Source organism: Sorangium sp. So ce176 (assembly GCF_051519835.1).
In the GTDB taxonomy this organism is placed as follows: domain Bacteria; phylum Myxococcota_A; class Polyangia; order Polyangiales; family Polyangiaceae; genus Sorangium; species Sorangium cellulosum_G.
Map to the genome: position 1 here is coordinate 403,700 of NZ_CP150371.1, position 57,671 is coordinate 461,370.

39 protein-coding genes and 1 riboswitch (2 of these 40 running past the window's edge) are annotated in these 57,671 nt (G+C 73.8%); of the genes, 13 read left to right on the plus strand and 26 right to left on the minus strand.

Going from position 1 to position 57,671, the window contains the following annotated elements:
- From WMF42_RS01550 to WMF42_RS01575, 6 genes are all read right to left on the minus strand, one after another.
- Window positions 1-242, minus strand: the 5' end (the start) of a protein-coding gene (locus WMF42_RS01550) for an energy-coupling factor ABC transporter ATP-binding protein (RefSeq protein WP_437689873.1). It extends 607 nt beyond the left edge of the window; only the first 242 of its 849 coding nucleotides appear in the window; its start codon is at window positions 240-242; its stop codon lies beyond the left edge, outside the window.
- Window positions 239-955, minus strand: a complete 717-nt coding sequence (locus WMF42_RS01555) for a CbiQ family ECF transporter T component (protein WP_437689874.1) — start codon at window positions 953-955, stop codon at window positions 239-241. Before WMF42_RS01555 ends, WMF42_RS01550 begins: the two co-directional genes overlap by 4 nt.
- A 34-nt stretch (window positions 956-989) precedes the next feature.
- On the minus strand, window positions 990-1,325 hold the full coding sequence (locus WMF42_RS01560; protein ID WP_434045134.1) for a hypothetical protein: 336 nt from the start codon (window positions 1,323-1,325) through the stop codon (window positions 990-992).
- Entirely contained in the window at window positions 1,322-1,999 is a 678-nt protein-coding gene (locus tag WMF42_RS01565) for an energy-coupling factor ABC transporter permease (RefSeq protein WP_199693704.1), read from the minus strand. The genes WMF42_RS01560 and WMF42_RS01565 overlap by 4 nt, the downstream gene beginning before the upstream one ends.
- Before the next feature lie 132 nt (window positions 2,000-2,131).
- A riboswitch (cobalamin riboswitch) is annotated at window positions 2,132-2,337 on the minus strand.
- Between the two features lie 965 nt (window positions 2,338-3,302).
- Window positions 3,303-4,130 carry an enoyl-CoA hydratase/isomerase family protein gene (locus tag WMF42_RS01570; RefSeq protein ID WP_437689875.1) on the minus strand — a complete coding sequence of 276 codons (828 nt, stop codon included), beginning with the start codon at window positions 4,128-4,130 and terminating at the stop codon, window positions 3,303-3,305.
- Window positions 4,131-4,717: 587 nt separating this feature from the next.
- Window positions 4,718-5,608, minus strand: a complete 891-nt coding sequence (locus WMF42_RS01575; RefSeq protein ID WP_437689876.1) for a 3-hydroxyacyl-CoA dehydrogenase family protein — start codon at window positions 5,606-5,608, stop codon at window positions 4,718-4,720.
- Window positions 5,609-5,852: 244 nt separating this feature from the next.
- On the opposite strand from WMF42_RS01575, the gene WMF42_RS01580 reads away from it, so the two are divergent.
- From WMF42_RS01580 to WMF42_RS01590, 3 genes are all read left to right on the plus strand, one after another.
- Entirely contained in the window at window positions 5,853-17,075 is an 11,223-nt protein-coding gene (locus tag WMF42_RS01580; RefSeq protein ID WP_437689877.1) for a tetratricopeptide repeat protein, read from the plus strand.
- A 14-nt stretch (window positions 17,076-17,089) separates the two neighbouring features.
- Window positions 17,090-18,067 carry an aminotransferase class IV gene (locus WMF42_RS01585; protein ID WP_437689878.1) on the plus strand — a complete coding sequence of 326 codons (978 nt, stop codon included), beginning with the start codon at window positions 17,090-17,092 and terminating at the stop codon, window positions 18,065-18,067.
- A 148-nt stretch (window positions 18,068-18,215) separates the two neighbouring features.
- On the plus strand, window positions 18,216-19,049 hold the full coding sequence (locus tag WMF42_RS01590) for a hypothetical protein (RefSeq protein ID WP_061608624.1): 834 nt from the start codon (window positions 18,216-18,218) through the stop codon (window positions 19,047-19,049).
- A gap of 154 nt (window positions 19,050-19,203) precedes the next feature.
- Here WMF42_RS01590 and WMF42_RS01595 read toward each other — a convergent pair whose 3' ends face one another.
- The 4 genes from WMF42_RS01595 to WMF42_RS01610 all read right to left on the minus strand — a co-directional run bounded on the left by WMF42_RS01595 (window position 19,204) and on the right by WMF42_RS01610 (window position 23,028).
- Window positions 19,204-21,459: a hypothetical protein gene (locus WMF42_RS01595; protein WP_437689879.1), complete on the minus strand. Its 2,256-nt coding sequence runs from the start codon at window positions 21,457-21,459 to the stop codon at window positions 19,204-19,206.
- Between the two features lie 54 nt (window positions 21,460-21,513).
- Window positions 21,514-21,900, minus strand: coding sequence for a RidA family protein (locus WMF42_RS01600; RefSeq protein WP_061606777.1), 387 nt, complete (start codon window positions 21,898-21,900; stop codon window positions 21,514-21,516).
- Window positions 21,901-21,997: 97 nt separating this feature from the next.
- Window positions 21,998-22,708: a recombination mediator RecR gene (gene recR, locus WMF42_RS01605; RefSeq protein ID WP_437689880.1), complete on the minus strand. Its 711-nt coding sequence runs from the start codon at window positions 22,706-22,708 to the stop codon at window positions 21,998-22,000.
- Window positions 22,705-23,028: a YbaB/EbfC family nucleoid-associated protein gene (locus WMF42_RS01610; RefSeq protein ID WP_061606776.1), complete on the minus strand. Its 324-nt coding sequence runs from the start codon at window positions 23,026-23,028 to the stop codon at window positions 22,705-22,707. The genes recR and WMF42_RS01610 overlap by 4 nt, the downstream gene beginning before the upstream one ends.
- Before the next feature lie 334 nt (window positions 23,029-23,362).
- Here WMF42_RS01610 and dnaX point away from each other — a divergent pair, with 334 nt between their 5' ends.
- Window positions 23,363-25,687, plus strand: a complete 2,325-nt coding sequence (gene dnaX / locus WMF42_RS01615) for a DNA polymerase III subunit gamma/tau (protein WP_437689881.1) — start codon at window positions 23,363-23,365, stop codon at window positions 25,685-25,687.
- Between the two features lie 424 nt (window positions 25,688-26,111).
- Here dnaX and WMF42_RS01620 read toward each other — a convergent pair whose 3' ends face one another.
- The 7 genes from WMF42_RS01620 to WMF42_RS01650 form a co-directional block, all read right to left on the minus strand.
- Window positions 26,112-26,708 carry an AAA family ATPase gene (locus tag WMF42_RS01620; protein WP_437689882.1) on the minus strand — a complete coding sequence of 199 codons (597 nt, stop codon included), beginning with the start codon at window positions 26,706-26,708 and terminating at the stop codon, window positions 26,112-26,114.
- 7 nt (window positions 26,709-26,715) lie between these two features.
- Complete coding sequence (locus WMF42_RS01625) at window positions 26,716-27,708, minus strand: class I SAM-dependent methyltransferase (protein ID WP_437689883.1); 993 nt, start codon at window positions 27,706-27,708, stop codon at window positions 26,716-26,718.
- Window positions 27,705-28,799 (minus strand): radical SAM protein, encoded by a 1,095-nt coding sequence (locus WMF42_RS01630; RefSeq protein ID WP_437689884.1) that lies wholly within the window; start codon window positions 28,797-28,799, stop codon window positions 27,705-27,707. Before WMF42_RS01630 ends, WMF42_RS01625 begins: the two co-directional genes overlap by 4 nt.
- Window positions 28,796-29,542, minus strand: a complete 747-nt coding sequence (locus WMF42_RS01635; protein WP_437689885.1) for a radical SAM protein — start codon at window positions 29,540-29,542, stop codon at window positions 28,796-28,798. Before WMF42_RS01635 ends, WMF42_RS01630 begins: the two co-directional genes overlap by 4 nt.
- Before the next feature lie 208 nt (window positions 29,543-29,750).
- Window positions 29,751-31,316, minus strand: a complete 1,566-nt coding sequence (locus tag WMF42_RS01640; protein ID WP_437689886.1) for an ATP-binding protein — start codon at window positions 31,314-31,316, stop codon at window positions 29,751-29,753.
- Window positions 31,317-31,622: 306 nt separating this feature from the next.
- Window positions 31,623-32,696 (minus strand): hypothetical protein, encoded by a 1,074-nt coding sequence (locus tag WMF42_RS01645; RefSeq protein ID WP_437689887.1) that lies wholly within the window; start codon window positions 32,694-32,696, stop codon window positions 31,623-31,625.
- A gap of 11 nt (window positions 32,697-32,707) precedes the next feature.
- On the minus strand, window positions 32,708-34,666 hold the full coding sequence (locus WMF42_RS01650; protein WP_437689888.1) for a serine/threonine protein kinase: 1,959 nt from the start codon (window positions 34,664-34,666) through the stop codon (window positions 32,708-32,710).
- 391 nt (window positions 34,667-35,057) lie between these two features.
- On the opposite strand from WMF42_RS01650, the gene WMF42_RS01655 reads away from it, so the two are divergent.
- Both WMF42_RS01655 and WMF42_RS01660 read left to right on the plus strand, forming a co-directional pair.
- Entirely contained in the window at window positions 35,058-38,489 is a 3,432-nt protein-coding gene (locus WMF42_RS01655) for a DUF2126 domain-containing protein (RefSeq protein WP_437689889.1), read from the plus strand.
- Between the two features lie 439 nt (window positions 38,490-38,928).
- Complete coding sequence (locus WMF42_RS01660) at window positions 38,929-39,147, plus strand: hypothetical protein (protein ID WP_061605445.1); 219 nt, start codon at window positions 38,929-38,931, stop codon at window positions 39,145-39,147.
- Between the two features lie 231 nt (window positions 39,148-39,378).
- On the opposite strand, the gene WMF42_RS01665 is transcribed toward WMF42_RS01660, so the two are convergent.
- Window positions 39,379-39,957 (minus strand): protoglobin family protein, encoded by a 579-nt coding sequence (locus WMF42_RS01665; RefSeq protein WP_437689890.1) that lies wholly within the window; start codon window positions 39,955-39,957, stop codon window positions 39,379-39,381.
- Window positions 39,958-40,255: 298 nt separating this feature from the next.
- On the opposite strand from WMF42_RS01665, the gene WMF42_RS01670 reads away from it, so the two are divergent.
- Entirely contained in the window at window positions 40,256-41,146 is an 891-nt protein-coding gene (locus WMF42_RS01670) for an SDR family oxidoreductase (protein ID WP_437689891.1), read from the plus strand.
- Window positions 41,147-41,153: 7 nt separating this feature from the next.
- Here WMF42_RS01670 and WMF42_RS01675 read toward each other — a convergent pair whose 3' ends face one another.
- Window positions 41,154-41,588, minus strand: a complete 435-nt coding sequence (locus WMF42_RS01675; RefSeq protein WP_233560965.1) for a hypothetical protein — start codon at window positions 41,586-41,588, stop codon at window positions 41,154-41,156.
- A 67-nt stretch (window positions 41,589-41,655) separates the two neighbouring features.
- On the minus strand, window positions 41,656-42,378 hold the full coding sequence (locus WMF42_RS01680; protein WP_437689892.1) for a hypothetical protein: 723 nt from the start codon (window positions 42,376-42,378) through the stop codon (window positions 41,656-41,658).
- A 92-nt stretch (window positions 42,379-42,470) separates the two neighbouring features.
- Between WMF42_RS01680 and WMF42_RS01685 the strand changes: the two genes are divergently transcribed.
- The 3 genes from WMF42_RS01685 to WMF42_RS01695 all read left to right on the plus strand — a co-directional run bounded on the left by WMF42_RS01685 (window position 42,471) and on the right by WMF42_RS01695 (window position 45,173).
- The gene (locus WMF42_RS01685) at window positions 42,471-43,112 is read left to right on the plus strand and encodes an O-methyltransferase (RefSeq protein ID WP_061610190.1); all 642 of its coding nucleotides are present in this window, start codon (window positions 42,471-42,473) and stop codon (window positions 43,110-43,112) included.
- 133 nt (window positions 43,113-43,245) lie between these two features.
- The gene (locus WMF42_RS01690; RefSeq protein ID WP_437689893.1) at window positions 43,246-44,154 is read left to right on the plus strand and encodes a type III pantothenate kinase; all 909 of its coding nucleotides are present in this window, start codon (window positions 43,246-43,248) and stop codon (window positions 44,152-44,154) included.
- Window positions 44,151-45,173 (plus strand): FecCD family ABC transporter permease, encoded by a 1,023-nt coding sequence (locus WMF42_RS01695; protein WP_061610192.1) that lies wholly within the window; start codon window positions 44,151-44,153, stop codon window positions 45,171-45,173. Before WMF42_RS01690 ends, WMF42_RS01695 begins: the two co-directional genes overlap by 4 nt.
- A 71-nt stretch (window positions 45,174-45,244) precedes the next feature.
- Here the strand turns inward: WMF42_RS01695 and WMF42_RS01700 are convergent, their stop codons facing one another.
- The 4 genes from WMF42_RS01700 to WMF42_RS01715 form a co-directional block, all read right to left on the minus strand.
- Window positions 45,245-45,643 carry a (deoxy)nucleoside triphosphate pyrophosphohydrolase gene (locus WMF42_RS01700; protein WP_061610193.1) on the minus strand — a complete coding sequence of 133 codons (399 nt, stop codon included), beginning with the start codon at window positions 45,641-45,643 and terminating at the stop codon, window positions 45,245-45,247.
- Window positions 45,644-45,731: 88 nt separating this feature from the next.
- Window positions 45,732-46,853 (minus strand): FHA domain-containing protein, encoded by a 1,122-nt coding sequence (locus WMF42_RS01705; RefSeq protein ID WP_437689894.1) that lies wholly within the window; start codon window positions 46,851-46,853, stop codon window positions 45,732-45,734.
- A 217-nt stretch (window positions 46,854-47,070) separates the two neighbouring features.
- The gene (gene ruvA / locus WMF42_RS01710) at window positions 47,071-47,682 is read right to left on the minus strand and encodes a Holliday junction branch migration protein RuvA (RefSeq protein ID WP_061610195.1); all 612 of its coding nucleotides are present in this window, start codon (window positions 47,680-47,682) and stop codon (window positions 47,071-47,073) included.
- A complete protein-coding gene (locus tag WMF42_RS01715; protein ID WP_061610196.1) occupies window positions 47,679-48,194 on the minus strand; it encodes a hypothetical protein in 516 nt (171 codons plus the stop codon). The genes ruvA and WMF42_RS01715 overlap by 4 nt, the downstream gene beginning before the upstream one ends.
- A gap of 113 nt (window positions 48,195-48,307) precedes the next feature.
- Here WMF42_RS01715 and WMF42_RS01720 point away from each other — a divergent pair, with 113 nt between their 5' ends.
- The 3 genes from WMF42_RS01720 (at window position 48,308) to WMF42_RS01730 (ending at window position 51,990) form a co-directional block, all read left to right on the plus strand.
- The gene (locus WMF42_RS01720; protein ID WP_233561993.1) at window positions 48,308-48,760 is read left to right on the plus strand and encodes a hypothetical protein; all 453 of its coding nucleotides are present in this window, start codon (window positions 48,308-48,310) and stop codon (window positions 48,758-48,760) included.
- Window positions 48,757-50,097 carry a LysM peptidoglycan-binding domain-containing protein gene (locus WMF42_RS01725; protein WP_061610197.1) on the plus strand — a complete coding sequence of 447 codons (1,341 nt, stop codon included), beginning with the start codon at window positions 48,757-48,759 and terminating at the stop codon, window positions 50,095-50,097. The genes WMF42_RS01720 and WMF42_RS01725 overlap by 4 nt, the downstream gene beginning before the upstream one ends.
- Window positions 50,098-50,328: 231 nt before the next feature.
- Window positions 50,329-51,990 carry a tetratricopeptide repeat protein gene (locus tag WMF42_RS01730; RefSeq protein WP_233561994.1) on the plus strand — a complete coding sequence of 554 codons (1,662 nt, stop codon included), beginning with the start codon at window positions 50,329-50,331 and terminating at the stop codon, window positions 51,988-51,990.
- Window positions 51,991-52,209: 219 nt separating this feature from the next.
- On the opposite strand, the gene WMF42_RS01735 is transcribed toward WMF42_RS01730, so the two are convergent.
- Window positions 52,210-52,560: a hypothetical protein gene (locus tag WMF42_RS01735; RefSeq protein WP_437689895.1), complete on the minus strand. Its 351-nt coding sequence runs from the start codon at window positions 52,558-52,560 to the stop codon at window positions 52,210-52,212.
- Window positions 52,561-53,054: 494 nt separating this feature from the next.
- Window positions 53,055-57,671 carry the 3' portion of a sigma 54-interacting transcriptional regulator gene (locus WMF42_RS01740; protein WP_437689896.1) on the minus strand. The gene runs 12 nt beyond the window's last position, so the window shows 4,617 of its 4,629 coding nt (coding positions 13-4,629); its start codon lies off the right edge, out of view — the gene reads right to left on this strand; its stop codon occupies window positions 53,055-53,057.

Below are 57,671 nucleotides of genomic sequence, written 5' to 3' on the forward strand. Positions count from 1 at the left end.
GCGTCCGACGGCGAGCTGACGCGGCGGCCCGCGATCTCGACGCCGCCGCCGGGCGCGGGGAGGAGCCCGACGAGCGCGCGGAGCAGCGCTGTCTTGCCGGCGCCGTTGCCGCCGAGCACCGCCACGGACTCGCCCTCGGCGACGTCGAGGCGCACGTCGCGCAGCACGGCCGCGCCGCCGCGGTAGCCGATCGCCGTCGCGCGCATCGCGATCGCCGGCGCGCGCAGCGCGATCGCGCTCACCCCGCGCCTCCCGCGGCCACGCAGAGCGTCAGCGCCAGGGCGGCGGCGGCGGCGAACGCGAGGTTCGCCGCGGGCGCGCTCGCGCGGCGGTCGGCGACCGGGAGCTTGCCCCGGTAGCCGCGGAGCTGCATCGCGACGGCGGCGTGCTCGGAGCGCTCCAGCGTCCGGAGCGCCACGACGCCGGCGACAGCGCCGGCCGAGCGCGCGGCGGCGGCCGGCCGCCTGAACCCGCCGCGGAGGGCGGCGGCGCTCCACGCGCTGTCGGCCGCGCGCTGCAGCACGCCGGCGAAGCGCCGCGCCAGCGCGAGCAGCTCGACGAGCGCCGCGGGCGCGCCGAGCCCGGCAAGGGCCGCCTCGATCTCGGCGGGGGCGGCCGCGCGGGAGAGCCACTTGAGCACCGCGGCCGCCGCGAGGACGCGCGCGCCGATCGCCGCGGCGCGGCGGGCGCCCTCGCGCGTGACCGCGTCGAGCGGGAACGCCGCGCCGGCGAGCAGCGGCTCGCCCGGGGTGAGCGCGAGCGCGAGCGCCGCCGCGAGGCCGCCGATCCACGCGGCGGGCGCGAAGGCGCGGAGGATCTCGCCCGCGGTCAGGCCCTGGAGCCGGAGGGCGGCGCACGCGAGGACGAGCAGCGCGGCCGGCGTCCAGGGCGAGCGCGCGCCCGCGGCGACGCAGCACGCCGCCACCGCGGCCCCGAGGCGGAGCCTGGCGTCCACGTCGCGGAGCCGGCCGCGGGGCGGCGCGGGCGGGTCACTCCGCACGGAGCCCGTCGCCGCCGGCCCTGGCGGCGGGCTGATCGGCGCGCTCCACGAAGAGCACGCGCGAGAAGTAGCCGAGGGCGAAGCCGGCGAGGAGCCCCGCCCAGAGGAACGCGAAGAGGAGGAGGTCGCCCTCCAGGCCGAAGACCGGCCCCGTGTCGTGGCGCCCTGCGTCCTCGGCGACGCGGCGGACCACGGCCTCGTCGACGCCGTCCCAGGACGCGTTGCCGCACCCGGCGAGCCAGAGCGCCGCGGCGAGCGGCAGCGCGGCGCGCCGGAGCGCCGCGGCGAGCGCGGCCGGCCGGCGCGGCACCGGGGGCCGGGTCACGACGCCCCCGCGGCGAGCGGGACGACCCGGAGCCGCTCCAGGATGTCGGGCCGCCGGGAGCGCAGGAAGACGAGGGCCCCGGCTGTCATCGCGCCCTCGAGGAGGCCGAGCGGGAGCTGGGTGGGGACGAAGGCGAGCGCGACGGCCGTGAACATCGATGTCACCGACCCCTCGCCCGCGAGCCCGAGGGCGAGCTCGAGCGCCGTTGTCGCGTACGTCGCCCAGTCCGACGTCACGCCGGCGAGGAACCCCGCGACCCACAGGTTCGCGCCGCAGCGCCGCGCGAGCCGGAAGGCGAGGTACCCGGTGAAGGCGCCCGCGATGCCCATCGACGCGACGTCGGCGCCGAGCGTCGTGAGCCCGCCGTGCGCGAGGAAGAGGGCCTGGATGAGGAGCGCCACCACGGTGACGAGGACGGCCATCCAGGGCCCGATGAGCACCGCGGCGAGCCCGGTGCCGCACGGGTGGGAGCACGTCCCGGCGGTCGGCACCGGCACGGGCATGCACGAGATGGCGAAGACGGCGGCGGCGACGAGGCCGACGAACGGCTTGTAGAAGGCGTCCTGCTGGGTGCGCTGCCGGAGCAGGTGGAGGGCGATCGCGACGAAGGGCAGGGCGATCGCGGTCCAGACCGCGCACCACCCGAGCGGCAGGACGCCCTCTGCGAGGTGCATCGCGACCGCGGGCCTCGCCGCGAGCGACGCGGCAAGGAACGCGGTGAAGAGAACGACAGGACGGCCGGGAAGACCGATGTTGGCGTGCCGGGTGAAGTCCGCACCCGAACGCCACGAAGACGTGCGCAAGCTGCACCTCGTGGGACTCGGGTAGGTCTCCCGGCTCATGGGTTCGGGGAGCTGTTCGAGCTCCCGGCGCTGCGTCCACCTTCCCAGGTCTCTTCAGGAGGCCCAGTGGTCTTCGGATGCAGCTCCCCATTCACGGTGGCGGGACCGCGCCGGATTCGCACCGGCTTCCCTGTTATGCCCCTGAGGGCACCCGAGGAAATGGATTGTCAGAGGGGTGCTCGGTAGTCCCGTTTCGCGCCCGGCGTCAAGGAGGTCGCGCCGCGCCCTCGCCGTCCAGCCCGCCCTGTGCCGTCCGGGCCCTCGTCCGAGGGGCCGGCGCTCTTCGTCTGTGCTCGTGCTCGCCTTCCCACCGCGTCGCGCCCCGCGTCCCCGCGAGCGGACGGTCCGGTGCCGCCGTTGTGCGCCGCGCGCGCGATGTTCCGCCCGCCGAGCAGCCAGGCGGCGTCAGGGAGCGAGCTCTCCTTAAATCGATCAACGCAGCGCCAGGGGTCGAGAAATTGACCGAGACGCACGACCCGAGGGCGATTGGTCACGTTCTACCCTTCGTGCTTCCGCGGTAAACACACTTTACTTACGCCTCGCCTGGACGCTGCTTGCTCGGCGCCCACCTGGGAGCGCGCTCCCAGCGACGTTTTTGCGGGTTCGGCCGTGGGCTCCGGTACGTTTCTCCTGGCAAGCCTCCTTGGTTCGTCCTGGCTCTTTACTTACATAAGCCCATGTCCAGCGCCTGCCGTGCTGCGTCGTGCTGAGCGCGGATTGACGAGGCGAGCGGGCTTTGGTGTTCTTTTTCTCGGAGCCCGAAGAGCTCGTCGCGTCGAATGCTGTCTCTCGTGGATGGGTATGCCCGGCTCGGACGTGCATTCCATGAATTCGGGCGTGTGCGCGTCCGCGCGTCCGCCTGGCTGCCTTCGTGGCGTGTTCGTGGCGTGATCGATTCGCGCATCGGCGCGCACGCCTTGCACTTTGTTATCGACAGCGGGCTCTCGGGTGCCACACTCCGAGCACCGCATGCGCACCGGCGCGGCCCCCCAGCCCGGAGCGCATGCGGTCTTTCTTGTACGCCGCGGCGGACGGTTGGTGTTCCGGCGCGGTTTCCCCGCCGCGCTCATGCTGGGTCCCCCCTCCCGCATGATGCGCGGTCTTTTTTTGTGGGCTGTTTTGGGCTGTTTGTTGATTACTTCCCGGTGAACGCGGCCTGCGATTTCGACAGGAACGCTTTCATACCGATCTTTTGATCCTCGCTGCCGAAGAGCGCGGCGAACGCCTGGGCTTCCAGCTCGTTGGCGGCGGCGAGGTCGAGGCTCTCGCCGCGCAGGAGGACGCGCTTGGCGGCGGCGACGGCGAGCGGCCCGCGCGAGGCGATCTTGAGGGCGGTCTCGCGGGCGCGCGCGAGGAGCTCGGCGGCCGGGAAGACGGCGTTGACGAGCCCGATGGCGAGCGCCTGTTCGGCGGTGATCATGTCTCCTGAATAGACGAGCTCGCGCGCCCGGCCGACGCCGACCCGGCGCAGCAGTCGCTGGGTCCCGCCGAACCCCGGGATGACGCCCAGGTTCACCTCGGGTTGCCCGAGCCTGGCGCCTTCCGCCGCGTAGATGAAGTCGCACGCGAGGGCGAGCTCGCACCCGCCGCCCAGCGCGAAGCCGTTCACGGCGGCGATCACCGGGAACGGCGCCGTCTCGATGAGGTCGGCGAGCCGGTGTCCCGCGTCGGCGAACCGCTTCGCGGCGATGCTGTTCATGGTCGCCATCTCGGCGATATCGGCGCCCGCGACGAACGCCTTGCCGGCGCCGGTGAGCACGACCGCGCGGACCTCGCCGCCCTCGGCGGGCGCGAGGAGCTCCTGGAAGGCGGTGGTGAGATCGCCGAGCACGGCGGGGTTCAGGGCGTTGAGCTTGTCGGGTCGCTGGATGGTCACGGTGGCGACGTGCCCCGCGCGCTCGACGGCGACGAACTGGAGGGTACCGCGAGCAGGGACCCCCGGCTGCTGTTCTTGAGCGGTCATGACCGGTGGTTAGCAGCGCGCCGCGCCGGGGGGAAGCGCGGCCGACCGCCGCGGGAGGCGCCATGTCGCGCCCGCCCGGGCCTGCTATGCTGACGGCCGCGGCCGGTCCGGCGAGCGACCGGTCCGGCGAGCCTGGTCCCGGCGCTCATCGCCCCGAGAACACGAGTCCTGACGCGTCGAAGGCCCTTGTTTCTGGGGCAGGATGGGTCTCGTCAACCATTCTGCGGACTGTGCCATCCTCTGCAGCGATCGCTCGAATCTCAGCCACAAATCTTCCCCGTTCGCGTCATCCGCTGATCTGGAATGGCCGACGCAGCCATTGCCAACCCCCACCCCCCACCGCTCCTGGAGAGAGCCAGCGGGGGAGGGGGCGCCGCGCGGGGGGCCGGCGGGGTAGGGCCCCACAAACCCGAGCGCCGGCCCGCTCCGTGCGACGCCCTCCCGGACCGACCCACCCCTTCCCACGGCAATAGCCCCCCCAGGAGGCGCGAGTTTGTGGGAGGGGCCCCCGCCGGCCCCCCGCGCGGCGCCCCCTCCCCCGCTGGCTCCGCTGCAGGCTCCTACACCGCTGGCTCCGCTGCAGGCACCTACACCGCCCTCCCCGTCTTCTGCCCCTTGTTGTCGTACACGTAGAACCCCCGCCCGCTCTTCTTCCCGTACCACCCCGCCGCCACCAGGTTCCGCAGCAGCGTGGGCGCCCGGTACTTCGAGTCCCCGAACTCCCGGTGCAGCACCTCCGCGATCGACAGCACCGTGTCGAGCCCGATCAGGTCCGCCAGCTCGAGCGGCCCCATCGGGTGGTTCAGCCCGAGCCGCGCCCCCGCGTCGATGTCCTCCGGCGTGGACAGCCCCTCCTGGAGCGCGAAGCACGCCTCGTTGAGGAACGGGATCAGCATCCGGTTCACGATGAACCCCGGCTGGTCCTTCGACGTGATCACCGTCTTGCCGAGCCCCACAGCGAGCGCCCGGACGGCCTCGTACGTCGCGTCCGACGTCTGCACCCCGCGGACGAGCTCGACCAGCTTCATCAGCGGCACCGGGTTCATGAAGTGCATGCCGATGACCAGCTCAGGCCGGCTGGTCACCGCCGCGAGCCGCGTGATCGAGATCGACGACGTGTTCGACGCCAGGATCGCCCCCTTCGGCATCGCCGCGTCCGCGAGCTTGAAAATGCCGCTCTTGACGTCGAAGCTCTCGGTCACCGCCTCGACCGCCAGGTCGACCTCCGACAGCCCGGCGATGCCGTCGGCCACCGCGACGCGGCCGAGGAGCGCCTCCCGCGCCTCCGCGGCCATCTTGCCCTTCTCCACCTGCTTCGCGAGGATCGCGGCGATCTGGGCCTTGCCCGACTCGGCCAGGGACCTAGAGACGTCGCACAGGACCACCTCGAGGCCCGCGGCCGCGGCGACCTGGGCGATGCCTCGCCCCATCTGGCCCGCGCCGATCACCCCGAAGCGCTTGATCGTCGTAGCTTCCATGGCCGCGGTTGATAGCCGAAGCCGCGAGCGCGGTGAACCGCCGATCCCGCCGATCCCGCGCCCCGCGGCCGGCGGCCGTCCCCGGCGCAGAAGCGCGCGAAAGCTTCGCCCGCGCTTCCCGACCCGCGGGGGCGAGGATCCTTGAAACCGTGTCGTCCGCCCGGCTATCTTCGGCCGGCCCGTGAACGGACCGGACCGAATTCGCGAGGTCCGCGGAGAGACGATGAGCGTTGAGACGATTCGGATGGCCCTTGGGCGCCTGCAGGATGAGCCCGAGAACGAGGCGGCCTGGAACGAGCTCGCGGAGGCCGTGACTGCTCCGAGCAACGGCGCGGTCGCCGGGGACGTCGAGCGCCTGCTCGGCGCGGCGCGCTCGCGGCACGAGCAGCGGCACGAGTGGCAGGCCGTCGCCCGGCTCCTCGAGCTGGAGATCGCCCTCGCCGCCGGGAGCGCCGTCGAGGGCGCCATGCAGGCGGAGCTCGCCCGCGTCTACCACGAGGAGCTCATCGACGTGGACCGCGCCGCGGCCGCCTACAAGCGGCTGCTCGACCTGCGCCCCGACGACGACGCCGCCGCCGAGGCGCTCGAGACCGACGCCTCGAAGCGCGAGCGGTGGCGCGACCTCGTCGACCGGTACGTGGCCGAGGCCGAGGGCGCGACCGACGCCGCCTTCAAGAGCGCGCTCTACACGAGCGCCGCCGACATCGGCTACCGCTACGGGCGCGCCGAGCTCGGCGAGAGGGTCGCCGAGCTCCTCCAGCTCGCCCTCGAGCTCGACCCCAGGAACCGCCGCGCCGCGAGCCTCGCGGAGATCGCCTTCTCCACCGCGGGCGACTACGAGGCGGTCGTCCGCGTCCAGACGCTCGTCAAGGCCGAGGCCCAGCTCAAGGAGGACCGCATCGTCGCGGGCCTCCGCGCGGCGCGCACCATCCGGACCCACCTGAGCGACCCGGCGCGCTCGGTCGCGGCCTACGAGGAGGTGCTCGACCTCTCGCCCGGCCAGCCCGAGGCGCTCTCGTTCCTCGCCGAGGCGTACTCCGCCGCGGGCGACTGGGATCGCCTCGTCGCCCTCTACGAGGACCAGCTCCGCAGCGGCGGCGTCAAGCCGGGCGAGGAGCTCGGCATGCTCGTGCAGATCGCCATGGTCCACTGGCGCATGCGCGGCCAGCCCCAGGCGGCAGAGCCCTACTTCGACCGCGTGCGCCGCGCCGACCCCGCGCACGCCGGCATGCTCAACTTCTACCGCGAGGTCCTCGAGCAGCGCGGCGACAAGCCGCGGCTCACGACGATCCTCACCGACGCGCAGCGCGCCCTGCCCGACGGCGCCGACAAGCGCGCCATCGCCACCGAGCTCGCGCGCCTCGCCGAGTCGCAGGAGAACGCCGCCAAGGCGATCGAGCAGTACAAGTCGGTGCTCCGGACCGACCCGGAGAACCGCCAGGCGCGCGACGCCCTGAAGCGCCTCTACCTCCAGACCGAGGGGTACAACGCCCTCGTCGAGCTCCACCGGCAGGACCTCGAGCGCACGCCCGCCGACGACGTCGCCGGCCGGGTCGCGGTGCTCCGCGAGATCGCCGGGATCTACCGCGACCGCGCCAAGAACGACGCGGCGCTCGTCACGGTGCTCACCCAGATCGTCCAGCTCGACGACAAGGACGTCGACGCCGTGCGGGAGCTCACCCGCATCTACGAGGCGCTCGGGCGCTGGCGCGACCTGCTCTCGTACCAGCAGCGCCTCGCCGAGCTGACCGAGAGCCCCGCCGAGAAGGCGGGGCTCTACCGCGCTGTCGCGCGGCGCTGGTTCGACCAGTTCTCGAACGTGCAGAACGCCATCGCCGCGTACGAGGCGCTGCTCACGGTCGAGCCGATCGACGAGGAGGCGCAGCAGAAGCTCCGCGAGCTCTACCTCAAGCGGCGCGCCTGGCCGCAGCTCTACTCGCTCTACGAGCGCAAGCTCGAGAGCGCCGAGGGCCCCGCGAAGATCGAGCTGCTCGGCGAGATGGCCAAGCTCGCCGCCGAGCGGCTCGACCGCGGCGCGGACGCGATCGCGCTGCAGAAGCAGATCCTCGAGCTCGACCCGAGCGCCCCCGGCGTGCTCGACGCGCTGGAGAAGCAGGCCGAGCGCGAGAAGGACTTCGCCACGGTCGCCGAGGTGCTCGAGCGGCGCGTCGACCTCGCGCCCGACGACGCGGCGCGGCTCGTCTCGCTGCAGAAGCTCGGGGCCGTCTACGCCGAGCGCCTCAAGGACGCGGCCGCGGCGGCGCGGACGTGGCGGCGCGTGCTCACGCTCTCGCCGGGGCACGCGCGCGCCCTCCGCGTGCTGCGCGACGCGTACTTCGCCGCGGGCGACTGGGACGGGCTCGAGGAGCTCTACGCCTCGCAGAACGACTGGGAGGGCCTCGTCGACTTCCTCTCGGGCGCGGCGGACAAGGCGACCGACCCGGCCACGAAGCTCGACATCTCGTTCCGCGCGGCGCGGATCTTCGAGGAGCAGCTCAAGGCGCCCGAGCGCGCGGCGCGCTCGTACGAGCGCGTGCTCAGCGTCTCGCCGAAGGACGCGCGCGCCGCGGCGGCGCTCGTGCCGATCTACGAGGAGGAGGAGAAGTGGGTCCGGCTGCCGGCGCTCTACGAGATCCTCCTCGACGCGACCGACGACGCCGAGGCGCAGGTCGGCATGCTGCGCAAGCTCGCGGCGGTGACGGGCGGCCCGCTCTCGGACAAGCCGAGCGCGCTCGGCTACGCGCGCCGCGCCTACGAGCTCAGGCCGGACGAGGAGGGGCTCGATCTGCTCGAGGCCTGGTCGCGGGCGGCGGGCTCCTGGGCGCCGTTCGTCGAGGCGGTCGAGGGCCGGCTCCGGACGGCGACGTTCCTCCCGACCGACGTGCAGCGCACGCTCCGGCTGAAGCTCGCCGAGGTGTACGCGCGCGAGATGGGCAAGCTCGACGAGGCGGTGACCGTCTACCGCGGCCTCGTCCAGGACGACCCGTCCGACGACAGCACGGTGCGGGCGCTCGACGCGCTCCTCCGCGCGAACGAGCGGCAGGAGGACCTGCGGTGGCTCTTCGACCTCCGGGCGAGCCAGGTCGAGGGTGAGGAGCGCGCCGAGATCCTCGAGGAGTGGGCGACGCTCGAGGAGGAGGTCTTCGGCGATCCGGCGAAGGCGATCGAGCTGCTGCGCAAGGTCATCGCGCTCACGCCCGGGCGCGTCGATGCGCTGCGGGTGCTCTCGCGCCTGCTCATCGCCGCGGGCGAGTACGAGGCGGCGGCCGAGATCGTGGCCACGCACCGCGACGTCAGCGACGGCGACGAGCGGGCGCGGCGCGAGATCGAGCTCGCGGGGCTCTACCTGGACCGGCTGGACCGGCCGGCGGACGCCTTCGAGGCCGCGGTGCGCGCGCTCGACCTGACCGCGCACGACCCGGACGCGATCACCGTCCTCTCGCGGCTCGTCGAGCGCCCGGAGACCCGCGTGCGCGCGGCCCGGGTGCTCGCGATCGAGTACGCCGAGACCGGCAACCACCGGCGCGAGGCCATGGCCCTGCGGGTGATCCTCGAGGCGGAGCGCGATCCGGCGCGGCGGCGCGAGCTCTACGTCACGCTCGCGAACGTCGAGGAGGCGAAGCTGCACGCGGCCGGGACGGCGTTCGACGCGCTGCTCCGGGCGCTGCACGAGTTCTCGGACGACCTCGAGCTCTGGGACCGCGCCGCGGAGCTGTCGCGGCGCGCGGGCCGGCCGACCGATCTGGCGGAGGCCTACCGGGTGCACCTCGTCGCGGGGCGCACCGAGGGCGACAAGGTGCTCGGGAGCGCCGTCGAGGTCGAGCTCTGCGAGCGCGCGGCGAGCCTGCACGACGAGCAGCTCGGCGACCCCGAGGGCGCGCGGCCGTACCTCGAGCGGGTGCTGAACCTCGATCCGAACAACCACCGCGCCTTCGAGCGGCTGAAGCAGATCCTGACCGCGGCCGAGCGCTGGGGCGAGCTCGAGGAGCTCTACGACCGCGCGGCGAAGGGCACGACCGACCAGGCCGAGCGCATCGAGCTGCTCAACGAGGTGGCGCTGATCGCCGAGGAGATCATCGGCGACGCGGCCAAGGCCATCGGCTACTACGAGCGCATCCTCGAGCTCGACCCGTTCTACACGGCGGCGCTCGACTCGCTCGAGAAGCTCTACGAGCGCGAGGGGCGCTTCCGCGACCTCGCGGCGCTCCTCGAGCAGCGCCTGAAGACGGCGACCGAGTCGGAGAGCGTGGAGATGAAGCTGTCGCTCGGCAGCATCTACCTCGACCGGCTGCACGAGCCCGAGGGGGCGCTCGGCCACCTCGAGGACGTGCTCCGGATCCGGCAGAACGACCCGAAGGCGCGCGAGCTGGTCGAGCGGCTGCTCGACATCGGGGCGCTCCGGCTCCGGGCGGCGCGCGTGCTCGAGGCGGTGTACGAGGCGCGCGACGAGATCCGGCAGCTCGTGCGGGTCCTCGAGATCCGGCGCGAGGGGGCGGAGACCGAGTCCGAGCGGCGCGAGCTGCTCCGCCGGGTCAGCGTGCTCCAGGACGAGCGGCTCAAGGACGACGCCGGCGCGTTCGCCAGCCTGTCGGAGCTCCTGCCGCTCGAGCCGGAGGACCTCGCGGCGCGCGAGCGGCTCATCGAGATCGGCCGCCGCCTCGGCGAGCACGAGCAGGTCGCCGAGGTGCTCACGGCGGCCGCGGACGCGTGCGGGACGCCCTCGATCCGCGGCGAAATCCTGATGGAAGTCGCGAGGATCTGCGAGGACATGCTCGGCGACGCCGACCGGGCCGAGAAGGTCTACCGGCGCGTGCTCGCCATCGATCCGACCGATCCGGCGCTGGTCATCCCGGCGGCGCAGGCGCTCGGCCGGATCTACGCGGCGAAGGAGCAGCACCAGGCGCTCGCGGGCGTGCTCGCGATCGAGGTGCGCCTCGAGGAGGACGCCGACACGCGGCGGTCGCTCTACGAGCGCATCGGCACCCTCTACGAGACGGTGCTCGACGACCCGGCCAAGGCGATCGAGGCGTGGCAGGCGCGGCTCGGCGACGACAGCGCCGACGTGGCGGCGCTCGCGGCGCTCGAGCGGCTCTACGAGCGGACCTCGCAGTGGCGCGAGCTCGTCGGCGTCCTCCGGGCGCGGGAGCAGTCGACAGCGGACGGGGAGGAGCGCCGGCGCGCCATGACGAAGGCGGCCGAGACGCTCGCGCAGAAGCTCGCGGACGTGCCCGAGGCGATCAACGCCTGGCGCGCGGTGCTCGACGAGTTCGGCCCGGAGCGCCCGACCCTCGCGGCCCTCGAGGAGCTCTACGAGCTCGACGAGCGCTGGGTCGACCTCGCCGAGACGCTGGAGACGGACCTCTCCCTCGCGGTGGAGACGCCCGCCCGGCTCGACCTGCTGGCGCGGCTCGGCGACGTGCGGCGGCTGCACCAGGCCGACGCGGCGGGCGCGCTGGAGGCGTACCGCCAGGCGCTCTCGCTCGACCCGTCGAACGCGCGCTGCCGCGCGGCCCTCGAGGCGATGCTCGAGCGGGAGGACGCGCGGCGCGACGCGGCCGAGACGCTCGAGCCGCTCTACGAGGCGGACGGCGACGCCGAGCGCCTCCTCCGGGTGCTCGAGATCAAGGTCGAGACGTCGGACCTCCCGAGCGAGCGGCTCGCCACGCTGCAGAAGGCGCTCCGCACCGCGGAGGGGCCGCTCGGCGACACGTCGCGGGCGTTCGGCTACGCGCTCCGCGGCGTGCGCGAGGCGGCCGGCGAGCCCGAGGTGACCACCTGGATCTCGACGGTCGAGCGGCTCGGCGAGGCCACCGGGCGGTGGTCCGAGGTGTGCGACCTGTTCCAGCGCATCGCGCCGGACATCCTCGACGGCGACGTGCAGCAGAACGTCCGGCTCCGGGTCGGCGAGCTCGCGCGGCACAAGCTCGGCGACCGCGAGCTCGCTGTCGAGCAGTACAAGAAGGCGCTCGAGGCCCGCGGCGACGACCGGCGGGCGATGATCGCCCTCGAGGAGCTTTACGGCGAGGCGAGCGACGCGGGCCGGCTGCTCGAGATCCTGAAGCTCCGGGTCGAGAACGCCGAGAGCGACGAGGAGAAGACGGGGCTCCTGTTCCGGATCGCCGAGCTCGAGCGGGGCCCGCTCGCGGACCCGGCCGCGGCGATCGCGACGTACGAGACGATCCTCGACATCGCGCTCCACCCGGACGCCATCGCGGCGCTGGACAGCCTCTACCGCGAGGCGGGGCGCTTCGAGGACCTCATCCGGCTCTACGAGCGGCAGCTCGACGTGCGCGCCGGCGATCTCGCCGAGCTGCACGTCAAGATCGCGCTGGTCGCGCACCGGCACACGGGCGACCTGCAGAGGGCGTTCGACGAGCTCTCCGAGGCGCTGCTCATCGATCCGGCGCACGAGGGCGCCGTCTCGCTGCTCGAGGCGATCCTCGAGGGCTCGGCCGAGGCCGAGCACCGGGCGCGCGCGGGCGAGATGCTCGAGCCGGTGTACCTGCGCCGGGCGGACTGGAACCGGGTGAAGATCGCGCTCGAGGCGCGCCTCGCCGCGAGCCAGGACCCTGTCGAGCGCCGCGACCTCCTGCAGCGCCTCGCGACGCTGCACGAGGAGCAGCTCGAGGACTACCGCGCCGCCCTGGAGACCGTGGCGAAGCTCCTCCACGAGGACCTCACGGACGAGGGGGTCTGGGCGGAGCTCGAGCGGCTCGCGAAGGTCGCGAGCGCCGAGCGGCGGCTCGCGGAGATCTACGCGGCGGAGCTCGGCGAGCTCACCTCGGACGACGCGTCGAGCGCGAAGCTCAGCCGGCGCACCGGCGAGCTCTACGCCGAGCTCGGCGACGTGACCGACGCGCTGAAGTGGTACCGGCGCGCGCACGAGTTCGAGCCGGACTCGCGCGAGCTGTTCGACGCGATCGACCGGCTGCTCATCAAGGAGGGCCGCCACGCCGAGCGCATCGAGCTCTACCGCGCGGCGCTCGACTACCGCAAGGACGAGGACCGGCTCGACGCCCTGCACACGATCGCGCGCCTGGAGCGGACGGAGCTCCGCGAGCCCGCGCGCGCGATCGAGACGTACCGGGCGGCGCTGGACGTCGACGAGAACGACGCCCGGGCGCTCGACGCGCTGACGGAGCTCTACCGCGAGCTCGACCGGCCGCGCGACCTCGCCGATCTCTACCTGCGCCGCGCCGAGGCGGCCCCGAACGGCGAGCGCGCGGCGCCCTACCGGCTCGCGCTGGCGGAGCTCCTGCGCACGCGCCTCGACGACACGGCGGGCGCGATCGATCAGCTCGAGGCGATCGTGGGCGAGGTGCCGACGCACGCCGAGGCGATCCGGGCGCTCGAGGCGCTCATCCAGGATCCGCAGCACAAGGCGCGGGTCGTCGAGATCCTGCGCCCGCTCTATGAGGGGGCGGACGACTGGCGGCAGCTCATCCGGCTCAACGAGGAGCGGTTCGGCCTCGCGACGGACGCGCGCGAGAAGGTCGCGGTGCTCCGCGAGACGGCGAAGCTCTGGGAGACGCGGGGCGACGACGAGCTGCGCGCCTTCGACGCGACCCGGTCGGCGTTCAGCCTCGATCCGGACGACGGCGAGACGCGCGGCGAGCTCGAGCGGCTCGCCGAGCAGCTCGGCGCCTGGGAGGAGCTCGCCGGGAGCCTCGAGGAGGGCGTGACGATCACGTCCGACGAGCTCACGAAGCGCGAGCTGCTCTCGTCCCTGGCCAAGGTCTACGACACGCGCGTGGACGACCCGCGCCGGGCGCTGCGCGCCTACTCGCGGCTGTCCGCGCTCGACCCGAGCGACCCCGAGCCGCTCGAGCAGATGGACACGCTCGCCGTGCTCCTCAGCGACTGGGACACGCTCATCGCCGTCCTCGAGAAGAAGAGCGAGATGGCGTCGGACGAGGAGAACGCCTCGATCTGCCGGCGCATCGCCGAGACCAAGCTCGAGATGCTCGAGGACACCGAGGGCGCGATCCAGGCGTACGAGCGGGCGCTCGAGCTCGATCCCGAGAGCGCGATGACCATCGACGCGCTCATCGAGCTGCACGAGCCCCGCGGCGCCGCGAGCCGGCTGGTGGAGCTCTACGGCCGCCGCGTCGAGCTCGCGGGCCCCGACGAGGAGGAGCTGCGCTACGACCTCAACGTGCGCGCCGCCGAGCGTTACGAGAAGGACCTCTCGAGCCCGCGCGACGCGATCACCGCGCTGAACGCGGCGCTCGACGCGAAGCCGGGCGACCCGGCGGTGCTCTCCTCGCTGGAGCGGCTCTACCGCGCCGAGCGGATGTGGGACGAGCTCCTCTCGAACCTCATGCTCCAGGCGGGCGCCGCCGCGGACAGGGAAGCGCGCATCAAGCTGCGGACGGCGATCGGCGACCTCTACGCGGGGGAGCTCGAGAGCCCGAGCGACGCGATCGAGCAGTACCGGCTCGTCCTCGACGAGGATCCGGTGAACGACCACGCCATCCGGGCGGTGCGGTCCATCGGCGAGGGCCGCGAGGAGCTGCGCCTCGACGCCGCCCAGGTGCTCGAGCCCGTCCTGCGCGCGGCCGGCCGCCACGAGGAGCTCGCGGCCGCGCTCGAGCTGCGCCTCCGCGCGCAGACCGAGCCGGCCGACCGCGCCGAGACGCTGCGGGCGATCGCGGCGGTGCAGGACGTGCAGCTCGGCCGGCCGATCGACGCGGAGCAGGCGCTGCTCCGCGCCCTCGAGGACGCGCCGGACGACGCGTCGCTGCACGGCGAGATCGAGCGGCTGGCGGAGCGCACGGACGGCTTCGGGCGCTACTGCGACGCGCTCGCGCAGCGGGCCGCGTCCACGTTCGACGCGACGATCGCGAAGGACCTGTTCCTCCGGATCGGCCGCATCGCCGAGGAGAAGCTCAGGGACGACAGGCGCAGCGCCCAGGCCTACGCCAAGGCGGTCGAGCACGCCGGCGACACGCCGGAGCTCCTCGAGGCGCTCGACCGGCTGTACGGCCGGCTCGGCGACGAGAAGGCGCTCGCGGACGTGCTCGAGCGGCGCGTCGCTGTCACGCCCGGCGATCGCGACCAGGCGGACCTCTTCTACCGGCTCGCGGTGATCCAGATCGAGTCGTTCGGCGACAAGTCGCAGGGGCTGAACACCCTGCGGCAGGCGCTCGATCGCGCGGTCGATCACGAGCGGGCGAGCGCCGCGCTCGAGGCGCTCACCGAGGATCCGGTGCTCTTCGACGAGGCGGCCGAGGCGCTCGAGGGCGTCTACCGCACGCGGGGCGACAACGCCGCGCTGGCGCGCCTCTACGAGAAGCGCATCCGCTTCGCGCCGACAGGCGTGGAGCGGATCCGGATGCGCCTCGACCTGGCCAAGGTGCTCGAGGTGCGCTCGAACGACCCGCGGGCGGCGCTGGAGACCCTCGAGAAGGCGCTCGCCGACGACCCGTCGGACCCGGACGTGCTCGGCGAGATCGAGCGCCTCGCCCCGCTGACGGGCGGCTGGGCGAGCGCCGCGGCCGCCCTGGAGCGGGCGGTGCGGGCCGGGGCCGACCTCGACGGCGACACGGCGCGCGACCTGTGGATGCGCATCGCCGAGTGGCAGAAGAACAAGGTCGGCGACGCGAAGGCCGCCGAGGCGGCGTACGAGGCGGCGCTCACGCACGATCCCACGAGCGAACACATCCTGCGCTCGATCGAGGAGCTCCAGCGGGCGCCGGGGCGCGAGCGCGACCTCATCGGCACGCTCCGGCGGATCGCGGCCCTCGACGGCATGGAGGGGACCGCGGGCGAGCTCCGGCGCGAGGCCAAGGAGCTCGCGGAGCGCGCGCTGGGCGACCGGGAGCTCGTCGAGGCGATCCTGCGCGAGATGCTCGCGGCGGACGAGGGCGACACCTGGGCGCTCGCCGAGCTCACGAAGGTGCGGGAGGAGGCGGGCGACCACAAGGAGGTCTTCCGGCTGCTCGTGCGCCAGTCCGAGCTCTACGCAGAGGCCGGGCGCATCCGCGACGCGCGGCACGCCGCCGCGGCGGTCGCGCGCGAGCGGCTCGGCGACGAAGCGGCGGCGATCGAGCTCTACGAGACGCTCTTCGAGGCGGATCCGGGCGACGCGCGCGCGGCGACGGCGCTGCGCGAGCTCTACGCGAAGGCCGGCAAGCACAAGGAGCTGCTCGCGCTGCTCGAGCGGCTCACCGACCTCGCCGAGTCCCCCGAGGCCCGGTCGGCGCTGCGCCTGGAGAGCGCCGAGATCTGCCTCTCGCGGCTCGACGCCGTGAGCGAGGCGACCGAGCACCTGCGCGCGGTCCTCGACGAGCAGCCCGACAACGAGAAGGCGACCGTCCTGCTCGCGCAGCTCCTCGAGAAGACCGGCCGCGATCAGGAGCTGTCGGATCTGTTCGTCACGCAGATCGAGCGCGCGAAGGACCGCGGCGACGTCGCGGCGGAGCTGTCGTACAGCGTACGCCTCGGCGAGGTCTACGAGACCCGGCTGAACGACACGGCGCGGGCGATCGAGACCTACCGCGCCGTGCTCGAGCGCGAGCCGCGCCACCCCGGCGCGCTCCTCGCGCTGGCCCGGCTGCACGAGCAGCGCGGCGAGAAGGCCGAGGCGGCGCAGCGGCTCGAGGTGATCCTCGAGGACGCCCGCTCTGCCGAGGCGGTGGGCACGGCGCTCCGGCTCGCGGACCTGCACCGCTCCCTCGGCGACGAGGGCGCGGTCCGGCGGGTGCTCGAGCGGGGCCTCGCGGCGGACGGGTCGGCGCAGGACATCCGGAAGCAGCTCCTCGCCCTGTACGAGAAGCAGCAGGCCTTCACCGAGCTCGCCGACCTCATCACCGGCGACGCGGAGACGGCGACGCAGCCGGCCGAGAAGGTGGCGCTCTACCGCAAGGCGGCCGGCATCCACCTGACGAAGCGGGACGATCCCGGCCGCGCCGCCGACCTCCTGGTCAAGGCCACCGAGCTCGTCCCGGGCGATCGCGAGCTCCTGCTCGCGCTGTGCGACGCCTACAGCGCCTCGGGCCGCGGCCAGAAGGCGGCCGAGGCGCTCCAGCAGATCGTCGAGTCCTACGGCGGCCGCCGCTCGAAGGATCTCGCCGCGATCCACCACCGCCTCGCCAAGGCCTACCTGGCCGAGGGGCAGCGGGACCGGGCGCTCGCCGAGCTCGACGTCGCGTTCAAGATCGACCCGGGCTCGATCGCCATCCTCCGCGACCTCGGCGTACTGGCGCTGGAGCTGTCGGAGTCGAGCGAGGACGTGGCGGCGAAGGCGGCGCACATCGATCGCGCGCAGAAGACCTTCCGCGCCCTGCTCCTGCAGAAGCTCGACGAGGGCGCGCCGATCAGCAAGGGCGAGGTCTTCTATTACCTCGGCGTCATCAGCCACCGTCAGAGCGACGACAAGAAGGCGATCCAGATGCTGGAGCGCGCGCTCGACAACGACAGGAACTTCGCCCCCGCGAAGGAGCTCCTGGCGCAGCTCAAGAAGTGACGTAATCTCGCCGTGTGACGCGGCTTGTCAGCATCGACGGTGTCGTCTTCCCGCCGGAGGAAGCCAGGGTCTCTGTCTACGACCGAGGCTTCCTCTACGGCGATAGCGTCTTCGAGACCATCCGCACCTACGGCGGCGAGCCGTTCGCCCTGGAGGAGCACCTCGCCCGCCTCGAGCGCTCGGCCGGGCGGATCGCGATCGCCCTGCCGATCCCGCGCGACGAGCTCGAGCGCGAGGTGCGCTCGCTGATCCGGGCCGCCCACGCGGCCGGTGGCGCGGGCGCAACGGCGGGCTCGTCCGGCGCTGCGGCCGAGGCCGCCATGCCGACCGAGAGCTACGTCCGCGTGATGCTGACCCGCGGCAGCGGTCCGCTCGGGCTCGATCCTGCGCTCGCGGGCGCGCCCCTCCGCGTCATCGTCGTCGAGCCGCTGAAGCCGCTGCCGGGCGCGCTCTACCGCGACGGGATCTCGGTCATCTCGACCCGCACCCAGCGGGCCGGCGACGCGGCGCCCGGGGCGAAGGTCTCGAACTACCTCGAGAGCCTGCTCGCCCTGCGCGAGGCGCGGGCCGCGGGGGCGCACGAGGCGCTCATCCTCGACCCCTCAGGCCACGTCGTCGAGGGGACGACGTCCAACGTCTTCCTCGTGGAGCGGCGGCCCCCGGCGCACGAGGGCGAGGAGGGCCCCGGGCTCCTGCTGATCACCCCGCCCGAGGAGGCCGGGATCCTGGTCGGCATCACCCGGGCCAACGTGATCCAGGTCGCGGGCGAGCTCGGCATGCCCGCGTGCTGCGAGCCCGTCACCATGTCCCGGCTCCTCGCCGCCGAGGAGGTGTTCATCACCTCGAGCCTCCGCGAGATCGTCCCTGTCGTCCGTGTGGACGCGCACCCCATCGGCGCGGGGGTTCCCGGCCCGCAGACCCGCGCGCTGCACGCCGCTTTCCGCAAGAAGGTGGGTCTCGGTGCGGCACCTCTCCCCTGGGACGCACAGTGAGCCGCGCGGCCGACCCGACCGCGTCGGATTCTTGCGATCCCTGATGTCCAGCGCGGCGCGCGCGTCCAAGGAGCAACCTGGCACGCTCCCTGCGCGGCCGGATGGGGCTCGGCCCTGGCCTGCCGTACACTCAGTCCGAGAGGAATCCATGATGAATCGCTCGCTTCGAATCGCCTGCTTCCTGATCTGCGCCGCGACCGCCGCGGCGACGGCCGGGTGCGCCGTGACCACGGATGAGAACTCGATCACCGCCGAGACCCTCGTTCGCTACGAGGGCAGCGACGAGAGCGCGCGCGTCAAATATCTCCCGACCCAGGGCGTCCGCATCGTGAGCGACAACGGTGACGTCGAGGTCAGCACCGGGAACGTGAGCGACGTCGTGGTCACCTTCTCGCCGTTCACGATGCGCAAGAAGGACGAGAACAGGCTCGCTGTCGCGGAGATGGAGAACGATCTCCGGCTCGCCGCGATCATCGACGGTGACGTGGTCATCTCGACAAAGACCACGTCGGGCGCCTCGGGGTACCTCGGCGCCGACATCCAGGTCGTCCTGCCCGCCGGCTTCGACGGCGTGCTCCGCGTGGAGCAGGACAACGGCAGCGTCGACGTCGACCTCGACGGCGCCCCGTCCCGCGGCACCACGGTGCAGAGCGGCAACGGCAGCATCGATGTGGTCGGCGCGCGCGGCGCGATCGACGTGTCCACCGACAACGGCAGCGTCTTCGTCGACGTCGACGCGTGGAGCGACTCGGACGGCTCGATCTCGAGCGGCAACGGCGCGCTCGAGCTCTCGGTGCCGGCCGGGGTGGACGGGACGATGACAGCGCAGACGCTCTTTGGCGACATCGTCGAGCAGGGCCTGCCCTCGACATGGGCGACCGCCGCGAACGACGCCGGCACGTCGTACACGATGGGCGACGGCGACGGCGGCCATCTCACGCTCTTCACCGAGAACGGCGACATCGCGATCCTCGTGAAGTAGCTCCGCGAGCACAAAAGCGAGAGGCGAGCGCCGGGTTCCCCCGGGCTCGCCTCTCGGCCTTTGTCGGTACGGCGCCGGCCTGGCCGGCGCTCCGGATCACCGGCCCGTCGAGCCAGCGCTCCGGATCACCGGCCGCCCGGGCCGGCGCTCCCGATCACCCGCCGGCGGGCTCCTGGGCCTCGGCGCTCGGCGCGTCGGTGCCCTGCGCCTCGGCGCCCTGGGCCTCGTCGCCCGCGCCGCCCGCCGCCGGGGCCGCCCCGGGGCGCGGTCCGGCGCCGGCCGGGACCGGCACCCGGAGCTGCCCGCCGCCCTGCTGCGCGAGCACGCCGAGCGCCTTCTGGAAGAACGCCGCCAGGAACGGGATCTCGCGCGGCGGCGCGGTGATCAGCCCGGCCTCCTTGGCCGCGCGCGCGACGGCGAGGGCGGCGGTGGCCGCCGCGTCGCCCTTGCGCGCGCGCAGCGAGACGGCGCTGCTGCGCATCCGGGCCGCGAGCTGCGCGCGCACCTCGGGCGAGAAGAACCGGTCGGTCGCGAGCTCGATCTCCTCGCGCAGCGCCACGTTCACCTGCTCGGGATCGCGCGCCCCGGCGGCCCCGAGCCGCTGGCCGACCTTCTGCAGGAGCTCGTCGAGCGCCGGCCGCGCGGGCAGCCAGTGCCGGAACTCCGGCTCCTCGTGCAGGGCGGCGGAGCCGGCGATGTGCGCCGTCACCAGCTCGTCCGTCAGGCTCTCCTCGAGGTCGGCCACCGGGTGCCGCGGCTCGGCCTCCGGCGCGGGCTCGATGAGATCGCGGCACCCCTCCAGCCCGAGCGGCACGACCTGCCCCGACACAGCGTTCTGCCGCTTCGCTTCCGCGATCCGGTGGCGCGCCCACTCCAGGGAGACGGGCACGGGCGCCGTGCCCAGGTTGTCGTACGCGCGCGCGCGGCCCTCCTTGAGCTGCGAGCCGCTGAGCCACCCCGCGCCGGCGTGGAGCACGCCGACCGACTCGCGCACGATCACCTCCGCGATCCGGTAGCGGCCGCTCGTGTCGCGGCTCGTGATCGCGATCGCCTCGGTCCCGCTCGAGTCGGGCGGGATCAGCGTCGCCTCGACCACCTCGGCGCGGTCGTCCGCGAGCCGCGCCACGCGCGGGCGCGTCGGGATCGCCGCCCCGCGCGACTTCAGCACGTTGAGCGCGCGCCGCGCCGCCTTGCGCGCCGCGCCGGAGGCGTCCTCCGCCTCGGCGGCCGCCGCGATCGCCTCGACGTTCGAGGCGCCGAGCCACGCGTCGACGAGCGCCGGCGCGGCGTCGCCCGCGGCCCGCAGCGCCTCGAGCGCCCGATCCCAGCCCGCCGCGAGCACCTCGGCGTCGAAGTCGACCTTCGCCGCCCCCGCGCCGCCGTCCTGGCGCGCGCCGCCCTCGGCCTTGCTCTTCGCGGCCGCCGTGGCCTGCTTGGCCTTCGCTGTGCGCGCGCTGAGCGCCTCGCGCGCGGTGAGCGCCGGCTTGTCCGAGGCCGCGACCTGCTTCGCCTTCGCCGCCGGCAGCGCGAACAGGAGGTGCGCCGGCCTCGTCGGGCCCTGCTGCTGCTGCGGCCGGGATTCCTTGGCCGTCACCACCGTCGCTGTCGCGCCCTGGCCGGTCACGGTCACCATCCGCTGGCTCTGCTGCTTCGGCGCGGGCCCTCGTCCCTCGGCGCCCTGTGCCCCGGCCCGAGCGCCCTGCGGGCGCCCGCTGTCCGGCCGCCCGCCCTCGGTGCCGGGCCGCGCCGAGAAGCCGCGGTCCGGCCTGGGGCCGCGATCAGGCCTGGGGCCGCGGTCGGGCCTGGGTCCCCTGTCGGGTCTGGGCCCGCGGTCGGGCCTCGGGCCCTGCTCCCCGCCGGCTCCCTGCGCTGCTCCAGGTCCCTGCTCTGCCCTGGGTCCCCTGTCGGGCCTGGGCCCGCGGTCGGGCCTCGGGCCGCGATCAGGCCTCGGGCCGCGGTCGGGCCTGGGTCCCCTGTCGGGCCTGGGCCCGCGGTCGGGCCTCGGGCCGCCGGCAGCGACGGCGGGCCGCTCGGGCCTGGGCGCGCGGTAGTCGCGCACCACGCGCGGCGCGACGGTGGGCGGCGGCGCGGTGTCCTCGTTCGTGGCAGGCGCCGGCGCGTCGGCCAGCGCGGGCCGCTTGCGGGGCGCGATCAGATCCAGCAGCGAGCCCTGCGGCTCCTTTGCGGCGGCCTTGGCCGAGGGGGGACGCGGCGCCTCGCCCGCGGGCTGCGCCGAGGCGCCCTCCGACGGCTCGTCGGCCTTGCTCGCGACGGACGTGCTCGCCGAGCGGACGACCCTCCGCGCGCGCGGCTTGTCTGCGCTCTCTGCATCGGGGGCGCCCTCGCGCGCAGCTTCGGGAACTGCGCTGGCGGTCCGCTCCGTGCTCTCGCTCTCGTTCTTTGTGCTCATGTCGAGGCTCCCGGGGACATTTTGGAGATGGGGACCGCGGCCGCGGCTCCCCGATTATCGCGAAAGATGGGCAACAGCTTCGATCTCGACGGCGGCGCCCTTGGGCAGCGCCGCCACCTGCACCGTCGCCCGTGCGGGCAGCACGCCGCCGACGGCCGCCCCGTACACCTGGTTGACGACGGCGAAATCCGCGAGGTCCGTGAGGAAGATCGTGGTCTTCACCACGTCGTTCCAGCTCGCGCCGGCCGCGGACAGCACCTCGGTCAGGTTCTTGATCACCTGGGCGGTCTGCGCCTCGATCCCGCCGGCGACGAGCTCGCCCGTCGCTGGATCGATCGGGATCTGGCCGCTGCAGAACACGAGATCGCCGGCCCTGACGGCCTGCGAGTAGGGGCCGATGGCGCGCGGGGCCCGATCGGATGTGATTGCGGTTTTGGACATGTCGACCTCTGAATCGTGGAGCGCTCCGGCGAGGCGGAAGGCCCGCCCGCCCGGCCCGCCCGCACGGCGCGCCGGGGGCCGGTCGGCGCGGTTCCCCCTAGCCGAAGCTCTTCCGGCCTTCGATGGCTCGCCCCAGCGTCACCTGGTCGGCGAACTCCAGATCTCCCCCGTGCGGCACGCCGCTGGCGATGCGCGTGACCTGGATCCCCATGGCGCCGAGCTCGCGCGCGATGAGCAGCGCGGTCGCCTCTCCGTCGACCGACGGCGGCGTGGCGACAAGCACCTCGCGCACCGGCTGCTCGGGGTCGCGCACGCGCGCCCGGAGCGCCTCGAGCGGCAGCTCCTCGGCGCCGACCCCCTCGAGCGGCGAGAGGAGCCGGCCGAGCACGAAGTAGCGCCCGCGCATCGCCCCGCTCCGCTCGATCGCGAGCAGGTCCTGCACGCGCGCGACGACGCAGAGGAGCGCGCCGTCGCGCCGCGTGTCGAGGCAGACGGCGCAGAGCGCCTGGCCGTCCTCGCCGATCTCGGCGATGTTGCCGCAGCGGGCGCACGGCCGGATGTGGTCGCAGAGCTCGACGAGCTCGCCGCCCAGGTCGCGCGCTGTGTCCTCGCCGGCTGTCACGAGGAAGAGGGCGAAGCGCTGGGCCGTCTTCTCGCCGACCCCGGGCAGGCGCGCGAGGAGCTGGGCGACGCGCGACAGCCGGGCGGGCATGCCGCCGGGCGCGCCGCGGAAGCCGGGCGCGGCCCGGCCGCCGTTCGGGACCTTCGAGGAGCCGGGGGGCGACGCCGGGGGACGCAACGCGATCAAGTGTGCATGCCGGGGAGCTTGACGCCGCCGGTCACCTTGGCGATCTCGCTCTCGACGAGCTTGTCGGCCGTGTCGAGCGCCGAGTTCGTCGCCGCGACGATGGCGTCGAGCGCCATCTCCAGGCCCTCGCTCGCGAGGAACGCGGGGTCGACGTCGATCCGGCGCAGCTTGCCCTCGCAGGAGACAACGACCGAGACCTTGTCGCCGGCGGCTGTCGCGCTCACCTCGCGGTCCTTCAGCTCGCCCTTCACCTGGTCGATCTTGCGCTGCATGCGCGCCGCCTGGCGAACCAGCTCATTCATTCCGCCGCGAAATTGCATGGTCAGACGGCGGTCTATGCCGTGAACGGCGCCGGGCCGCAACCGGGAAGGGGGAGGAAGGGGAAGGGGCGAGCGCGGGCCTTTTCGACGCGGTGCGCGGACCGGCGCGGCGCCGCCGCGCACAGGGTGCCCGGGGAGCGGAGGAGCTCTCCAGGGAACCGACCCTTCCGGCTCTCCAGGCACTCCCCTGCTGCGCGGCGCCCGCGCCCGGCCGTGACGGAGCGGGGTGCGTTCGGCGCGGCAACTCTGGCAAACTCTCCGGAATGCGGGGCGACCTCCGTGCCGGCCACAGCCGCGGCGACGCGCCCGCGAGAAGGTGCTAGTCGAGCAGCGTATGAGCTACGTCGTCCTCGCGCGGAAATGGCGCCCGCAGTCCTTCGAGGATCTCGTCGGCCAGGAGCACGTCTCCACGACGCTCGCCAACGCCATCGCGCGCGATCGCGTCGCGCACGCCTTCCTCTTCACGGGCGTCCGCGGGGTCGGCAAGACGACGAGCGCCCGCATCCTCGCGAAGGCGCTGAACTGCGTCCACGGCCCGACGGCGAAGCCGTGCCAGACGTGCGCGCCGTGCGCCGAGATCACGGTCGGCGCGGACGTCGATGTCCAGGAGATCGACGGCGCGAGCTACAACGGCGTCGACGAGGTGCGCAAGCTCCAGGAGAGCCTGCCGTACCGGCCGGCGCGCGACCGGTTCAAGATCTTCATCGTGGACGAGGTCCACATGCTCTCGAACGCGGCGTGGAACGCGTTCCTGAAGACGCTGGAGGAGCCGCCGCCGCACGTGAAGTTCATCTTCGCGACGACGGAGGTGCACAAGGTCCCGGTCACGATCCTGAGCCGGTGCCAGCGCTACGACTTCAAGCTCATCGGCGCGCAGGCGATCGCGGCGCGGCTCCGCTGGGTGCTCGAGCAGGAGAAGATCCCCGCGGACGATCCGGCGCTCAGCGCGCTCGCGCGCGAGGCGGCGGGGAGCATGCGCGACGCGATGAGCCTTCTCGACCAGGTGATCGCGTGGGTGGGCACGAGCGGCGATCGCATCACGGCCGAGGGCGTGGCGAAGGTGCTCGGCGTGGCCGACCGCGTTGTGCTGCACCGGCTCGCGGAGGCGCTCGTGGACGGCGATCCCGCGGCGTGCGTGCGCATCGTCGGCGAGCTCGCGCAGCAGGGGTACGACCTGCCGCACGTGGCCCGCGACTTCCTCGCGCACCTGCGCGACCTCGTGGTGGCCAAGGTCTGCGACGATCCGGCGCCGCTGCTCGATCTTGCCGACGAGGAGGTCGCCGACGCGCGGGCGCTCGCGGCGAGGGCGGACGCGGACGACCTCACGCGGCTTCACCAGGGCTTCTCGCGCGCGTTCGACGACATCGTCCGGAGCGGCCAGCCGCGCGCCTCGCTGGAGATGGCGCTGGTGCGCCTCGCGAGGCGGCCGCCGCTCCTGCCGATCGACGAGCTGCTGCGCCGCCTCGGCGATCTCGAGCGGCGGCTGAACGGCGGCGGCGGCGGTGGTGGTGGTGGCGGCGGTGGCGGAGCGCCGGAGCGCGGGCCGCAGCGGCCCGGCGCGCCGCCCGGCGGAGCGGCTGCGCCGAGGCGCGGCGCGGCGCCGGCCGAGGCTGCGCCGGAGGAGGACGCGCGGGCGGATGCGCGCGGCGCGGGCGCGGCGCCTGCGCACGGCGCGGCGGCGAACGGCGTGGCGCGGGCGAACGGCGCGGCGGCGAACGGCGTCGCCGCGTTCGCGAGCGGCGCGTCGGGCGCGAGCGGGGCGGCGAGAGCCAACGGCGCGCCGGCCACGTTCAGCGCGCCGGCCGCGTTCAGCGCGCCGGCCACGTTCAGCGCGCCGGCCACGTTCAGCGCGCCGGCCACGTTCAGCGCGCCGGCCGCGAGCGGGGTGGCGCGGGCGAGCGGCGGCGTGGCGGCGAACGGCGCGGCGGCGAACGTCGTCTCCCTCGTGAACGGCGCGCCGGGCGTGAGCGGCGCGGCGGCGGCCTTCGCTGGCAGCGCCGCGCCGGCGTTCGCGGGCGGCGCCGCGCCGGCCTTCGCGAAGGCGCCGTACGCGAACGGGGCGGCCGCGCCGGCGTTCCGCCCCGACAGCGCGCCGCCTCCTTCGCCGCGCGGCGCGCTCTACTCCGTCCCGCAGAGCCCTCCGGCGGCCCCCGCGGCGCCGAGCCCCGTGTCAAGGACGAGCGCGCCGCCGCCGCCGATGAGCGCGCCGCCGCCGCCGATGAGCGCGCCGCCGCCGGCGATGAACGCCGACGACCTCGCCACCTGGCGCGCGGTGATCACCGCGGTCCGGGGGCAGCGGCCGGCGCTCGCCTCGGTGCTCGAGCACGCGGCCGTGCTGGAGCTGAAGCCGACCCGCGTCGTCCTCGGCTACGAGGCAAACTCGTTCCTTTCCGGCCAGGCGACCGAGCCCCCTGCCCGCGAGCTGCTCGCCCGCGTCCTGCACGCCCATTTCGGCGGCCCCGCCGAGCTGGTCTTCGAGACGATCACCCGCGGCAGCGCCGGCCCGTCGCTCGCGCAGGTCGAGACCGCCGAGCGCAAGGCGCGCGTCGAGGCCGCCAAGCGCGCCGTGGCCGACCACCCGCTCGTCGCGGCCGCGATCGAGCTGCTCGGCGCGGAGCTCAAGGACGTGCGGCTCGCGCCGGACTTCGCGGAAGGGTGAGCGTCGTGTGCTGCCGCGCGACGCGCGTTTGCGACGGTCTGGAAGAAAGAGATTAAAACCACAGAGGCACAGAGAGCACAGAGGGAAGAGGAGAGAGATTGATTTCTTCTCATCCTCTGTGGCCTCTGTGCCTCTGTGGTTCAATTCTCTTTTCGTTGCATGTTCGTGAGGTCCGGTGCCCAGTAGACTGCACGCGGGAGGCGCGCGGTGGTCCTCCGGCGTGAGGCAACGCCGTCGCTGCGAGAGCTACAGAGTCAGCTTCCGTTCCGCAGCCAGGCGCGGAACGCCTTGACCGCCTCGTGCTGGTCCGGCCAGCGCACGACCGCGCGAGCGCGACGAGATCCAGATCAGGAATGAGCTCGCTGGCCCGTCCCGCATCCTCACGTAGGTCTGTCAGGAGACGCCATGAAGCCCGAAGCGCTGCTCACCTTGCATCGACCACCTCCGCGCGGCTCGCCAGGAAGTCCGCCCGCTCCTCCACGGTGCCGGGGCCGACGTCGACCACCTCGAAGCCGGCCGCGCGGTACATCGCGCCGAGCCGCTGGTTGATCCGCTCCGCCTCCTCGGCGCGCTCTCCTCGGCTCCTGCCCCAGCGCGGGGCCTGGATCTCCGGCATCACGGCGAACAGGAACACCAGCGCATAGCGCTCGAACGCGGGCTCGCCGGGCGGCCAGGGATACTCCACCTCTCCGCTCGTGCGCAGGTAGTACTCGACCGGATCGAGGTACCCGCGCTCCAGCCAGTCTCCGCTGCGCGCCTCCGCCTCGATCGCCTTCTGGGTCTCCAGCACCCGGGCGGCGAACTCCCGCTTGCGGCACAGGGGACAGACGTGCTCCGGCGCGTCGATCGGGCGAAACGGCTCGTCCGGCGGATGCCCGTGCGTGCGCGCCCCGAGCTCGTCCAGCACGCGCCTGTGCGCCTCGCCGTGCACGCGGCGGCCCCGCGTGGACGCGAGGTGACGGAGCGTCGTTGTCTTGCCGCACGCATACGCGCCCGTCGCCACGAAGAGACGCTTGCTCATCACGAGCTCACCGCCGCGTCCACCACACCGAGCCCCCGCCGACCTCGACGGCACGTCCAGCGAGCGCCGTGAAGCGCGCGACAGCCTCCATGACGCCCGCGTGCTCCTCGTTGTGGTCGTGTCCGGCCAGGATCGCGCCCGGCTTCAGCTTGGGCCACCAGGCCTCGATGTCCGCCATCACCGCCGCCCGATCGTGCGAGCCGTCGAGGAACACGAGATCCAGGCTCGCGTCGTCGAAGCGCGCCGCAGCCTCCATGGAGGCGAGCCGGTGGACGTTCGCTCGGATCCCGAGCGCCTCCAGGTTCGCTTGGAACACGCCGGGTACGTCCTCCGCTGCCAGCATGACGCGGTAGTGCGCGGCATACTCGTCGCTGGAGCCCTCCCAGGCGTCGACGCAATGGAGCGCGACGCCGTTGCTCGCCGCGAGCCGCCCGACGTACGCCGTGGAGAGCCCCTTCCAGGAGCCCACCTCGACCATCGCGCCGCCCCGGAGCGGGCGCACGAGCGCCCTGTACGCGAGGCCGGCTTCCTCGGAGAACCAGCCCTGGATCGGATCGAGCCGGGTCACCGGGAACAGCGCCAGGAGCGCCGCCGGCTTCCGCGCTGGATCGCGGACTTCATACTGCCTGTCGCACAGCTTCACGAAGCCGCGGGCGTCGTGCGCGACGAACAGCGGCCGCTCGATCAAGGCGAACTTCTTGAGCGACGTGGACCGCTCGGGATCCCGCTCTCCCCGCCGGATCTCGTCGGCTGTCGTCGCGAAGATCACGTCCTCGTGCCGGATCGCGCGCCCCTGATCCGGGCCGTCGGTCCACGGCCGCTCTCCGGGGTATCCGGCGCGGTCGGTGCCGTGCTCCAGCAGGCGAGCCAGCTTGTCCACCTCGCTCGCGCGGAACAGGAGAGGGCCCGTGATGCCGCGCGCCGCGAGCTCGTCCAGCACCTCCTCGAGAAAGAGCAGGTTCCGGCCGATGTAGGGCAGGGGGATGACGGGCGGCGTCATGAGGCGTCGAGCGCGGCTGAGGCGTCGAGCGCGGCGCGCGCCGCCGGCGGCGGGCCCAGGATGCCGTCCCAGGGCTGCCAGGTGGAGGCGAGCCGGGCATTCGGGTGGAAGATGAGCTCGTGGACGATGCCCGGGCCGGAGCGCTTCGTCTCCTCGAGCTGCGCGAGATCGGCCTCCTCGAAGACGACATCGATGTCCTCGAAGCGGAACACCTCGACATAGTAGTAATAGCCCACGATCTGCCGCTCGAACGAGAACCGCGCGTCGGCGCTCAGCGCGTCGAGGAGCGGCTCGAGCTGGACGCGGGCGCGATCGCTGTATTTGACAACGTGGTTCTCGACCACGGCGGCCGGGTCGGTCTTCATCAGTTGCCGGAAGATCACGTTGTCCACGCCGAGCGACAGCGCGAACCGCAGATAGGCCACGATCTGCTCCACTGTATCGATCTGCCCCTCCAGGAGCACGCAGGAGAGGCGCACCCGGGTGCCGCCGGCCGCTGCCGCCGCCACGACGCGGCGGAGCTCGTCGACGCTCAGGCCGTCTTTCATCACCATGAGCCTGGCGTTCCGGTCGTGGTCGGGGTGGGCGCGGCTGATGTTGAGGTGCTGGACGCCGGTCTCGACGATCCAGTCGATCACCCGCTTCCCCTCGCGCTCCTGGAGCAGCCCCGAGCCGTTCGTGGTGAGCGTCCGCTTGCGGCCGCGGCGGGCCTGCCCGAGCGCGAGGATGCGGGGCAGCCGCGGATCGTGGCTCGGCTCGCCGCCGGTGATGGATACAGTCGGATCCAGCGGGCGGAGCGCTTCCAGCGACTCGGCCAGCGCGTCGAAATAGCGCCCGTCGTCGTCCTCGACGCTCTTCTGCACGGAGAGGCTCCGCCCGCGCGACGCGGGCCTTAGCTCCTCGACGCAGAAGTGGCATCTCGCATTGCAGGGTTGCCGGCTGTAGATGGAGAAGTTCGCATTGCGGTAGACCTCGACCGGCCGGCCCCACAGGTCGAAGCGCACCGTCTCGCCGGCGGTGCTGTTGCCGGTCAGGTCGAAGGCGCGGCTCTTCAGCCGGCGCCATTCGTCGCGGAACGGGCGCGCGCTCACGGCAGCCTCCTCATGGCGTCGGAGCGCGCCACGAGGTCGGGGCCGAAGGCGTGGCCGTCCGGGTTGAGCATCGTGAAATGGGTGCCGACGAGGAAGGGCTCTTCCCAATCCTCGTGCTTCTGCGCGAAGCCGTAGCGCTGCAGGTGGAACACGTTGGCGAGCTCGATGAGCCCCGCGTCGCGCACCGCCTGCACGACCCACGCATCGCCGTCCGGCTCGCTCTTGCGCAGCCGGACGTTGAGGACGAGCTGGCGGTCGCCGCCGAGCGCCGCGAGCCGCTCGCGCAGGGCGCGCGCGAGGGCGAGCAGGCCGCTGTCGTGCTCGAGGAGGTGGTGGTTGACCGAGAGCTTGATCGTGGTGGGCTCGCCGAGCTTCTCCAGCCAGGCGTCGAGCCCGGCCGGGTCGCGCGGGAGCTCGACGCCGTTGGTCACCACGACGACGCGCGCGCACCGGCGCTCGGCGCGGGCGAGCCGCACCATCTCGTCGAAGTGCGGGTGGATCGTGGGCTCGCCGCCCTCGAGCTGCACCTCGAACGGGCCCTCGGCCGGGAAGCTCGCGCGGTAGCGGTCGAGCGCGAGGAAGGTCTGCCCCCGGGGCGACGAGCAGGTGCAGCACCACGGGCACGAGCGGTTGCAGTGGTTCGAGGTGGCCACGTAGAGCCGGTGTGGCCGCTCCGCCGTGGGCCGATCGAGCGGCAGCGCGCCCGTGAGCGTCGCGTTCTGGGGTCTCGTCGCTGTCGGCATGAGGCGCCTCCAGCGAGGAGGATACGGCGGGGTGGGGAGGGGATGAAGGAGATCCGGGGGGCGCGGATCACGGCGCCGGGTGGCCGGCGCGCGCGCGCAGTGTTTCGCGCAATTATTTGTATTTACTATTCATTTACGAATTGGACCCGGGCGCGTTCGAGCCGCCTCGCACGCGTGACCCGGGGGCGTGTTTCGCGCCCCGCGACGCTCAGCTCCCCACCGCCTCCCCCGTCCGCGGCAGCCTCGCCGTGAACGTCGTCCCCCGCGCCGCCGTGCTCTCGACCGCGATCTCCCCGCGGTGCGCCTTCGCGATCTGCTGCGCGATGAACAGCCCCAGCCCCAGCCCGCGCCCCGTGCTCGTCCTCCCTCCCGCGGTCGCCGGATGGAACGGGTCGAACAGCGTCTCCATCAGCTCGGGCGCGATCGACGGCCCGTCGTTGTGCACCTCGATCAGGAGATCGCCCCCCCGCGGGCGCACGGTCACCCCGACGGCGCTCCCCGGGTCGGCGTGATCGACAGCGTTCTGCACGAGGTTCGTCACCATCTGCGCGACGCGCTCGGCGTCCCACAGCCCGGCGCCGCTCCCCTCCACATCGAGCCGGATCGGCACGCCCGGGTGCGCCGCCCTGAGCTCGTCGATCGCGCTCTTGCAGAGGGCGTGGAGGTCCTCCGGCCTCGGCGCGATCGGGATGCCGTTGGCGCCGCAGCGGCTCCGCGTCAGATCGAGAAGGTCGTCGATGGTCCGCGCCATCCGGCGCGCGCTCGCCGCGATCCGCTCGGCGTTCCTCGCCTGGCGCGGCGTCAGGTTGCCGTGGTGGGTCAGCATGCGGCTCGCCAGCGTGATCGAGGTCAGCGGCGTGCGCAGGTAATGGCTGAACGCCGCCATGAACCGGCCGCGACGGACGAGCTCCTCGCGCCGCGCCGCCTCCGCCCGCTTGCGCTCGGTGACATCGATCACGGTGCCGATCATCCGGACGCTGCGCCCCTCGGCGTCGAAGAACGTGCGCCCCTGCACGGCGACCCAGCGCTCCACCCCGTTGCAGAGCCCCACGAGGCGGTACTCGATGCTGTACTCGCCGCCGCTCTCCAGGGTCTGCGAGCGCCGCACGGCCTCCTGCACGCGCTCGCGATCGTCGGGGTGGATCGCGGCGAGGAACACGTCGTACCGGACCTCCGACGCCGGATCCAGCCCGGCCACCTCCCGGGAGCGCTCGTCCCAGCGCAGCTTGCCTGTCACGGTGTCGTAATCCCACACGCCCACGCCGCCGGCGCGCGTGGCGAGCCGCAGCAGCGCGCCGCTGTCCTCGAGCGCGGCGCGCGTCGCCGCCTCGATCTCGAGGGCGCTCGTCCACATGCTCGCGTCCACGGCCGCGTGGATCACCTGCGCCTCGCTCACCCCGAGCGAGATGCCCTGCTCGACGCAGACCTCGATCAGCGCCGCCCGGAGGTGCGACAGCTCCCGCAGCGCCGCCGCGATGCAGCTCCCCTGCGCGGCGCAGCGGCGCGCGTGCTCCTCGACCCGCGCGTGGGCGCAGCGGAGCTCCGCGTCCTCGCCGCCGCGCTGCTCGGCGCGCCGGCTCGCCGAGAGCACCTCGACGAGATCGTCAAAGAGCTCAGGGACCTCGCGGGCGAGCAAGGGCCCCGCGGGCCGCGGCGCCCTCGCCGCCCTCGGATCCTCGAGCACCCGGCGCGCCCAGCGATCCATCACATCGCCCTTGCAGCTCCTGAGCCTGGCCGTGATAGACGTCTCCACGAACGGACCGTCGTCATCCATCAAGACATAAGCGAGCGCGCACCGGCGCTGATGTCACGTGCGGACACCCCCTGATTGACGCGTAAGTGACCGTCTTCTCTCGAGCGGCGCTCAGGTGCGGTGTGCTCGGACGAGAAGATAGACAAACCGCCAAGACGCCAAGGGACGCCAGGAGAAGAGGAGACAAGAGAAGAAGGTAGGAGAGATATTCTATCTCTCTTCTCCTCTCTGCCTCTCTCCTCTTCTCTCTTCCTCGCGTCCCTTGCGCCCTGGCGGTCTATCTCTCTTCATCCCCCCTCGCCGCGCCCGGCGCGGCCGAGCCCCGCGCTAGAAGGCGCCGAGCACCCCGACGCCGCCGCCGTCAGGGCCGATGAGCGGCACGACGCGCGCCTGCACCCGGCCGCCCGACGAGCCGTGTCGCGCCCCGGCGGCGCGGGCGCCCTCCGTCCTCGACGGGCCCGACGTCAGCACCAGGATCGCGCCCGCGCCGAGCGCGGCCACGCCGACGCCGATGCCGATCGTGGACACGAGCGCCTTGGTCTCCGCCGCGTTGATCTCCTCGCGACCGCGCGGCGTGCATTGCTTGCTCGGGCAGAGCGCCTGGTCCTTCTCCGCGTCGCTCGCCTGGCCCGCGGCGAGGATCCCGAACACGGCGCCGACGCCGAGCACCGCCGCGCCGGCGCCGCCGATCACGAAGCCCGCGGTGCGCAGGCCCTCGCCGCCGCCGGCCCCGCCGGGGGCGCCGCCCGCCGCGGGCCCCGCTGGCGCGGCGACCTTCTCGGGGGGCGCCGGCTGGAGCTTCGGGATGGCGATCGTCCTCAGGTCGGCGCTGTCGCCGACCTGCACGGTCGTCGACCAGACCGAGTAGCCCTGCGCTGTCGCCTCGACCTCGTGCGAGCCCGGATCGATCGGGATCGGCGTGCCGAGCGCCGCCGCGGGGATGTCGTGGCCGTCGACGCGGATCAGCAGGCCGGGCGTGCCCTCCGCGTTGAGCTGGATCCTCGAGAGCCGCGGCTCCAGGGCGCTGATGTGCTCCTGCGCGAACGCCTCACGCGCCGCGTTGCCCTCCTTCTTCGAGGCGAAGAGCGCCTCCTTGAACTGCCCCCACGCCGTCGCCGTCCTGCCGAGCGCCTCGTTGCACAGCGCCAGGTTGAGCAGCGTGCCCGTGCCGGGCCGCAGGCGCTGGCTCTCCGCCAGCTTGGGGCACGCCTCCGCGTACGACTTGGCCTCCATCAGGCGGCGCCCCTCCTCGAACAGCGTCTGGGCCAGGGTGGGATCGCCCGCGCCCTGCGCCGCGGCGCCCGCGGGCGCGAGCAGGGCGGCCGAGGCGAGGACGATCGAGGCGAGGGCGAGGCGGGCGCGACGGAGCGCGCGGGGGGCGTGCAATCGGGAGGGGATCATGGGCGGTGGGCTCAGTGCGGATCGTTCAGGTCGATGCCTTGAAGAGGTCGCGGCGTCGCCGGAGGCGGCGCTGTGCGGGCGGCGGGCCTGTTGCGGACCGCGGGAGGCGCAGCCCTCACCGGCGCAGAGGCAGGCGTCGCCGCCGAGGGACTCGCTGTCGTCGAGGTGCTCGCTGTCGTCGAGGCGCTCGCGGCCGTCGAGGCGCTCGCGGCCGCAGCGCCTGTCGTCGCAGCGTCGGTCGTCGCGCCGTCATTCGCCGCCCCTGTGGGCCGGACCGTCGGCTCGCCCGGCGTCGCCGCCCCCGCGCTCGGCCCGGGCGTCTCCGCGGCCGGCGTCGGCGCCGACGCGGCGGGCGGCGTGGCGCTCGCGGCCGGCGTGGCCGGCGTCGTCCCCGCGTCGTCCTGGCCGCTCCCGCGGATCACGAACACGCCGACGGCGATGACCCCGAGGAGCAGCGTCGCCGAGAGCAGCGCGATCGCGACCACCGCGGCAGGGGAGGCCTGCAAGCCCGGGATCCGGCGCCCGTCCGACGAGATCCCGAGGGTTGTCGACGAGGCGAACGTCGCGGCGGCGCGCGAGCTCATCGGCGCGTTGTACGGGCCGGGCACGATCTGCTGCTGCGGCGTGGGCGCCGGGAGGCCGTCCGGCGGCACCGGGCTCGGCCTGCCGCCCTCCGCGCCGTGCGGCCCCGGCGCCCCGCCGGCGCCCGAAGGCGGCTGCGAGTACGGCGGCTGCGAGTACGGCGGCTGCGGGTACGGCGCCCCCGCGTGGGCGGCCCCGGCGGGCGGCTGCTGCGAGAACGGCGACTGCGGGTGCGGGTACGGCGTCGCCGCGTGGGCGACCGCCGGCGCCTGCTGCGAGAACGGCGGGTGCGGGTACGGCGTCGCCGGGCGCGGCAGCGGCGCGGCGTCGGCGTGCCCGACCGGCGGGGGCGACGAGATCCCCGGCCACGACGGCTCGCGGATCGCGGGCGACGAGCCCCGCGCGTCCGAGTACGAGGGCTGCGACGCGCGGTGCCCGCCGAGGGCGGCGGCGCGCAGCGACAGGCCGCCCATGCGCGCGATCCGGTCGATGGTCGGGTACGTGCGCGCGGGCGCGAACGGCGCGAGCGCCACGACGAGCTCGGCGACCGACGCATGCCGGTGCTCGCGCTGGCGGGCGTAGGCCCTCTCGAGCACGGCCGCGAGCTCGGCGGGCACGTCGTGGCGGATGTCCCGCAGCGGCGTCGGCGTGCCCGTCAGCACCTCCGCGCAGAGCTGCGGCAGCGTCTCCGCGTAGTACGGCTGCCGGCCGGCGAGCAGCTCGTAGAGCGAGACGCCGAGCGCGTAGATGTCGGTGCGGTGATCGACCGAGCGGGTCTGCCGCATTTGTTCAGGGGACATGTACAGCGCCGACCCGAGCGCCGCGTCCGTGCCCGTCAGGATGTCGACCGCGTTGGTCGCCATCTTGGAGATGCCGAAGTCGAGCACCTTCACGAGCGGCGAGCCGTCCGCGCGCGTCGTCAGGAACAGGTTCGCCGGCTTGAGATCGCGGTGCACGATCCCGAGCCCGTGGGCCTCGGCGATCGCCTCGCTGCCCTGGACGACGTAGTCGACAGCGTCCTCCATGCCGAGCACGCCATGGTCCCGGAGCAGGTGCGCGAGGTCGCTCCCGTCCAGGAGCTCCATGACCATGTACGGGGCGCCGTTCTCGAGCGTGCCGACGTCCGAAACACGGGCGACATGCTCGCTCTTGATCCGCATGCCGGCCTTCGCCTCGCGCAGGAAGCGGGCCGACCCCTCCGGGTGCCGGGTGAACTCGGGGAGCAGGAACTTCAGCGCGACACGCTCGTCGAGCACGACATGCCGCGCCTGGACGACGACCCCCATCCCGCCCTGGCCGATGATCCGCTCCACGCGGTACTTGCCGGCGAGCACGGTCCCCGGCTCGACAGGGGCCACCGAGGGCCGTGTTGTCTCGGAATCCGACACCGCGGCCGATGATCACCGCTTCGCCCTCGGACGGCAAGCGCGCGGCGCCGGCGCAGCCGCCCCGGCGTCCCACGCGGAGCAGAACAGGCCGAAAGGTGCAGCGACGCCGCCGCACGATCTCGCCGCGCTCGCCCGCATCGCCCAGGTGCATCCCCGGCCTCATCACCCCGGTAGGCCCGCGGAGAACACCGTCGCCGGGGGTCGGGCAGCTCGCCGTTGCCTCACCCGCGCGCGACAAGGTGACGAGCTCGAGAGACGAGAGATACCCCGCGTCGCCACACCGCCGTTCCCTGGCTGAATCGTCCCGGAAACGATCGCGCGCCGCCTCGCGCAGAGCGAGACGAACGCAGTCACTTCTGATTGGATAGCGCCACTCCCGGAGACAACCACCGTGCGCCTGCTCATCCAGCACCGGACCCGCTACAGCTATCCAACCCCCGCCGCGCTCGGCCCGCACCTCATCCGGCTGCGGCCCGCGACGCACGCGAAGGCGAAGATCGAGTCGTACAGCCTGAAGATCGACCCCCCCATCGATGTCCGCTGGCAACAGGACCCGTACGGCAACCACGTCGCCCGGGTGCTCTTGCCCGCAGGGGAGCGCGTCCCGCACCTCGACATCCTCGTCGAGCTCGCTGTCAGCGTGCGCCCCGTCAACCCGTTCGACTTCTACCTCGACGAGCGCGTCGAGAAGGTCCCGTTCGCTTACCCGGCCGAGCTCGCGCAGGACCTGGCCCCCTTCCTCGCCAGCGCCGATCCAACGATCTCCCGCGGCCCGCTGCTCGACGAGTTCCTCGCCGGGCTGCCGAGGGACGGCGACACGGTCTCGCTGATCATCGCCCTGAACGCCGCGGTCAACCGGCGCGTCAAGTACGTCATCCGCGAGGAGGCCGGCATCTGGACGCCGGAGGAGACGCTCGGCCACGGGCGCGGGAGCTGCCGCGACTCGGCCGTGCTGCTCATCGCGGCGCTCCGGTCGCGCGGGCTCGCCGCGCGCTTCGTCAGCGGCTACCTCATGCAGCTCACCGACGAGGGGATGATCCCCGACCAGCCGCGCGGCGTGAGCCGCGACGTCGTCGACCTCCACGCGTGGGCCGAGGTCTTCCTGCCCGGCGCCGGCTGGATCGGCCTCGACGCGACGAGCGGCCTGCTCTGCGGCGAGGGCCACATCCCGCTCGCCTGCACGGCGTCGCCCGCGCTCGCGGCGCCGGTCGAGGGCACGAGCGACGTGCGCGCGAGCGACGTGCGCTTCGAGATGAAGGTCGGGCGGCTCGGCCACGAGCCGCGGCCCACGACGCCCTACGAGGAGCCCGTGTGGCAGGAGCTCCTGTCCGTCGCCGATCGCGCGGACGAGCGGCTCGCCGCGGCGGGCCTCACCCTCACCATGGGCGGCGAGCCGACCTTCAACTCGCGCGAGTACCCGGACGCCCCGGAGTGGCGCGAGGGCGCGCTCGGCCCGACCAAGTGGTCGCAGGGCCTCAAGCTCACGCACGAGCTCCGGCGCCGGATCACGCCGGGCGGCGTCCTGCTGCTCCGCGCCGGCAAGCACTACCCCGGCGAGAGCCTGCCCCGCTGGGCGCTCGAGATCATCGGCCGCCGCGACGGCGTCGCGCTGTGGACCGACATGTCCCAGGCGCGCCACGCGGATCCCGCTGTCTCGGCGCGGAGCTCGTCGCGCGGGCGCGGCCTCCTGCAGTCGCGCCAGTTCGCCCAGGCGCTCGCGGCGCGCCTCGGGCTCTCCGAGTTCCTGCTGCCGGCCTACGAGGACCCCTGGCGCCACCTCCAGGACGAGGCGAGCCTGCCCGTCGATGTCGACCCGCTCGAGGCGAAGCTCGACGACCCGGAGGAGCGGCGGCGCCTCGCGCGGGTGCTCGACAGGGGGCTCGGCTCCGAGGTCGGCTTCGTCCTGCCCCTCACGCGCCAGTGGGGGTCGTGGATCAGCGAGCGCTGGGGCTTCCGGCGCGGGCACCTCTTCCTGCTGCCCGGCGACAGCGCCCTCGGCCTGCGCCTGCCGCTCCGCTCCCTGATCGCCGCGGCGCCGCCCCCGCCGCTCGAGGAGCTCGTGTCGCCGCCGGACCCGCGGCGCGGCGAGCTCGACGACAACGAAGCCGAGGAGGAGCAGAAGCAGCGCCGCGTCGAGGCGCTGGCCGGCGACGGCGACGCCGAGCACCCCGAGGCGGCGCGCGCGCTCGCCGCGCGCGGGCGCGCCGCGCCGGACGAGCTCGCGGCCGCGGCCCAGCGCGCCGCCCCGGCGGCGGGCCGGTCGGGCTACGGCGTGCGCACGGCGCTCTGCGTCGAGACGCGCGACGGCATCGTCCACGTCTTCCTGCCGCCGCTCCTCTCGCCGGCGGACTTCTTCGAGCTCATCGCCGCCATCGACGCGACCCGGCAGGAGACAGGCGTCGACGTGCTGCTCGAGGGGTATCCGCCGCCGTCCAGCGCGGAGCTGCTCCGCTTCTCGGTGACGCCGGATCCCGGCGTGCTCGAGGTGAACCTGCCGCCGACCGACGGAGTGCGCGCGTACGCGTCGCTGCTGGAGACGGTGTTCGACGCGTCGCTCCACAGCGGCCTTCACTGCGAGAAGTACCTCGTCGACGGGCGCATGGCGGGGAGCGGGGGCGGCCATCACCTCACGTTCGGCGGCCCGACGCCGCTCTCGAGCCCCTTCCTGCGCCGGCCGGATCTCCTGGCCAGCCTGCTGACCTTCAACCAGCACCACCCGTCGCTCTCGTACATGTTCGCCGGCCTGTTCGTCGGCCCGACGTCGCAGGCGCCGCGCGTGGACGAGGCGCGCCACGAGACCCTCTACGAGCTGGAGATCGCGCTCTCGCGCGCCTTCGAGCGGCGCGAGGGCGAGCCGCCGTGGCTCTCGGACATGCTGTTCCGCCACCTGCTCGTCGACATGACGGGCAACACGCACCGCGCCGAGGTGAGCATCGACAAGCTGTTCGATCCGCAGACGGCGCACGGCCGCCAGGGGCTGATCGAGCTGCGCGCCTTCGAGATGCCGCCGCATTTCCGGATGGCTGTCGCGCAGACGCTGCTGATCCGCACGCTCCTGGCCGCGTTCGCCGCCGAGCCTTACTCGGGCAAGCTCGTGCGCTGGGGCCAGACGCTGCACGACCGCTTCCTCCTGCCGTACTACCTGTGGCGCGACTTCGAGGACGTGCTCGATCACCTGAAGCAGCGCGGCCTCGCCCTGCCGGCGGACGCGTACCGCCCGTTCATCGAGCTGCGCTGCCCGGTGGTGGGCACGCTGCACGCGGGCGACGTGGTGCTGGAGGTGCGCAACGCGATCGAGCCGTGGAACGTGCTCGGCGAGGAGCTGACGACGACGGGCACGTCGCGTTACGTGGACTCGTCGATGGAGCGCATCGAGGTGCGCGTGCAGGGGCTGACGCCGGAGCGCCACCGGGTGCTCGTGAACGGCCACGTCCTGCCGCTCCGGCCGACCGGGACGGCGGCCGAGTACGTGGGCGGCGTGCGGTTCCGCGCCTGGGCGCCGCCGCACAGCCTGCACGCGCACCTCGGGATCCACCACCCGATCCGCCTCGACATCCTGGACACGTGGGGCAAGCGCTCGATCGGCGCGTGCGCCTATCACGTGTGGCACCCCGAGGGGCGCGCCTTCGACGCGGCGCCGCTCACGCGCTTCGAGGCGGCGGCGCGGCGCGCCCAGCGGTTCACGCTCGAGGGCCAGACGCCCTGGCCGGTCACGGGCAAGCCCGCGTACCCCCACGAGGACGCGCCGTACACGCTGGATCTGCGGCGCTACGCCGTGGACCGCCCGCCGCCGAGGCCGAAGAAGGCCGAGGGCGAGGCGTGAGCCGGCGGGGCGGCGGTCCGGCGAGGCCGCCGCCCCCTCCGAGACCAACGTAGGAGACCGGCAGCGCGCCTGGACGGATGTCGGGCGCCCACGGTCGAGGCGGATGTGGCGGTTTGGCGCGGCGTCAGCGAAGAGGCCGCCTCTCGCCGGCACCCGCGAAATCAGGGCTACCGCGCGTCCGGGCCCGGCCGTGGCCCGAGCCCGTGTGGCGATTTGCCTTCCGCTCGACATCGCTCGTCTGCCGGCCTCGGCGGCGCGCCGTCCCGCGCCGCGCTCGATTTTCGCGGCGCCGCGCTCGCTTTGTCCAGCGTCGCGCGTCTCCGGGGTCTGCTCGACAACAGGCGAGTCGCTTCAGCGCGCGATTGGTATGTCCCCTGCTTGAGAGCTCGATGTCCCCTGCATCGCATGCGGACAGTACACCACGAAGGAGGACAACCCGATGATGCGTAAGATCCTGGCCATGCTTCTGGTTTCCACGATTCCCCTGGCGGCGGGCTGCTTCGTCGACACGGACGACGACGGTCCGGGCGACAGCGGCGATGACTGCATCACCGCGTGCACGACCGATCACGACGACTGCATCTCGGCGTGCGACGATGACGGCGACTGCGTCTCGGCGTGTGACGAGGAGTACGACTGCGACTCCCTCTGCATCTGAGCGCGCCGGACAGCGGCCAGCGCACGTCGCGCCGCCCGTGAGCAGCTCCCGCTTCCAGGCCATGAGCCCGGGGGCGGGAGCGCTGCAGCGGGACAACGTCGAGAAGCTCCGCCGCTCTCGTGCGCTTCAACACGGCCTTTCCTCTGGCCACGTGAGCAGCGGTCCACCCGCGAGCTGGGCTGTCATGCAACGCCGCCGGCCGCGGCGCGGGGGGGCGGCGCGCCCCTCGGATCAGGCCGCCGGCAGGTGGTGGCGCGCGAGGAGGTCGTTCTGGATCCAGAGCAGCTTGTTGAAGGCGCGGAGCGTGCGCACCTCGGTCTCGCGATCCAGGCCCAGCGACAGGATCGTCTGGAGGAGGGCGTCCGACACGAAGCCCATGAGCGCGTTCATCTGCACGAGCGGCACGACGAGTTCGGCGTTGCCGGCCTTGGCCGTGTGGATCCGCCCGACCATGTCGAGGTAAGCGACCAGCTTCGCGTCATACGGGTGGGTCACGAGCCGGACAAGGTAGTCCCCGAGGTGCTTCTTGCGGAATTTGATCTGCTCGTGGTCCAGCGTGAGCGACAGGAGATCCGTCGGGGCCTGCCCCTCGTAGCCGTGCTGCTTCGGCACGAAGTGGCGCTTCGTGGCGTCGTAGAGGAACAGCTTCTCGTACACAGCGTCGACGAGCGCCTCGACGCGCGGCGCGAGGTGCAGCGCGGCCCCATGAATGGCGGCGATGTCCGCCTCTCCGAAGCCGATGAACTCGATGAGGTACCCGAACCGGTATTCGAGGCTCGACTCCAGAAGCTTCTCGTCGACGTGTTTCATGGTAACCGTTGCTCCTTTTCTTCTCAGCGACGGGCGGTATGCCGCGAACAACGCAGAGGCGACGACACCGGAGCAACTGCCCGCTGTCAAGCCCTGATGTTGCCTTCTGTGACAGCCCGCCGCGCGATCACGCGTGTCAGCGTCGCTTCACCCGCGACGCGCCAGCGGCCAGCGTCAGGATCGCTCCGATCCGTAGTGCAGGCGGGGACCGATGGCGGGGTCTCCAGGCCGTCACCATGGCCCCGTACGGCTGGGAGCGCGATCAGCGCCCCACCACCGAACCGCATCAGGAGGAGGCATGCAGAACACTGGACCGACCCAGGATCCGAAGGACGCAGGCCCGAAGCCGCCTTTCGAGGCCAAGAGCCAGGACCGGCCCGGCATCGAGGCCAAGATGAACCCGAGGCCTGATTACGGCGAATCGTCGTACAAGGGGCTCGGCCGGCTGAAGGACCGCGTCGCGCTGATCACCGGCGGCGACAGCGGGATCGGCCGCGCCGTCGCGCTCGCTTTCGCCCGGGAAGGGGCCCACGTGGCGATCGCCTACCTGAGCGAGCACGGGGACGCGAAGGAGACCGCGCAGGCCGTCAGGGAGGCGGGGCGCGAGGCGATCACGATCCCCGGCGACCTGGCCGACGAGGCCCATTGCCGCAAGGTCATCGAGGAGACGGCCCGCAAGTTCGGGCGGATCGACATCCTCGTGAACAACGCCGCAGAGCAGGGCAAGGCCGCGGAGCGCTTCGAGGACATCGACGCCGCGCGCGTCGAGCGGACGTTCCGCGTCAACATCATGGCGATGTTCCACCTCGTCCGGCACGCGCTGCCCCACATGAAGGAAGGCAGCGCGATCATCAACGTCGCCTCGATCCAGGCCTACCAGCCGAGCCCGAACATCCTCGATTACGCGTCGACCAAGGGCGCGATCGTCACCTTCAGCAAGGGCCTGGCGCAGGACCTCATCCAGCGCGGCATCCGGGTCAACGTCGTGGCGCCCGGCCCCGTCTGGACGCCGCTCATCGAGCAGTCGTTCCCGGCCGAGAAGGTGGCCACCTTCGGCAAGGACTCCCCGATGCAGCGCCCCGCGCAGCCGGCCGAGCTCGCCCCCGCGTTCGTGTTCCTCGCCTCGAACGAGGCGAGCTACATCAACGGCGAGGTCCTCGGCGTCACCGGCGGTAAACCGCTCTCCTAGAGGGGCGCTACCAGCCGGCGAGCTGCTTGAGATCGAGCTGCACGCCGAGGTGGAGGAGCGCGTCCTCGGGCCTCGTGAAGGTGCTCACGGGCGTGAGAGAGCGCTTCGTGATGCGCCCGACCTGGAGCACCCCGACCGCGCTCCTCAGGATGACAGCCGTCTTCTTGAAGCCCTGCACAAGGCGCGCGTGACGGCGCGCGAACGGCTCGTCGAACAAGTCGTCATTGCGGAACGGCGCGTCCCGGGCGTCCACGAGCAGGACAGCGCGATGGCGCGAGATGACCGCGATCGCCTGCTCGAGGCGCTCGAAGTTCTGATCGAGCACCTCGATGCTGGGGTAATGCAGCGAGGATCGCTTGAGCGCCACGAGCTGCTGGATGGAGTCGTGGTAGATGGCCGTATACGGGTTCCGCTCTATCTGGCGCAAGCCGTGGTGGGGCACGGGCGCGATGCTAGGCCCGTTCGGCTGGTGTGTCGACGGGTGCGTCGACCCTGCGGCGCGCGGCGCGTCACCCGCCCTCGCACGCCGCGCGGCACACGTCGTCCTCGCACGCGGCGACCCTGCCAGCAGCCTGCCCGCCGTCCTCGTACTGCGCCGCGCACCGCTCTTCGCACACGGCGTCGCCCGCCTTGCACGCGTCGGCGCAGGCGCGGAGCGCCCTGCACGACGGGTCGGCGATACACGCGTTCATGTCGGCGGCGCACCGCGAGAACAGGCATGTCTCGCACAGGGATACGGGGCCTCGCGACGGGCATTGCACCCTGCAGAGCTCGGACGCGCAGCCGCCCTCGAGGAAGCTGTCGGAGATGCCCGCCTCGTGCGCGGTCAAGCATGTCTGCTCGCAGCCCCTGTCTCCCGCGGCGCACAGGAGATAGCAGTTGGCCAGGGCGGCGCACTCCGGGCTCTGCTGGCAAGCGCAGTAGCTCTCCTGGCACCGCAGCGACAGGCACGTCGTGCACGGGTCGCCGAGCGAGGCGCACGCGTAGGTCGCCTCGCCCCCGGCGGCGCCGCTGCCGCTCGTCGTGGCGCTCGCCCCTCCGCCGGTCCCGGCGCCGCCCGCCTCGCCGCCGCCGCCGGTCCCGGCGCCGCCCGCCACGCCGCCGCCGGTCCCGGCGCCGCCCGCCCCCCCGGCTCCCCCCGTGCCGCCGGTCCCGGGGCTGCTCGGCGCCGAGCTGCAGGCGGCCGCGAGCAGCGCCGCCGCGACGCACGTCATCCAGGAAGAATAGGACATGGCGGACGCTACATCGAAGGCCGGCGGCAGCTCAAGCTGGGGGGCAGCGCCCGGCGCGCGCTATCGTGTCGCCCCACCGAGGTACCCTGCCCATGACCGCCATCGTCACGCCAGAGATAGACCGCTACGCCCACGACCACACGGAGCCGCCGCCCGCGCTGCTCGACGAGCTGCGCGAGTACACCCGTGCCCATGTGCCGAGCGCCGGCATGCAGGTCGGGCGGGTCGAGGGCACCCTGCTCGGGGTGCTTGTCGCGCTCATGCAGGCGCGCCGCGTGCTCGAGCTCGGCACGTTCACGGGGTACTCGGCGCTCAGCATGGCCCAGGCGCTCCCGCCGGACGGCGAGCTCGTCACGTGCGAGCGCGACCCCGACGTGGCCCGCGTCGCCCGGTCGTTCTTCGACCGCAGCGAGCACGGCCAGAAGATCCGGATCGCCCTCGGCGACGCGCTCGACACGATCCGCGGCCTGCCGGCGAGCCCGCCGCTCGATCTCGTGTTCATCGACGCCGACAAGGCGCGGTACGCGACCTACTACGAGGAAGCGCTGCCGCGCCTCCGCCGCGGCGGGCTGATCGTCGCCGACAACACCCTCTGGAGCGGCGAGGTCCTCGCCCCCGAGACCGAGGACGGCCGCGCCCTCGCCGCCTTCAACGAGCTCCTGGCCCGGGACCCGCGGGTCGAGAAAGTCCTGCTCCCGGTCCGCGACGGGGTGACGCTCGCGCGCAAGCGCTGAAGGCGCGCATCGTCCGCGCACCGTTCCGCGCATCGTTCCGCGCATCGTTCCACGCATCGTTCCACGCACCGTTCCGCGCGGCGGCCACAAATCCTGACGGCCTCTCCGCGCGCGGCGCTAGAGTCCCGCCAGCATGCTGCTCGCCATCGACGTCGGGAACACCAACATCAGCTTCGGGGTGCTGGAGGGCGAGGCGCTCCGGCACCACCTCCGCTGCGAGAGCGCGCGCTCGCGCACAGCGGACGAGTACGCCGTGCTCGTGCGGCAGATGCTCGACCTCCGCCGCGTCGACCTCGCCCGCATCGACAGCGCTGTCATCGCGAGCGTCGTGCCGACGCTGACCGACACGATGGTGGGGCTCGTCGAGCGGGCGTTCGGGATCGAGCCGCTCGTCGTCGGGCCGGGCATCAAGACCGGCATGTCGATCCTCTACGAGAACCCGCGCGAGGTCGGCGCCGACAGGATCGTCAACGCGGTCGCCGCGCACGAGTGGGTGAAGCGGGCGGCGGAGCCCCCGTCGGCGCGCGAGCACGGGATCGACCTGGGCCGGGGCGGCGAGGCGGGCCGGGGCGATCACGCCGCCGCGAGCGGCGTCATCGTCGTCGACTTCGGCACCGCGACGACGTTCGACTGCGTGACCCCGCGCGGCGAGTACCTCGGCGGCGTCATCGCGCCGGGCATCCAGATCAGCGCCGAGGCGCTCTTCTCCCGCGCCGCGCGGCTCTCCCGCGTCGAGATCGCCCTCCCGCCCCGGGTCGTCGGCCGCAACCCCGTCCACTCGATGCAGTCGGGCATCGTGTACGGCTACGCCGGCCTCGTCGACGGGCTCGTGGCCCGGCTCCGGCGCGAGCTCGGCTACCCGTGCCGGGTCGTCGCCACGGGCGGCCTGGCGCGGCTCATCGCGCCGCAGACAGAGACCATCGAGGTGGTCGACGACGACCTGACGCTCACGGGCCTGCGCCTCATCTACGAGCGGAACGCCGAGCGCAACAGCGGCCCCGCCACCTTGCCGCCCGCGGCGCGCGGAGGCGGCCAGGATTGACGACCCCCGGGTCCGGCCGCGCGCTCCCACGGCCAGGCGCGCTCGCCCTCGCCGCGGCGCCCGCGGCGCTCGTCCTCGCGCTCCTCGCCGCCGTGCTCCTCGGCGCCGAGCCCGTCTCGCTCGAGCGCGCCCTCGCGGGCCCGGGCCTCGACCGGACCCTCCTGCTCGACGTGCGCCTGCCGCGCGTGCTCCTCGCGGCGATCTCCGGCGCCGGCCTCGCGGCCGTGGGCGTCGCGTTCCAGGCGCTGCTCCAGAACCCGCTGGCCGAGCCGTACGTGCTCGGCGTCTCCGGCGGCTCCGCCCTCGGCGCCGCGGTCGCCATCGCGCTCGGCGTCGGCTCGGCGACGGTGCTCGGCGCGACGCTCCTGCCGGCGGCGGCGCTCGCCGGCGGCCTCGCCTCGACGGTGCTCGTCTACGCGATCGCGCGCGGCGCGGCCGAGGGCACCTCCGGCGCCTCGATGCTCCTCGCCGGCGTGATCGTGAACTCCATCGCGGCCGGCCTCATCACCTTCCTCAAGACGGTCGTCTCCCCCTCGCGCGCCCAGCAGCTCCTCCGGTGGCTCATCGGCTTCGTCGAGCTGCCCACGACCTCGGCCCTCCTCGGCGTCGCCGCCTACGTGGCCGCGGGCTGCGCCGTGCTCCTCGCCGACGCCGCGCGCCTGAACCTCCTCTCGCTCGGCGACGAGTCGGCCGGCACCCTGGGCGTCGACGTGCGCGCCGTCGAGCGCCGCGTCTTCTTCGCGTCCTCGTGCGTCGTCGGCGCGATCGTCAGCCGCACCGGCCTCATCGGCTTCGTCGGCCTCATCGTCCCGCACGCGGTCCGCCGGCTGGCCGGCGCGGATCACCGGCTGCTCCTGCCGCTGTCGCTCGTCGCCGGGGCCGTGCTGCTCACGACGTGCGACCTCCTCGCGCGCCTCCTGTTCCGGTGGCTCGGCACCGAGCCGCCCGTGGGCGCCGTGACAGCGATCCTCGGCGGGCCGCTGTTCCTCGTGCTGCTGCGGCGCTCGCCGCGCCTGTGAGGCGCCGGGGCCGGCGGCCCTCGCCGCGTGGGTCGATGCCGCGCGTCAGGGCCGGCCGGCGCGGGGTCGCGTCAGGACATGCCGAGGAGCTTGTTCATGCTGGCCTCGTCGGCCGGCGTGAACGGGTAGCGATCGAACTCGGCGCTCGTGACCCACCGGAACGCGTTCACGGCGAGCGAGGCGAGCTCGCCGCTCCTGATGTGGCACTCGTAGAGGTACAGGTCGACGACGTAGCGCTCGTACGGGTGGCTCACGAACGAGATGAGCTGGCCGACCTCGATCTCGACGCCGAGGCGGTGCCGGACCTCGCGCTTCAGCGCGGCCGCGTCGGTCTCGCTCTCCTCCACGCGCCCACCGGGGAACTCCCAGAGCATCGGCAGCACGGCGGTCGGGCGGCGCTGGGTGATGAGGTAGCGGCCGTCCTGCTCGATCACGGCGGCGACCACGCGGATGGTGCGGACACTTTCCATGGCGGCGTCTCGGGGTGCCCAGCGTACGACGGGGCATCGGGTTGTGCGAGCGGGACGGTCGCGTCCCCGGAGCGCGGACCTCGCTCCGTCAGACGGTCACGCGGAAGAGCTGCTGACCCATGAGGAGGATGTCGCCCCCCGTGATCTCCGTCTCGCCGAGGACGCGGAGGAAGGTGCCGTTCGAGCTGCCCAGGTCCGTGAGGGACAGCCGGCCGCCCTGGACCGAGATCTGGCAGTGGAGCCCGGAGACGTAGCCGTCCTCGGGGAAGAGGATGTCGCCGCGCTCGCGCCCGAGGTGCAGGCCGGTGTCGGGGACGGGGAACGCGTTGCCTGTCGCGTCCCGGCCGATGATCAGCGCCAGCCGCGCGACGTAGCCCTTCGACGGGCTGCCGAGCCGCTCGACGCCGTCGGGCGTCGCGGGCGCGGGGGCGAGCGACTCCAGGCGGACGAGCTCCTGGCCGATGCGGAAGACGTCGCCGTTGTCGAGCTGCACCGGCGTGTCCCGGCGCAGCCTGCGGTAGACGCCGTTCAGCGAGCTCTCGTCCTTGACGAAGAGCCGCCCGCCCTTGATCGAGAACGTCGCGTGGCGCGGGGAGAGGTAGCTGTCGCCGCCGAAGATCGCGCCCGAGTCGCGCCCGATCGTCGTCGGGTTCGCGGGCAGGGTGTACGAGCCGGCCTCGGTGCCGTCGGCCCGGAGCGCCGTCAGCACGACGTTCGCGGCGCCGGACGTCGACACCACCGGCGGGGGCGGCTGCACGGACAGGTTCGCCGGCTTGACGAGCTTGAAGCCGCAGAGCGCGCAGAACTTGTTGCTCGGCGGGTTGGGCTCCTGGCACTGCGGGCAGACGACCGTCCCCGCGCCGGCCGCCGCGGTCGACGGCGCCGCGGCTCCCGCCTTCCGGCTCGTGGCGGTGTCCTCGCCCCGGATCGGGGCGGCGAACGCCGCGGGGTCGACGAGCGCGGGGGGCTGGACCGCGGGAGGCTGGGACGCGCGCGGGGGCGCGAGCGCCGGGCCCTTCTGTGCGCCGGTGCCGATGGCGGTCGGCTCATCGCCGTAGTTGTTCGACCGCGAGGCCGCCGGCACGCCGTGGGGCGGCGTGCCCGGCGCGAACTTCTTCGGCGACACGTCGCGAGGCAGCTCGGCGCCGCAGCCGAGGCAGAACTTGTAATGGTCCTGATTTTCCTTGGAGCACTTCGGGCAGGTGATCACCAGGCCTCCTCACAACGAGCGACCGGACGGGGTCTCAGGGCGAACGGCGGCGGGAGCATATTCGCCGCGGCCGCCTTCTGTCGACTGTCTGTCGCTTCTCTCCGTGCGCGGCGCCCCGCGGGCGTGCGCGGCAGGCGCACAGGCAGGCGCGCGGGACCGGGCGCGCCGCGGCGCGCGCCGACCGGTCGTCCTGCAGGGGGGCGGGCGCGCGGGCGGCTCACTTGGACAGGAGCGCGAGCGCGTCGCGCACGAGGTCGCCGAGCGGGGCGCTCTCGACGCGCGCGCCGAGGGCGGTGACCGCGCGCTCGGCCTCGGCCGGCCGGTAGCCCATGCGGGTGAGCGCGCTCTGCAGCAGGTCCTGCTTGGCGCCCGTGGCCGCGGGCGGCGGGGCGGCGGCGGAGAGCGGGACCGAGGGGAGGTTGACGAGCTTGTCCTTCAGCTCGAGGACGAGCCGCTCGGCTGTCTTCTTGCCGACGCCGGGGATGGCCGTGAGGCGCGCGGTCTCCCGGCGCGCGATCACGGCGGCGAGCTCCGCCGCGCCGAGCGCGCTGAGGATGGCCAGCGCGATCTTCGGGCCGATGCTGGAGATGCCGATGAGCACGCGGAAGGCGGCCCTGTCCTCGCGGGTCGCGAAGCCGTAGAGGAGGAGCGCGTCCTCGCGCACGTGGGTGTGGACGAACAGGGTGATCGCGTCCGAGCCGGCGATGCCGCGCGCGCGGCCCAGGGCGCCGAGCGGGACCGTCACCTCGTAGCCGACCCCGGCGACGTCGAGCACGACAGTGCCCTCGTCACCCTCCTCGACGACGTGACCGGAGAGCCGTCCGATCAATTGACCTTGGCCCCCTGCTGGATCCACCTGCGGATGGTGTCCCGCTCCGCCGCGGGCAGGGTGTCGCCGCCGGCGGGCATGGACTTCCCGCAGCCCTCGGGGGCGCACTCGAGGTCCCCGCAGGTCAGGGTGCCGTCGAGCTTGTGCAGGAGGAAGCTGTTCGCGGGGTCGCCGGCCGCGATCCGGGGCATGCCGGACGGGGCACGCGACGCGACGCCGACGTTCTGGGCCACGATCGCGTCGATCTGCGCGTCCGTGGCCTGCTCGCTCAGCGGCGGGCCGAGGTACGCGAAGCCCGCCGAGCCGGCCTCGGCGCCGTGGCATGTCGAGCTGAACGCGCAGCCCCGCTGGAAGAGGGGGAGGACGTCGGCCCTGAAGCTCACCTCGGGGGTGGCGCCGTCGAACGCGCCGTAGTCGAAGCACGCGGTCGGCTGGGGCGGCTCGCCGTCATCGCCGCAGGCGGCCCCGGCGCACGCCGTCCCGATCACGAAAATCAGCAGGAGTTTCCGCACGTTGTCCCCTCTCCGCCGGTTGGCGACGCGCGACCCTAGCAGAACTCCGCGCGCGCGCGGAGATCGCCGCGCGTTTGGCCGGCCGGCGCGGCGGCGGGTAGGCTGGGCGCTGCATGAGGACACGCCTGGGCATCTGCTCGCTGGGGCTGTCGCTCGCCGCGCTCGCCGCCGGGTGCGGCGGGGGACGGGACGCGATCGTCGATCGACAGCTGGCCGAGCTGCGCGCGGAGCTCGTGAGGAGCCGCGCGGAGAGCGCGGTGCTCGCGGACCGCGTCGGCTCGCTGGAGCTCTCGCGCGGCGGCCCCCGCGGCGCCGCGCGCGCCGAGGCAGCCGGCGCGGCCGAGGCCCGCGCCGCCTCGAAGGAAGAGCCGGACCGGCCCGACCTCGAGGTGGTGCGGCTCGCGCCGGAGGCGGCGCCGGGGACCGAGGCGGAGCCGCAGAGCGACGGCGCCGCGCGGCCGCCCGTGCTCCGCTCGACAGCGCACGGCGTCGTCGTTGATGAGCCTCCGGGCGGGACGCCGCCGTCGAGCCCGCCCCTCTCCACCCCGTCGAGGCGCAAGCGATGAAGTTCCCCGCGAAGGCAACGTGGATCCTGGTCTCCCTGGCGCTCGCCGCGGCGCCGCCGCTGGCGCTCGCCCAGGATCAGGGCGCCGAGCAGGGCGCCGCCGGCGCCCAGGTGCCGGGCGTCACCGTGGTCCAGCTCCCGCCGGGCGAGCCGACCGTCGACACGCAGGTCGTGATGCCGCCGGGCTTCCCCCAGCCGGGGTTCGATCCGAACGCCCACCTCCCCTCGAGCTCGCGGGGCACGACGGACACGTCGCGCCCGTCGGACGGCTTCGATCTGGGCCGCCGCAGCGAGGGCGCCGCCTCGGTGCGGGGCAGCGCGGGCGGGAGCTACGTCGTCGAGGGGCAGTTCGTGCCCGAGGCGCACTCGGTGCGGCGCGGCGACACGCTCTGGGACATCTCGGGCAGGTACTACACGAACCCCTACGCCTGGCCTCAGGTCTGGGCGCTGAACCCGCAGCTCCAGAACCCGCACTGGATCTACCCGGGCGACAGGATCCGGCTCCGCGACCCGAGCGAGGGGCCGACCCGCGGCAGCATCGGGTTCGGAGCGCGCGCGACGGGCCGCGGGTCGCGGGTGCCGCCGAAGACGATCTTCCTGCGCGACCTCGGCTGGGTCGACGACGTGAACAAGGACACGTGGGGCGAGCTCGTCGCGAGCCCCGAGGACCAGATGCTCCTCAGCGAGGGCGACGACGTCTACCTGCAGCTCTCGGACGATCACGACGTCGCGATCGGCCAGGACCTCACGATCTTCCGCGAGATCAAGAAGGTGAGGAGCGGGGACGTGCGGGGCGAGCTCGTGACCGTGCGCGGCACGGCGCGCGTCGACCGCTACAACCCGAAGACGCACATGGTGCGCGCGCGGCTCATCGAGTCGCTCGACGTGATCGAGCGCGGGGACCGGGTGGGCTCGGTGGCGCGCCGCTTCGACGTGGTCCCGCCGGCGGGCGCCGAGCAGGACCTGGAGGCGAAGATCCTCGCGTCGGTCTACCCCTACCAGCTCTTCGGCCAGTTCCAGGTGATGTTCATCGACAAGGGCGAGAAGGACGGCGTGAAGCTCGGGCAGCGCTTCTTCGCGGTCCGGCGCGGCGACCGCTGGGTGCAGCAGCTCGGGGGCGCCGGCAAGCTGGCGACGCTCAGGCCGCGGGTGCAGGACGAGCGGCCGGCGCAGGTCGACGCGCCGAAGTTCGGCGTCGACGAGGAGCTGCTGCCCGACGAGACCTACGCCGAGCTGCGCATCGTGCACGTACGGGAGCGCACGGCCGCGGCGCTCGTGACGCACGCGATGCACGAGGTCGAGCGCGACGCGGTGCTCATCTCGCGCAAGGGCCTCTGAGCCCCCGGCCGCCGCGCCGGCCGCGACGAAACGCGCGGGTCGTCGGGGCGACCGTCGGCGTCGGAGCCCGGCAGGCTCCTCGGGAAACCGCCGCAGCCCGGTAGGAGGGGGCCCGGAGCTTCCGTAAGAAAGCGCCTGGAATCCCGGCCACATGCGGGAAGCCACACGCGCGGACGCCGGCGCAATGTCCCCACGGGGGAGGCGCGGCCGCGGTATGATGGTCTCTCTATCATGCCCATGCTTCGCCGCGCCGACGCCCAGCCCGAGTCGAAGGGGGTGGATGGCGATCCTCCTACCCAGCGCTCTTTCGACAGCGTGACCGAGCGCTGCGCGCCGAAGAGCGGATCGATGGCCGAGGCGCTCGGCGACGTCGGGGTGCGGGCGCCCCGCTCGAGCGGCGCGCCGCCGAGCCTCAACGGCACAGCGCCGGAGGCGCGCGGCCACGCGCTGCGGGAGCGCGCCAACCTGCTGGTCCGCCGGAACGACTACGCGACAGCGGTGCGCGACTACGACGAGGCGCTCGCGCTGTTCCGGGCCGCGGGCGACGCGCTCGGCCAGGCCCAGGTGCTCATGGACCGCGGCGCGCTGCGCCTGCGGGAGGGCGTCCCTGTCCAGGCTGTGCGCGACTACGACGAGGCGCTCACGCTGTTCCAGGCCGCGGGCGACCGCGCGGGGGAGGGGGACGCGCTGCGCGCGCGGGGCTTCGCGCGCGCGGAGGAGGGCGACCTCGGCGGCGCTGTCTGCGACTACGATCTGGCGATCCAGGTCTTCCTGCAGCTCGGCGATCGCGAGCCGCTCAAGCCGCGCGCCGGGTCGCGCTCGCCGACGTCGGACGTCGACGGCCTGGTGCCCTCGGAGCAGCAGCCGCGCGCCCGCCCTCACGGCGCCGCGCACGGGCGGGCGCTCAAGGCGCGCGGCGACCTCCGCGTCCGCCTCCGCAACCTGCCGGGCGCGGCGCGCGACTACAGCACCGCGCTCGCGCTGTTCCAGGGCGCGGGCGACCGGAGCGGCCAGGCCAGCGTGCTCAAGGCGCGCGGCGACATGCGCCTCGGCCAGGACAACGTGACGGGCGCCGCGCGCGACTACGACTGGGCGCTCACGCTGTACCAGGCCACCGAGGACCACCTCGGGCAGGCCAGCGCGCTCAAGGCGCGCGGCGATCTGCGGACCCGGCAGGGGGATCTCGCGGGCGCCGAGCGCGACTACGATCAGGCGCTCGAGCTGTTCACGACGACGCGCGATCTCCTGGGCCAGGCCCTGGTGCTCAAGGCCCGCGGCGATCTGCGCTCCCAGCAGGAGGACCTCGTGGACGCGGTGCGCGACTACGACCGCGCGCTCGCGCTGTTCCGCTCGGGCTTCGAGCGCCGCGGCCAGGCCGCGACGCTCAAGGCGCGCGGCGATCTCCGCCGCGCGCAGTTCGAGCTGGTGGCCGAGCTCGTGAGCGTCGCCGCCGCCGACGCGTCGGACCTGGAGGACGCGCTCTCGGACTACGAGCAGGCGCTCGCCCTGTTCGAGGTGCTGGAGGACGGCGCCGGCCAGGCCGGCGTGCTCCGGGCGCGCGGCGATCTCGCGCGCATCCAGGGGGATCTCGGCGGCGCGCTGTCGCTCTACCTGAGCGCGAAGCGGCTCCTGGAGGTCTCGGGCAACGCCTCGGAGCTCTCCGCGACGCTGGCCGAGATCGCCCGGACGCACGCGCTCGCCGGGCGCGCGGCCGAGGCGCGCGCCGCGGCGGAGCAGTCGCTCGCGCGCGCCGATCGCGCGACGAGCCCCGGGCACCGCGAGCTGGCCGAGGCCGTCCTCGCCGGCCGGATCGCGGCGCGCCAGGAGGAAGGCGCGACGCGCGACTCCAGGGTGTCGAGCGCCCCGAAGCGCTACGAGCGGGAGAGATTCTAGAGATTCAGAACTACAGAGAGAATTTGAACCACAGAGGCACAGAGGGCACAGAGGGAGAGAAGAGAGATAAAGAAGAAAGACAGAGAAGAGAGATAGAGACTCTTATCCTCTTCTCTCTTTTTCTCTTCTCTCTTCCTCTGTGCCCTCTGTGCCTCTGTGGTTCTAAATCTCTCGAGGGTCCATCCGCCGGCGCCCTGAACCGCGCCGGCAGAAGGGCGCTCAGCGCCGCCGCCTGCCGCGCGCGGGCTTGCCGCTGCCGCCGCGCGGGGTCGGCTTGCTGCCGCCCGGGCGCGGCTTGCCGCCGCCGCCCGGGCGCGGCGCGGGCCTGCCCGCGGCGGCGCGCGGCGCGGGCTTCTCCGGCGGCGCCTCCGTCGTCCGGACCACGAGCAGCGCTCGGCCGCGCTCGAAGGTCGGCGTCACGCTGACGTAGCCGTTCTCGCGCGCGAAGCCCGCGACGTCGCCGCGGTGCTCATCCATGTACCGGCTGAACCGCGTCCAGAGATCGCGCGCCTCCTCGTCGGAGAGGGGCGCGCCGTCGAGGGAGGCGGCGAGATTCGAACGATCGCTCACGGGATCCTGTGCGCGTGGCGCAGCGGCGCGACCGGGGTGGCGCGCCCGTTCCACACAGCGGAAGCCTGCCCGGAGGCGCGCAGCCCGGCAAGACCGCAACGCGCGCGGCCGGCCGGGCGGCGCGCCGAGGTCAGCGCTTGCCCCGGCCCGCGAGCGCCGCGGCCGCCAGCGCGCTCGACGGCTGCCCGGGCCCGGGCCACCACCGCCGTCTTGTTCGCTCGTCGATTCGGCATCGGACCGCTCCCCGCGACCGCGCACGTGTCGTCCCGGCGCGACGGGCGGTCGCTCTGGAGGATCGCGACGAACCCACCCGAAGGGCCGCGCCCTCTTCGCCCTCCTACCGACCCTGCCGGGAACGGGCCGCGAGGAGCAGGGCCCGGGGAGAGCCCTCCTCCACGATGCTCGCGCAAAGGAGATCCCTGGCCAAGGCGCCGCCGGGGCCCCGCGCCAGGAGCCCTCGCTCCACGGTACGCCGCGCCGCGCGCGGCGAGCGCTCACTGGATCCCGTACTCCTTCAGCCGCCGGTAGAACGTCCGGCGCGGCAGGCCCACCACCTGCGCCGCCTTCACGCGGTTCCAGTTGCAGGACGAGAGCGCGACAAGGATCCGCTCTCGCTCGCTCGCCTTGTGCGCGTCGAGCGACGTCTCGACGCGCCGATCGCTCGACGGCGGCGGCGGCGGGGCCCGACCGGCGCTCATTTCACCCGCGCCGGCCGCGCCGCCCGCGCCGCGCGCGCCGGTGCCGCTCGCTGGCGCGCGCGGCACCGGCGGCGGCTCGGGGGCCCGCAGCGACCGCGGCGCCGCGTCGGGGAGCTCGAAGTCGTCGCTCTCCAGCTCGGGGCGGTCCGAGAGGACCCACGCGTTGAGCAGCACGTTCTCGAGCTGCCGCACGTTGCCGGGCCAGCTGTAGGCCGACAGCCGCTTCAGCGCCGCGCGGGAGACGCTGCGGCGATCGCGCCCGTAGCGCGCCGCGAAGATCCCGAGGAAGTAGTCGATGAGCAGCGGGATGTCCTCGATCCGCTGCCGCAGCGACGGCACCCGCACCTCGACGACGTGGAGCCGGTAGTAGAGATCCTCGCGGAACGTGCCGCGCGAGACCATGTCGGAGAGGTCCCTGTGCGTCGCCGCGATGACGCGCGCGTCGACCGGCTCCTCGCGCGCGCCGCCGACGGGGCGCACGACCTTCTCCTGCAGCACCCGGAGCAGCCCGGCCTGCATCTTCTGCGGCATCTCGCCGATCTCGTCGAGCAGGATCGTCCCCCCCGTCACCTCCCGGAAGAGCCCCTTGCGGTCGCGGTCCGCGCCCGTGAACGCCCCGCGCATGTGCCCGAACAGCTCGCTCTCCAGCAGGTGCTCCGGGATCGCGCCGCAGTTGACCCCGACGAACGGCTTCTTCGCCCGCGGGCTCGCGTTGTGGATCGTCCGCGCGACGACCTCCTTGCCCGTCCCGCTCTCGCCGGTGATGAGGATCGGGATGTCCGTGTCCTTCACCCGGTCGATCAGCGCGTACACGCGGCGCATCGCCTCGCTCGTGCCGACCAGGCCCTCGTAGCCGAAATGCCCGCGGATCACCGCGCGCGCCGAGCGCAGATCCCGCCGCGTCGCGGCGAGCTGCGCGGTGCGGTGGCCGAGCAGCTCCTCGAGCTTGGCGCGCGCGGCGCGCAGCTCCTCGTTGGTCCGCTCGAGCTCGCGGGCGCGGCGCTCGTTCTCGCTGACGAGCCGCGCTGTCTCGATCGCGATCGCCACCTGGTCGGCCAGCGCCGTCAGCGTGGGCAGCTCGGCCTCGAACTTCGCCGCCGCGCTCAGCCGCGTCTCCAGGTACAGCGCGCCGATCACCTGCCCGCTCCGCTGCCGGATCGGCACGCAGGCGACCGACTGCAGCATGAGCTGGTGGACCGAGACGTAATCGCTCATGCGCGCGTCGTCGCGCGCGCTCGCGGTCACGACCGGCTCGCCGGTGGAGATCACCCGCTCGGCGATCGAGCTGGAGAACCGCGCGTGCGGGTCGTCCCCGGCCTGGTCGCGCGAGGCGTGGATCGAGAGGTCGACCGCGGCCTCGCCCGCGCTCGGCGGCGGCTCGTCGCGCGGCGGCCGCTGCAGGATGACGAACCCGCGCTCGGCCTGGAGGAGCGCGATCGCGTGATCGGTCACCTTCGCGAGCAGGCGCGTGAGGTCGTGCTCGCCGGCGATCGCCCGGTTGATCTCGAGCACCCGCGCCAGCCGGTCCTCGCCGGGGGGCGCCGCGCTCTGCGTGAACGGCACGGTGCGGCCGCTCATCAGCTCGAGCATCGCGGCCGCCCGGATCTCCTTGCGCCGCCCGTCGTTCCAGAAGACCTCCCGCAGGTCGCGCGGCAGCTTCGAGGCGATCTCCTCGAGCGTGATCAGCGCCTCCTCGCGGTCGTGGCGCGCCCGGATGAGGTGCCCCCGCTCCGCCTCGAGCTGCGCCCGCGCCTCCAGCGCGCGCCAGATCCAGTCGCGCTGGCCCGCGGCGCGCGCCGCCTCGAGCGCCTCGTCGTACGCGGCCCGGGCCTGCCGCTCGTCGCGCGCGAGCGCCGCGACCCGCCCGCGCGCGAGCGCGAGCAGCGCGCGGTGGGCCCCGGTCGACCCGAGGCGCTCGGCGGCCACGTCGATCTCCTCGCCGAGCGCGCGCGGGTCGGCGCCGGGGCGCGGCACCGCGAAGAGGACGCGCTCGAGCCGCGCCTCGACCCCGTCGACCCGCCGGCCCATCGCCTCGTACGCCTCGGCGCACTGGAGGCAGAGCCGCTCGGCCTGCTCCAGGTCGCCGGAGCGCGCCGCGTGCTCCGCCTCGAGCGCGAGGAGCTGCGCGTGCTGCTGCGGCGCGAGGTCGGCGCGGTGGGCGGCGAGCGCGTCGAGCGACACCCGCGCCCGCGCGAGCCGCCCGAGGTAGAGGTCGAGGTTCGCGAGGTTGAGGAGCGCCTGGCGGATGGTCGCCACGCGGCCCGAGCGCCGGCCCAGGTCCACGGCGGCCTCCAGGTGGCGGATCGCCGCGCCGAGGTCGCCCTGCAGCTTCGTGAGCGCGGCGAGGTTCAGCCGCGTCGTCGCGAGCGTGCCCGCGTCGCCGGCCTGCTCCGCGGCCGTGAGCGCCTCCTCGTAGACCGCCTTCGCCTCGCTCAGGCGGTCGTCCCGCTGGAGCGCGAACGCGAGCGAGACGAGCGCGACCGACAGGATCCGCGGCTCGCCCGTGAGCCGCGCGAGCCGGACCGCGTGCTCGAGCGTGCGCTTCGCCTCCTCGTGCCGCGACGCGAAGCTCTGCGCGAGCCCGCGCGTCGCCACCGCCTCGGAGGCGATCGCCTCGGGCGAGGCGCCGAACGCGACGACCGACGCGAGCTGCGAGCGCGCGCCGCCGGCGAGCTCCGCCTCGAGCTTGATCGGGCCCACCCGCTCCACGGCCTCGACCGCGCGGCGCTCCGCCTCGCCGTAGTCGCCGACGCGGACGAGCGCCCGGGCCATCTGCAGCGACCAGAACGCCGCCAGCGCGTGGTCGTCCGAGGCCGCGACGTCGTCCTTCACGCGCTGGAGCTCGGCGAGCGCCCGCGCTGTGTCGCCGCGGTTCATGGCGAGCCGCGCGCGCGCGAGCACGACGGCGGGCGAGCCGTCGCGCTCGTACCGGCCGAGCGCCTCCGCCGCCGCGTCGAAGTGGCCGCGATCGAGCAGCCGGTGGATCTCCGCGGGCGGCAGCGCCTCCCCCTCGGCGCCCGCGGGGCCGCGGCCCGAGGCCGCCGCCCCGGAGGCGGGGGGCGCGTCGAGGAGCCGGTCGACGTCCTCGGTCGACGCGACGGGCGCGCCGGCGATGCGCGCGACGATCTCCCGGATGCGCCCCGGCCGCCGCCCCGCGCGCGCGACGACGTGCGCGGCCACCGCGTCGCTCAGCGACGGGATGGTGCGCTGGACGAGCTCGCGGGCGACCTCCTCGTCGAGCGGCGCCACCTCGAAGCGCTCGAAGGCGCCGCTCGCCGGCTCTCTCCCGCCCACGAGCACGAGCTTGCCGCCGGCCTTGCGCACCTCGTCGAGCCGCTCGAGCGCCGCGCCGCCGAGCCGGTCGGCGTCGTCGACGAGCGCCGTCACCCGGCCGGGGTCGTGCCCGGACAGCTCGATCGCGAGCGCCTCGCGCGGGTCGGCCACGCCGGCCGCCTCGACCCACGCGACGCCGTACCCGCCGACCTCGAGCGACCACGCGATGCGCCGGAGCAGCGCGCTCCGCCCGGAGCCGGGCGGCCCCGCGATCGAGAGCCCGCCGCCCGCGGGCAGGCCCATGATCTGCGCGAGCAGCCGCGTGCACGGCGCGTCCAGCCCGACGATCGGCCACACCACCGCGCCCGCGTCGGCGCCCTGCCGCGCGTCCTCCTCGTGCGGCCCGCAGGGGAGCCGCGCGGCGCGCCGGAGCGCGTTCGCGAGCTCGTCCGCGCTCGGGTAGCGCGCGTTCGGGTCCCTGGCGGTCGCCCTGTCGACGACGGCCTGCAGCTCCGCGACCACGCAGGGACCGCGCTCGTCGTCCGCGCCGTCGCGGAGCGCCTCGGCGATCGTCGCGCCGAGCGCGAACACCTCGGCGCGGACGGTGAGCGGGTCGCCCTTGAAGAGCTCCGGCGCGGCGTAGCGGGGCGTGAGGCCCACGGGCCGCGCGCCGCCGTCGCGGAACGGCGCCGCGAGGCCGAGGTCGACGAGCGTCGCGCGGCCGCCCTCGCCCACGATGATGTTCGCGGGCTTCACGTCGCCGTGCAGCAGGAGGGCGCGGTGCAGGCGCGTGAGCTGATCGGCCGCGTCGGCGATGGCCTCGAGCTTCCTGGTCAGGTCGCCGGGGCGCACGAGCAGGTCGGCGAGGCTCGTCCCCTCGACGAGCTCGCGCACCATGAAGGGCCGACCCGATCCGGGCAGCCGGCCGAAGCGCAGCACGCGCGGCACGCCGAGGCCCTCGACGCCCGACAGCGCCGCCGCCTCGCGCACGAGCGCGAGCACCTCGGACTCCTCCGCGTCCTCGCCGAGCGTCTTCAGCGCGACCGTCTTGCCGGTGATCCGGTCGCGCACCGCCCACACCTCGCCGCCGCCGCCCTTTCCGAGCGTCCCGAGCGGCTCGTATCGTGAGGGGAACAGCGG

Coding starts and splice junctions, on each gene's coding strand:
- WMF42_RS01725 (WP_061610197.1), top strand. CDS start 48,757: ATGAAGTTCCCCGCGAAGGCAACGTGGATCCTGGTCTCCCTGGCGCTC.
- WMF42_RS01595 (WP_437689879.1), bottom strand. CDS start 21,459: ATGAGCACAAAGAACGAGAGCGAGAGCACGGAGCGGACCGCCAGCGCA.
- WMF42_RS01690 (WP_437689893.1), top strand. CDS start 43,246: ATGCTGCTCGCCATCGACGTCGGGAACACCAACATCAGCTTCGGGGTG.
- WMF42_RS01625 (WP_437689883.1), bottom strand. CDS start 27,708: ATGACGCCGCCCGTCATCCCCCTGCCCTACATCGGCCGGAACCTGCTC.
- WMF42_RS01645 (WP_437689887.1), bottom strand. CDS start 32,696: ATGATCCCCTCCCGATTGCACGCCCCCCGCGCGCTCCGTCGCGCCCGC.
- WMF42_RS01730 (WP_233561994.1), top strand. CDS start 50,329: ATGCCCATGCTTCGCCGCGCCGACGCCCAGCCCGAGTCGAAGGGGGTG.
- WMF42_RS01680 (WP_437689892.1), bottom strand. CDS start 42,378: ATGTCCTATTCTTCCTGGATGACGTGCGTCGCGGCGGCGCTGCTCGCG.
- dnaX (WP_437689881.1), top strand. CDS start 23,363: ATGAGCTACGTCGTCCTCGCGCGGAAATGGCGCCCGCAGTCCTTCGAG.
- WMF42_RS01685 (WP_061610190.1), top strand. CDS start 42,471: ATGACCGCCATCGTCACGCCAGAGATAGACCGCTACGCCCACGACCAC.
- WMF42_RS01670 (WP_437689891.1), top strand. CDS start 40,256: ATGCAGAACACTGGACCGACCCAGGATCCGAAGGACGCAGGCCCGAAG.
- WMF42_RS01610 (WP_061606776.1), bottom strand. CDS start 23,028: ATGCAATTTCGCGGCGGAATGAATGAGCTGGTTCGCCAGGCGGCGCGC.
- WMF42_RS01570 (WP_437689875.1), bottom strand. CDS start 4,130: ATGACCGCTCAAGAACAGCAGCCGGGGGTCCCTGCTCGCGGTACCCTC.
- WMF42_RS01665 (WP_437689890.1), bottom strand. CDS start 39,957: ATGAAACACGTCGACGAGAAGCTTCTGGAGTCGAGCCTCGAATACCGG.
- WMF42_RS01700 (WP_061610193.1), bottom strand. CDS start 45,643: ATGGAAAGTGTCCGCACCATCCGCGTGGTCGCCGCCGTGATCGAGCAG.
- WMF42_RS01600 (WP_061606777.1), bottom strand. CDS start 21,900: ATGTCCAAAACCGCAATCACATCCGATCGGGCCCCGCGCGCCATCGGC.
- WMF42_RS01720 (WP_233561993.1), top strand. CDS start 48,308: ATGAGGACACGCCTGGGCATCTGCTCGCTGGGGCTGTCGCTCGCCGCG.
- WMF42_RS01640 (WP_437689886.1), bottom strand. CDS start 31,316: ATGGATGACGACGGTCCGTTCGTGGAGACGTCTATCACGGCCAGGCTC.
- WMF42_RS01575 (WP_437689876.1), bottom strand. CDS start 5,608: ATGGAAGCTACGACGATCAAGCGCTTCGGGGTGATCGGCGCGGGCCAG.
- WMF42_RS01660 (WP_061605445.1), top strand. CDS start 38,929: ATGATGCGTAAGATCCTGGCCATGCTTCTGGTTTCCACGATTCCCCTG.
- WMF42_RS01620 (WP_437689882.1), bottom strand. CDS start 26,708: ATGAGCAAGCGTCTCTTCGTGGCGACGGGCGCGTATGCGTGCGGCAAG.
- WMF42_RS01580 (WP_437689877.1), top strand. CDS start 5,853: ATGGCCCTTGGGCGCCTGCAGGATGAGCCCGAGAACGAGGCGGCCTGG.
- WMF42_RS01635 (WP_437689885.1), bottom strand. CDS start 29,542: ATGCCGACAGCGACGAGACCCCAGAACGCGACGCTCACGGGCGCGCTG.
- WMF42_RS01565 (WP_199693704.1), bottom strand. CDS start 1,999: ATGCACCTCGCAGAGGGCGTCCTGCCGCTCGGGTGGTGCGCGGTCTGG.
- WMF42_RS01590 (WP_061608624.1), top strand. CDS start 18,216: ATGATGAATCGCTCGCTTCGAATCGCCTGCTTCCTGATCTGCGCCGCG.